Source organism: Sphingomonas sp. J344 (assembly GCF_024700005.1).
Taxonomy (GTDB): Bacteria; Pseudomonadota; Alphaproteobacteria; order Sphingomonadales; family Sphingomonadaceae; genus Sphingomonas.
On the sequence record NZ_JAJONB010000001.1, the window covers coordinates 1,469,164 to 1,525,733 of the forward strand.

Consider the following 56,570-nt stretch of genomic DNA (forward strand, 5'->3'; position numbering starts at 1 on the left):
ATCTGTCGGATTCGGCCCGCCCCGCCTTTCGCGACCGCCCATTACTCGCTGATATAGAACGATAATACCGAACATGTTTCCTACATGTTCTCATTCTGCTATACCCTGACCATGGCCAGGCCAAAGTCGAACCTCACTCCCGCCGCGCGCCGTCCAGATTTTCGCAAATCCGGGCGCGCTCGGCTTCGTCCGCCGCTTTCTGCGCCTTGGTGCGCCCGAATTTGGCGCGGTTCTCCACAGCCTTTGCGCTGGCCTGCGCCTTCGCGCGTGCCTTGCGTGCCTTGTTCAGGTTAAGGATATCGGCCATTCGTCTCTCGATATCGATTTACTAGCGGAGTTTCCATGGCGGGCAGCGTCAACAAGGTCATCCTGGTCGGCAATCTCGGGCGCGATCCCGAAAGCCGGTCCTTCTCGAACGGCGGCAAGGTGGTCGAACTGCGCGTCGCCACCTCCGAAAGCTGGAAGGACCGCAACAGCGGCGAGAAGAAGGAGCGCACCGAGTGGCACACGGTCAAGCTGTTCTCCGAGGGGCTCGCCAACGTCGCCGAACGCTATCTGCGGAAGGGCTCGAAAGTCTATCTTGAGGGCCAGCTCCAGACCCGCAAATGGCAGGACCAGCAGGGCCAGGACCGCTATTCGACCGAAATCGTCCTTCAGGGCTTCGACGCCAAGCTGGTGATGCTCGACGGGCCCGGCGGCGCACAGGGCGGCGGTGCGGGCGGCGGTCGCGGTGCCGACGAATGGGGCGGCGGCGATGACGCGTTCGCGGGCCAGTCGAGCAATCGCGGCGGCGGCTTCGGTGGCGGCAGCGGCGGTGGCGGCTATGGCGGCGGCGCGCGCGGTGGCGCGGCCAGCGGCGGCGGCGCTGGCGGCGGCTTCCCCGACGATCTCGACGACGACGTGCCATTCTGATTGTGGCGGCTGGCGCGCGGCACACGCGGCGCGCCATTTCCCCCTAAGGGGTTGGTTTCACTAGATTTTCAAGAAATGGTGCGGCCAAGAAGACTCGAACTTCCACGGGCTTTCGCCCACAACGACCTCAACGTTGCGCGTCTACCAATTCCGCCATGGCCGCACGGATTTCGCACACCGGATCAGACCGGCGGCGGGTAAGGCAGCGGCCCCTAGCAAAGCCCCGGGGGGCATGCAACCTCCCTTTTGTCGAAGCCTCGCTGGCGCTAAGGCGACCCGCCCATGACCTTGTCCATCGAAACCCGCGCGGAGATTCGCCGCATCCTCGCGCTGGCCTGGCCGGTGGTGCTGACCGGCCTCAATTGGACGATCCTGCACGTCACCGACGTGATCGTCGTCGGCCTGGTCAGCACGCATGAGGTCGCGGCGCTTGGGGCCAGCCGCACGCTGACCTTTATCGGCATCGTCGTCGCCCTGGGCTGGCTCACCGGCGTCCTCGTCTTCTCCTCCCGCGCCGACGGGGCAAAGGACTTGCCAGCCACCGGCGCGGTGCTGCGTCAGGGCCTGGTGCTGGGCGGCATCCTGGGCGTGACCAGCGGCGTGCTGCTGTTCGTCCTCGCGCTGCCGATGCTGCTTGGCGTCGGTGTGGATCCCGGCATCGCCCCCGAAGCGGCGCGGGTCGTACAGATCATGGCGATCGCCTACCCGTTTCAGCTGATCATCGTCGCCGCCAGCTTCTTCCTCGAAGGTGTCAGCCGTCCGCGCCGGGTGATGGCGGTCAACCTCTCGATCCTGCCGCTCAACGCGGTCCTCGCCTGGATCCTCGCCACCGGCCAGTTCGGCCTGCCTGCGCTGGGCGCGGTGGGCGCGGCCAGCGCGACGGTGTTCGCGACGATGGTCGGCGCGGTCGCGATGACCGTCGCCGCCCTGACCCTGCCCCGCGCGAAGGAACGCGGCGTGCGCGACTGGAGCGACCTCGGCACGCCCGAAATGTGGCGTGGCGTCGGGCGGCTGATGGCATTCGGTGCGGTGCCTGCGGTCGCATCGGGACTCGAACTGGCCGGTTTCTCGATCCTGATCGCCCTGTCGACGCAGCTCGGCAGAATCGGTCACCCACGCCTTCCAGATCGTCTTTTCGGTCCACAACGTCACCTTCGCCTTCGCGCTTGGCCTGGGTTCAGCCGCAGGCGTGCGCGCGGGCAATGCGGTGGGGGAAGGCGTACCGACACAGGCCGGGCCGCGCACCGGCATCGCCGCAATCCTGGCCGCGCTGATTCTGGGTCTGCTCGCAATTCCGCTCATCTTCACGCCCGCGCTCATCGTTTCGGGCTTTCCCGCGTCCGCCGAAGTGGCGACGCTGGCCGCGCTGATGCTTGCGGTCTGGGCACCATTCATCCTGTTCGACGGGCTTCAGGTGGTGTGCGTCTATGCGCTGCGCTCGCTGGGCGATCAGGTCGCGGCGGGCATCAACGGCATCCTCGCCTTTTTCGTGCTGACCGGCGCGGTCGGCCTGTGGACGGTCCACAATGGCTGGGGGCCGATGGGGCTGGTCTGGGCGTCGGGCAGCGGGATGGTCGCGGCTGCCTTGCTGAATGGCGGACGCCTGTGGTGGATTATTCGCCGCCTTCGCCGGAAAAGCTGAACTGGATCGTCTTGCCGGTCTGCGGCACGTCGAGCTTGCCGCTGTTGAAGTCGAGGCTGCCCCCGGGCGGGAGCGAACGCGGGTCCGGCGTGATCGTCCAGCTATAGACGATCGAGTTATTGCCGTCGCGCAGTTCGGCCAGGATGTTGGGAACGCGCTGCGTCTCCTTGGTCGGGTTCATCACCTGCCCGCTGACCACGAACAGCTCGCCGCCATTCAGGCGCGGTTTGCGCTCGACCGACTGGGCGGTGAAGATCAGCGGGGTCTGCGCCGCACCGACCGGCAGGCCCAGCTGGGCCGCTATGCCCGGCGCACCGGTCCAGATGATCGCCGCCGCGCCCGCAGTCATCGACAGACCGGCAATCGCCGCTGCGGCGGTCCAGCGCTTTTCGGGATTGCGGCGCGGCTTGAACGGCGGCTCATGCGCGAACGGATCATAGTCGCGCGGCTTGTCCTCCGCCGGTGCCGGCTGGGAATAGGCGTCGGCGCGAATCAGATCGGGTACCGGCTTCGTCGCTCCGGCGGTGGCGGCCGAAGTCTGGAACCAGCTATGTTTGCAGCTGGCGCAGCGCACTGTGCGCCCGTCGGCACCGATGGCGGTGTCGGGAACCAGGTAGCGCGTTCGGCATTCGGGACATTCGAGGATCATGGCGGCACGCGTTGCTAGGCAGCTTTCCCAACCCAATATGGAAACCGCCGGTCCCGAATCTAAACACCTGCAGCGCACGAATGGCAAGGGCCGAGTCGTTCCGCCGAGCCGCCCGGCTTGAGCGCGCCCGATGGCTGTGCGATGGCTGGCCCGGGGCAGAAGGATCAGGAGCGGCCGACGCCGGCACATGGCCAATATCGTTCAGTTTGAGAATGTCGGCCTGCGCTATGGCACCGGGACCGAAACGCTGAGCGACGTCAGTTTCACGCTCAGCGCCGGCGCGTTCTATTTCCTGACCGGCGCGTCGGGCGCGGGCAAGACCTCGCTGCTCAAGCTCCTGTACCTCGCCCAGCGACCGACGCGCGGCGTGGTGCGGCTGTTCGGCGAGGATGCGGGCGCATTGCCGCGCCGCCGCCTACCCGGATTCCGTCGCCGCATCGGGGTGGTGTTCCAGGACTTCCGCCTGCTCCCGCATCTCTCGGCCTATGACAATATCGCCCTGCCGCTGCGTGTCGCGGGCATGCCCGAGGGGGGAGATCGAGGCGCCGGTGCGCGAAATGCTCGCCTGGGTGGGTCTGACCGACCGTGGCAAGGCCAAACCGCCGACCTTGTCGGGTGGCGAGCAGCAGCGGATCGCCATTGCGCGTGCGGTGATCACACGCCCGGAGATGCTGGTGGCCGACGAACCGACCGGCAACGTCGATCCCGACATGGCCGAACGGCTGTTGCACCTGTTCGATTCGCTCAACCGGCTCGGCACCACCGTGGTGGTCGCGACGCACGATTTCCACCTGCTCAACCGCATCCCGAACGCGCGGATGATGCGGATCGAAAAGGGGCGGGTGCTCGACCCGACCGGCGCGCTGCGCTTTCCGCCCGATCGGGGGAGGCATGATGGCGATCGGTCGGTCGCGGCCGCATCATCGATGGCTCGACGACGGCCAGCGCACGCGCGCGATGGTGTGGATCATGGCGATCATGCTGTTCCTCACCGTGCTCGCCGGTGCGCTCGGCTTCGGCATGGCCGGGGCGGGACGGTCGCTTGACCGCCAGCTCGCCGGGCGGCTGACCGTCCAGCTGGTCGAGGCGGACGCCGCGCGGCGCGACGCCAATGCCCGCGCGCTGGTGGACCGCATCCGCGCAATTCCGGGCGTGACTCAAGTGGCGGAGGTTGATCGCGCCCGGCTGGCCGAATTGCTCCGCCCCTGGTTGGGCGACGCGGGGCTGGACGCCGAACTGCCGATGCCCGCAATGATCGACGTCGACCTGGCGAACGGCGACCCGGCGCTGATCGCGCGGGTACGTCAGGCCGCGCTGGCGGTGTCGCCTGCGGCAAGGGTGGACCAGCATGCACAATGGCTCTCGCCGGTCGCCGGGTTCATCGCGACGCTCACCTGGGCGGCGGCGGGGCTGGTGCTGTTGATGGCGACGGCGACCACCGCCGTCGTGCTGCTCGCGGCGCGGGCCGGGCTCGACACGCATCGCGACACCATCGCGGTGCTGCACATGCTGGGGTCGACCGATACCCAGGTGGCACGCCTGTTCCAGCGGCGGATCGCGCTCGACACCTTGCTCGGCGGCGCGCTCGGTACGCTCGCCGCGCTGGGTGCGGTCTGGCTGCTCGGGCGACAGACCGCTGGACTGGGGTCGGAGCTGCTCGGCAGCATCGCGCTCGCCGATGCCGACTGGATCCTGCTCGCGCTGGTGCCGCTTGCGTTCGCACTGCTGGCAATGGCAGCGGCGCGGGTCGCGGTGCTGCGGACATTGGGACGAACGCTGTGATCTGGCGCATCCCACTCCTGCTGATACTTGCCTGGGCGATCGGTTTCGGGCTGTTCATGCTCTCGCTGGGCAAGCCGCTCGACGTCGAGGTGAAGACCGATGCGATCGTCGTGCCGACCGGCGGCCCGGGGCGAATCGATCGCGGGATCAAGCTGCTTCAGGCCAAGAGCGCGAAGCGGATGTTGATCACCGGCACTGATCCGACGGTGCGCCCGATCGAACTGGCGGTTGAATACAAGACTCCGCCGCGCCTGTTCCGCTGCTGCATCGATCTTGGTCATGAGGCGGTCGATACCCGCTCCAACGCCGACGAGACCGCTGCCTGGGTCGCGGAGCACGACTATAAGTCGGTGCGGCTGGTCACCGCCGACTGGCACGTCCCGCGCGCCAAGCTGGAACTGGCCAATGCGCTCGGCCCCGATGTCGAGATTCGCGGCGACGGCGTGAGGACCACCGCGAGCTGGTCGATGCTGCTTCGCGAGTATCACAAATATCTGGTCCGCCGGTTCGCGCTGCTGTTCGGGATCGGCGATGGCTGATCGCATCCGGACGCTGATTTTCGCGGTCGTCTTCTATGGCCTTTCGGTGCCCATCGTGCTGGCCGCGCCGCTCGCCGCGCTGTTCGGGACGCCGGCAATCCGGCGCTATTCGATGGCCTGGGCGGGGCTGGGGTTGCTCCTCGCGCACCAGATCCTCGGGATCCGCGTGGCGGTCGAAGGGCGACGTGCGGACGGCCCCGCGCTTTACGCGGTCAAGCATCAGGCGATGTACGAGACGCTGGCGATGGCCGCGATGCTCGACGGCCCGGCGATCGTGATGAAGCAGGAACTGGCGCGCATCCCGGTCTGGGGATGGGTCGCGCGGCGCTATGGCGTGATCGTGATCGACCGCGCCGGATCGGCCAAGGCGCTGCGTGCGATGATGAAGGAAGCGCGCGCGGCGGTGGGGGAGGGGCGATCGGTGGTGATCTTTCCCGAAGGAACCCGCACGCCGCCAGGCGAAACTCCGCCACTGCGTTCTGGCTTTGCCGGGCTGTACCGCGCGATCGGCCTGCCGGTGGTACCAGTCGCGTGCGAGACGGGGAAGGTGTGGCCGCGCAAGGGGCCAAAGCGCCCCGGCACCGTCACCTTCCTGTATGGCGACCCGCTGCCCCCCGGCCTGCCACGCGAGGAAATCGAGGCGGCGGTGCATCGCGGTATCAACGCGTTCGAGCCGGGTTTCGCGCCTTAGTCCGCCGCGCTGCGGTTTCCGGCCTTGAGCGCGCGGGCGAGCAGACCGTTCGCCTCGCCGATGAACTGCTGCGTGATCTCCCCCGCGAAGGGGTTCAAATTCTGGATCGCGAAGAACAATTCCTCGCTGTCGTCGCCGATCAGCGCGCACAGCTCCAGCAGATGCTGATAGCTGTCGGTCTTCAGCTCCTCGTCCGGGATGCGGACATTGACCAGAGTGCGGCCGATCAGATGCGTCAGCGCCTGGACATAGGCCATTTCGCGGTCATGCTCCTCGGCGCTGGTGATCGAGACCTTCAGCCCCAGCTTCCGCCCGAATTCGGCGACACGATGGTGCGCATCGCCGCGTACCGGGCACACGACCAATGGCTGACCCGCCAGTCCGCGCCGGGCACTCTGCGGGCCGAACAGCGGGTGAGTGGCGACGATATCGACGGTGTCGGGCAGCGCCTCGGCCATCCAGCGCGCCGGGAGCATCTTGACCGACGCGACATCGACGACCAGCGCGCCGGGGCGGACATGGGGTGCGATGGCAGCCAGCGTCCGCTCGATCGCCTGCACCGGTACCGCGAGCATCACCACGTCGCACGCCGCGACTGCCTCCAGAGTGTCGGTTGCGACCCCGATCCGCGCCGCATCCTCGGCACAGTCACGCGAATCATGCACGACCACCGTGAAATGATCGCGCAGATGCGTCGCTGCGAGCTGACCGAACCGCCCGAAGCCGATGATCCCGAAGCGCTTCATTGCGCGTCGGCGTCGGCCACCAGCTGCTGGAGGATTGCCGCAACCGCGCGCGTCTCTTCCTCATTGCCGATGGTGATGCGCAGACCGTGTGGCAGGCCCTGTCCGGGCAGCCAGCGGACGATATAGCCCGCGTCCATCAGCCCCTTATACGCCGCCTCGCCGGTCAGCTTGCCCTCGAACAGCACCAGCACGAAATTCGCCTGGCTCGGCACCGCGCGCAGCCCGGCATTGCCAAGCTTGGCGATCTCGTCGCTGAACCAGCGGCGCCATTTGGCATTCTCCGCCTTGCAGCGCCCGACGAAATCATCGTCGTTCAGCGCCGCGATTGCCGCTGCAGTCCCCGCGATCGTGATACTGAAGGGCAGGCGAATACGGTGCATCGCCTCGATGATCGCCGGGCTGGCATAACCCCAACCGACCCGCTCGGCGGCAAGGCCGTACATCTTGGAGAAGGTGCGCGTGACCAGCACGTTGGGCGCGGTCTTGGCCAGCTCCATGCCCCCGTCGTCGACGTCACCCTCGATATACTCGGCATAGGCGTGGTCGAGAACGAGAAGGATGTCGTCGCGCAATCCCGCGTGAAGCCGCGCGATTTCCTCGCGGCTGGCATGGGTGCCGGTCGGGTTGTTGGGGTTGGCGATGAACACGATCCGAGTCCGCTCGGTCACGCACGACAGGATCGCGTCGACATCGGTCGCATAATCCTTGTCCGGCGCGACCACCGGAATCGCACCGACGCGCTTGGTAGCGATCGGGTACACGGTGAAGCCATAGTTGACGTAGATGATCTCGTCGCCCGGCCCGGCGAACGCTCCGGCGGCGAGGTGCAGCACCTCGTCCGAGCCGTTGCCATAGATGATCCGGTCGGGGTCGAGCCCATGCTTGGCGGCCAGCGCCTCGCGCAACTCGGTGCCACTGGCATCAGGGTAGCGCGCGAGGCTGTTCGCGGCAGTCGCGAATGCTGCGCGCGCGGCGGGCGAGGTGCCCAATGGATTCTCGTTCGACGACAGCTTGATCGCCTTGCGGCCATCATCCGTCTTCGACTTGCCCGGCACATAGGGGGCGATGTCCATGATCCACGGCTTGGGTGTCGGTCCTGTCATGCCGGGGGCGATGGCCGATGCGGTCGCAAATCGCAAGGTTTGCGCAATCCCCCTGTGCTAGGGAATGCGCCGCAGGGGGACGAGGATGCGGGGGAACGAGGCGTTTTGGCGCGCATTGCAGCTGGCGCGGCGCGACGATCTGGCAAGGCTGGGGCGAGCAATGCCGGTTCCGGGCCATGAAGGCATCGGGCGGCGCGCGCTGCTGAAAGGAATAGCCGCAGGGGGGGATGGCCGGAGCGCTTGCCGGACCTGTGACGGCTGCGCTGCCCCGCTCCGGGCGGGTCGCGATCGTCGGTGGCGGGATCGCCGGGCTCGCCGCGCTGCACCGGCTGAGCGATGCCGGGATCGAGTGCCGCCTCTACGAAGCGCGCAATCGCATGGGCGGGCGAATGTTCACCCAGCGCACCGGCGACGGGCAATGGTTCGAGGCGGGCGGGCAGCTGGTCAATTCGGACCATGACGACATGCACGCGCTGGCGAAGGCATTCGGCATCCCGATGGTCGATCGCAAGGACGGGCCGCACCAGTCGGTCGTGCTCGACCGCGGGGTATTGGTGCCGCAGAGGGAGCTGGTGCGGCTGCTGACCCCGCTTGCCGCGCGGATCGCGCGCGATTCAGAGGCAGTCGATGCTGATCCACGCGCGGCGGCGGCAATCGATTCGCTGTCGGTCGCGCACTATCTCGACCGCCATGCGCGCCTCATCCCTGATCCCCGCATCCGCCGCCTGATCGAGGCGAGCATCCGCACCGAATATGGCGCCGAACCGGGTGCGTCCTCGGCGCTCCAGCTGATCTTCAACCTGCCCACGGTGAAGGGCGAGCATGTCGAAGTGCTCGCCGGGAGCGACGAGCGCTATGCCATCGCCGGGGGCAGCGGACGGCTGGCCAACGCCATCGCCGACGCGCATCGCGACCGGATCGAAAGCGGCAAGCGGCTGGCGTCGGTGCGCGAGACGGGCGGGGCGCTGCGGCTGACCTTTCTCGACGGGAGCGTGACGGAGGCCGATGTCGCGGTGATCGCGGTGCCCGCACCGATCCTGCGGCAGATCGACTTCGCCGTGCCGCTGTCGGCGCGCTGGCGCGCATTTATTGCGGAGGTGGATCTGGGTGCGAATGAGAAGGTTCAGGTGACGTCGAACGGTACGCCATGGCAGGGGGTGCTGGGGGCTGGCGGCGAACTGTGGGACATCGCCTCGCCCTATGCGCTGGGCTGGGACGGCACGGTGCGGGGCGTGCCGGGCGCGCCGGTATGGACCTGGTATCTGGGCGGCGGACAGGTCGCGGCGGCGCAGGACGCGCCCGAAGCACTCGCCGCCGCCTTTGCCGCGCGGACGGAGGGCGCGATGCCGGGGATCGCCGATGCGGTCGCAGGCGGAGTGGTGCGGCGGACGAACTGGTCGCGCGATGCGCTGACATTGGGCGCCTATACCAACAGCGCGCCGGGCCAACTGACCCGCTTCGCCCCGCTGTTCTGGGTCGAATCCGACGATCCCGCCGAGCGCCAGTCGGCGGTGGCGGGGCGGATCGTATTTGCGGGCGAGCATGTGTCCGATGCCTGGGTCGGCTTCATGAATGGTGGCGCGCAGACTGGGCGGCTGGCGGCGGACGCGATCCTTGCCGCGCGTGGGAAGCGCCGCGCCGCTTGAACGCGGGCGCGCGTCCCCGTAACAGCGCGCAGATGTCGGACGATCCGCGCTTTGGCCTCGACCGCCGCGTGACGCTGCCGGGGCCGCTGCGCCTCGACGGCGGCGTACTGCTGTCGCCGGTCGAGATCGCCTATGAGACCTATGGGACGCTGGCGGCAGACGGCGGCAATGCGATCCTGATCTGTCACGCGTTGACCGGCGATCAGCATGTCGCGTCGGAACATCCGATCACCGGCAAATCCGGCTGGTGGACCCGGATGGTTGGGCCGGGCAAGCCGATCGATCCGGCGCGGCACTTCATCGTCTGCGCCAATGTCCTGGGCAGCTGCATGGGGTCGTCCGGCCCGGCGACGCTCAACCCCGCGACTGGCGCGCCATGGGGCATGAGCTTTCCGGTCATCACCATCCGCGACATGGTGCGCGCACAGGCGATGCTGCTCGACCATCTCGGTGTCGAACGGCTGAAGGCCGTGGTCGGCGGGTCGATGGGGGGAATGCAGGCGCTGAGCTGGCCCGCCACCTTCCCCGATCGGGTCGAGGCGGCGGTGGTGATCGCGTCGACCGCGCGGCATTCGGCGCAGAATATTGCGTTCCACGAAGTCGGGCGTCAGGCGGTGATGGCCGACCCGCGCTGGAATGGCGGTGCCTATTATGAGGGCGAGCCGCCCGCATCGGGCCTCGCCGTCGCTCGGATGGCGGCGCACATCACCTATCTGTCCGAAGCGGGGCTGACCGAGAAATTCGGGCGCAAATTGCAAGCGCGTGAGGCCAAGACCTTCGGCTTCGACGCGGACTTTCAGGTCGAATCCTATCTGCGTCATCAGGGGCTGAGCTTCGTCGACCGGTTCGACGCCAACGCCTATCTCTACATCACCCGCGCGATGGATTATTTCGATCTGGCCGAGGAGCATGGCGGGGTGCTGGCGAATGCGTTTCGCGAGACGAAGGCGCGCTTCTGCCTCGTGAGCTTCGACACCGACTGGCTCTACCCGACCCGCGATTCGCGCAGCATCGTCCATGCGCTCAATGCGGCGGGTGCGCCGGTCAGCTTCGTCGAACTGTCCTCGCCCTTCGGCCATGACGCCTTCCTGCTCGACGCACCCGTGCTGAACCGGGTTGTCGACGGTTTTCTGAGGGCCGGCGAATGAGCGACCTTCGCCCCGACCTCGCGATCATCGCTGCCAATGTCGCGCCGGGCAGCCGCGTGCTCGACGTCGGCTGCGGCGACGGGGCGCTGATGGCGGCGCTGCGTGACCAGCGGCAGGTCGACGCGCGGGGCCTGGAAATCGACGCGCATAATGTCGCCTCCGCAGTCGGACGCGGGTTGTCGGTGATTCAGGGGGATGCCGACACCGACCTTGCCGATTATCCCGACGCCAGCTTCGACTATGCGATCCTGAGCCAGACGTTGCAGACGACGATGCGCCCACATGTCGTGCTCGATCATCTGCTGCGGATCGGCGAGCGCGCGGTCGTGTCCTTCCCCAATTTCGCGCATTGGCGGGTGCGGCTGTCGCTGTTGTGGGGCGGGCGGATGCCGGTAACGCGGCTGTTGCCGGTGGCGTGGTATGAGACGCCGAACATCCACCACGTCACCATCGACGATTTCCGGGCCTATGTCCGCGAGCAGGGGATCACGGTCGAGCAGGCCTGGTTCCTGTCCGGCGATCAGCTGACCAGCGCCGCCGCCGCCAATTTCCGCGCGGAGCACGCCGTCTTCCTGCTGAAGAAATAGTTTTCGACGAAGCGCGCGTGACGGGTCCGGTTTCGCCCGTTACCAATTGCTCCCAGAACATATTCAGGGAGTCCCATATGCGTCAGTCGGTCGCCGGCGTCCTCGCCGCGCTCTTCGTCATTGGTCAGGCACATGCCCAGGACAAGCCCGCCGAAAAGCCCAAATGGGACGTCAATGCGCCGCAGGGCGCGACGCTGAAGCAGGCGAAGATCGACACCGACGAAGGCAGCTGGATCGACGTCGATGTCAGCCCCGATGGCAAGACGATCGCGTTCGCATTGCTCGGCGATATCTACACCATGCCGATCACCGGCGGCACGCCGACGCGCGTTGCCGAAGGCATGGCGTGGGAAGTGCATCCGCGCTTCTCACCCGATGGCCGTCGCATCGCCTTTACCTCCGATCGCGGCGGCGGCGACAATATCTGGATCATGAACGCCGATGGCAGCGACAAGAAGCAGCTGACCAAGGAAGATTTCCGCCTGCTCAACCAGCCGAGCTGGTCGCCGGACGGGCAGTATATCGTCGCCAAGAAGCATTTCACTACCGGCCGCTCGCTCGGCACGGGCGAGGTGTGGCTCTACCATGTCTCGGGTGGCGCGGGGGTGCAGCTGGTCAAGCGGGTCAGCGAGCGGCACCAGAAGGAACTGGGCGAGCCGATCTATTCGGCCGACGGCACGGGGGTGTATTTCACGCGCAACATCACCTCAGGCCCGATCTTCGAATATGCGCAGGATTCGAACAGCAACCTGTTCAATATCGAGCGCTACGACCTCGAGACCGGGGAGACCACGACTGCGGTGTCGGGGCTGGGCGGATCGGTGCGACCCGCGCCCTCGCCCGATGGCAAGTCCATCGCCTTTGTCCGGCGTGAAGCGGGCAAGTCCAAGCTGTGGGTCAAGGACATGGCGAGCGGGGCCGAGCGGATCGTCTATGGCGCGCTCGACCAGGATGTTCAGGAAACCTGGGCGGTCACCGGCGTCTATCCCAACATCGACTGGACGCCCGACAGCAAGTCGCTGGTCTTCTGGGCGGGCGGCAAGATCCGTCGCGTCGATAGTGACGGGAGCAACGCGGCGGTGATCCCGTTCCGCGTGACCGACACGCGCGCGGTGGCCGATGCCCCGCATCCGCAGATCGCGGTCGCGCCCGACAGCTTCACGACCAGGATGCCGCGCTTTGCCGCCGTCTCGCCCGATGGCGGCCGCGTGGTGTTCGAGAGCCTCGGCAAATTGTGGGTCAAGCCGGTTGCGGGCGGCGCGGCCAAGCGCCTGACCGGCCTGGCCGACGATGCCGGGATGGAGCTGTTCCCCGCCTGGTCGCGCGACGGGCGTTCGATCGTGTTTGTGCAGTGGAATGACGAGAGCCTGGGCTCGATCCGGATCGTCCCCGCTGCGGGCGGCACCGCGCGCGCGGTGACGCAGCAGCCGGGCCATTATGCCCGACCGCAATTCTCACCCGATGGGGCAACCATCGTGTTCGAGAAGGGCGATGGCGGCGGGTTGATCGCGTCCAAATGGGGCGAGAATCCGGGCGTGTATCGCGTCGCCAGCGCGGGCGGGACCCCGGTGATGGTCACGCGCGGCCTGTCGCGCCCGCATTTCGGCGCGTCGAACGACCGCGTGTTCATGGTCGAGGGGGGCGAGAAGCTCCAGCTGGTCAGCACGACCCTGTCGGGCGATGGCAAGCGCGTCCATGCCTCGGGCGAGATGGCCAATGAGTTCGTCGTGTCGCCCGACGGGCGCAGCGTCGCGTTCCGCCAGAATTATCAGGTGTTCGCGATGCCACTGATGCCCGGCGGGCAGCAGGTGGCGGTCGCGCCGCGCGGCGACGCGCTTCCGGTGGTGCGGGTCAGCGGCGATGGCGGCGATTACATCACCTGGTCGGGCGACGGCGCACGGCTGCACTGGAGCCTTGGCCCGACGCTCTACACGGCCGACCGCAGCGCCTTCTTCGCCTCCGCGCCGGGCGCGGCAAAGGCGACCATCACCCCGCGCACCACATCGATGGCGATGGAGGTCAAGGCGGCCAAGGCGACCGGTCGCATTGCGCTGACCGGTGCGCGGATCGTTACCATGGCAGACACCGATGGCGGGGTGATCGAGAACGGCACGATCGTGATCGAGGGCGACCGGATCGTCCAGATCGCGCCGACCGCCGCGATCCAGCTTCCGGCAGGCACCAAAACGATCGACGTCACCGGCAAGACGATCATCCCGGGGCTGGTCGATGCGCACGCGCACGGCCCCTATGGTACCGACGAGCTGATCCCGCAGCAGAACTGGTCGCTGCTCCAGAACCTCGCGCTCGGCACCACTACCCTGCACGATCCGTCGAGCCAGGCGGCGCATGTGTTCGCCGCGGCAGAGATGCAGCAGACCGGCAAGATCCTTGCCCCCCGCCTCTTTTCGACCGGCGAGATCGTCTATGGCGCCAAGGCGGCCGGGGTCTATGCCCAGATCGACAGCTATGACGACGCGCTCAACCATGTCCGTCGCCTGAAGGCGCAGGGCGCGAATTCGGTGAAGAACTACAATCAGCCGCGCCGCGAACAGCGCCAGATGGTCGTCGCCGCCGCGCGCGCGGAGGGGATGCAGGTGGTCGCCGAGGGCGGGTCGCTGTTCGGGATGGACATGAACCTGATCGCCGACGGCAATTCGACGCTGGAGCACAATGTCCCGCTCGACATCTTCTACAAGGATGTCCTGCAGCTCTTCGGCCAGAGCGACACCAACTACACCCCGACGCTCGTGGTCACCTATGGCGGCCTGGCGGGCGATCCGTACTGGCGTCAGGCGACCAATGTCTGGGAAAACCCGTTGATGGTCCACACGCCCCCGGCGCAGCTGCGCGCGGTGACGATGCGCCGGACCACCGCCCCCGAAAGCAACTTCGTCGATGACGAAAGCGCGCGCGAGGCGAAGAAGGTGATGCAGGCGGGCAAGCTGGTCGCGATCGGCGCGCACGGGCAGCAGGCGGGCATCGCCGCGCATTGGGAACTGTGGTCGTTCGTGCGCGGCGGCATGACCCCGGTCGAGGCGCTGCGCACGGGCACGATCGATTCGGCAAAGTCGCTGGGCTACGCGAAGGATGTCGGGTCGCTGGAGGTGGGCAAGCTCGCCGACTTGCTGGTGCTCGATGCCGATCCGACCGCGGACATTCGCAACAGCGACAAGATCCACCGCGTCATGCTCGGCGGGCGGATGTACGACCCGCGCACGATGAACGAGGTCGACACCGGCACCGCCAAGCGCCGCCCCTATTGGTGGGAGTGATCGGCTGAGGGCGGGGGCGACGATGCCCCGGCCGCGCCCTTCGGGGTTCCGCTCGACCATGTAACCGGTTACAAGTGTGTCATGCGCATGTAAGCGCCGGTTCGGGAGATGGTCGATGCGTGCAATCCTTGCGGTGACTCTGGCGGGCCTGTGCGCGGCGGGGGCGGCAAGCGCGCAGCCGGGCAAGCGGACCTATGCCAACCCGATCGACCTCGACTATCGCTACAATTACGAGCAGGTGAACGAGGACATCTCGTACCGCACCGGTGCCGACCCGGTGATCATCCGGCACAAGGACGCCTATTATCTCTTCCAGACGCTGGCCGAGGGCTATTGGCGCTCGACCAATCTGATCGACTGGACCTTCATCACGCCGAGCCGCTGGGAAAAGGGCGGATTCGTCGCCCCCGCCGCCTGGTCGGATGGCGAGCGGCTCTATCTGATGCCGTCGATGATGGAGCCGGGGTCGGTCTATGTGTCCGACGCGCCGGAGACGGGCAAGCTCGACTATTTCGTACGCCGCATGCCGCGTTTGCCCGGGCAGATCTGGCCGGGTGGCGAGGCGAATATGAAGCCGGGCGATGTGCCGCCGGGGCCGTGGGACCCCGCGCTGTTCCTGGACGATGACGGCAAATGGTATTTCTATTGGGGGTCGTCCAACGTCTTTCCACTCTATGGCATCGGGATCGAATTCCGCGACGGCCGCATGATTTATAAGGGCCGCGCGACCGAGGCGTTCAGGCTCGACCCCGACAATCATGGTTGGGAACGCTTCGGGCAGGATCATTCGGGCACCTTGCCCGACGGCAAGCCGATCAAGCCGTTCATGGAGGGGGCGTGGATGACCAAGGTCGCCGGCACCTACTACCTCCAGTACGGCGCGCCGGGCACCGAATATAACGCCTATGCCAATGGCGCCTACACATCGAAATCGCCGCTCGGCCCGTTCGAATATGCGCCGTGGAACCCGGTCGCCTACAAGCCCGGCGGGTTCGTCGAGGGTGCGGGACATGGCTCGACGGTACAGGACCATCACGGCAACTGGTGGAACAGCGGCACGCCTTGGCTCGGCCATAACTGGACGTTCGAGCGGCGGATCAACCTGTTCCCGACGCGATTCGAGGCGGATGGGCAGATGTGGGCGTCGTCGCGCTTCGGCGATTTTCCGCACTGGATGCCGGAGGGGAAGGTCGAGGATATCGAGGGGCTGTTCACCGGCTGGATGCTGTTGTCCTATCGCAAGAGGCTGACCGCCTCCTCGACATTGGGCGAGTTCGACGCCAGCCGCGCCGCGGACGAGAATCCGCGCACCTTCTGGGTCGCCGCCAGCAATCGCGCGGGCGAGACGCTGACGATGGACCTCGGCGCGGCGAAGACGGTACGCGCAATCCAGGTCAATTTCGCGGACTACAAGTCCGGTCGCTATGGCGACGCGCCCGACATCTATACGGAGTTCCGGCTGGAGGGATCGGTGGACGGCAAGCGCTGGTCAAAGCTCGCCCAGACCGAAGCGCCTCGCCGCGACCGTCCCAACGCCTATTTCCAGCTTGAGCGCCCGGCGAAGGTGCGCTTCGTCCGCTATGTCCATGGCCATGTCGGCGGGGCGCATCTGGCGATCAACGACCTGCGCGTATTCGGCAATGCCGATGGCCGCGCGCCAGCCGGGCCCGGCGCGGTGACCGCGATCCGCGACGAGGACGAACGCAACGCCAAGGTCAGCTGGCGCAAGGTGCCGGGCGCGACCGGCTACAACGTGATGTGGGGCATCCGCCCGGATCGGCTGACGCTGACCTATCAGGTCTTTGCCGATGATCTGGGCGGCGACCGGCTGGCCAGCCTTGACCTGCGCGCACTCAACAAGGGTGTCGGCTATTATGCAGCGGTCGAGGCATTCAACGAAACTGGCGTGTCGAAACGCAGCGCGGCGGTGCGGGTGCGTTAGCTTGCGCTGGTCGAGCGTACCACCAGTTCGGCCTGGTGCAGTTCCGCGCGCGTATCCGCACCTTCGCCCTCAAGCACGTCGATCACCCGGCCGATCGCGTCCTCGCCCAGTTCGGCGATCCGCACCCGCATGGTGGTAACGCCCAGATAGCGCGCGAGCGGGATATCGTCGAAGCCGGTGACCGCGACCCGGCCCGGAACATCGATCCCCGCCCCGCGCAGCCCGTTGAGGCACCCGATGGCCATCATGTCATTCGCCGCGAATACGGCGTCGCAGTCGATCTGCCCCGCGACGATCGCCCGGGCTACCGCCTCGCCGCCCTCTTCGGCGAAATCGCCGGGCAGGACGATCGGCTCAACCCCGGGCAGGTGTCGGGCGATGCTGGCCCGGAAGGCGCTCGCGCGTTCGCTCGCATCGATATTGCCCTCCGGCCCCGCAATATGGACAATCCGGCGGCGACCGGCTGCGACCAGATGGGCGACCATCGCGTCGGTCGCTGCGTTGTTGTCGAGCCGTACGGTCGCCAGGTCGCTGATCGCGCGTGGGCCGTTGATGATCAGCGAAGGCAGGCCGGTCGGCAGCGCACGTCGCAGCATCGACTCGGGCAGATGCGGCGCCATTACCACCAGTCCGTCGACCCGGCCGCGCATTGCGCGCAATGCCATCGCTGCCTGTTCGCTGTCGTCATGCATCACCGATAGCAGCATCACATAGCCGCGGCGGCTCGCCTCGCGATCGAGGCCGCGCACGAACTCGCTGAAGAACTCGCCATGCAGGTCGGGCAGCACGACCCCGATCGCGTGCGCGCGGGCCAGGCTGAGGCTGCGTGCGCCGGCATGGGGGACATAGCCCAGCTCGTTTGCTGCAGCGATCACGCGCTCGCGCGTCTCGGCACGGACATTGCCCAGCCCGTTCAGCGCGCGCGACACCGATGCGATCGACACCTTTGCCTGCCGTGCCACATCCCGAATCGTCGCTTCGCCCATCCGTCCGACACCCCCGTTGATAACGTTCCTTCTGGTTCGGGTCTTTCGCGATTGCAAATGCGATCGTTACACGGCATGTAACCGGTTACGGTTTGCCGCGACAACCCCAAATCGGGGCGCGCCATCCATTCGATTTTCGCGCCCTTGCCGGTGCGACCCGTTCACGAGAGGACCCAAGATGCTCGACACCCGGATTTCCCGCCGCGCCGCCCTGATGGGTGCGGGTGCGGTCGCCGCATGGCTGCACAGCCCGGCGCGGGCGCTGATGGGTGAAGCGGCCAGGGTCGAGGTTCCCGGGTTCGTCGATGCGCTGGTGGCGAAGATGACGATTCACGAAAAGGCGGGCCAGCTCAGCCTGATGGCCGCGGCATGGGGCGGCGGCGCGGCGATCGCGATGAACCCGCCAAGCGGATCGAACGCCAATTTCGGGCAGCAGCTCGACGAAGTGCGTCAGGGCCGCATCACCGGCGTGTTCAACGGCAACAATGCGCGCATGTGCCGGATGATGCAGACTGCAGCGATGCAGGAATCGCGGCTCAAGGTTCCGCTGATCTTCGCCGCCGACATCATCCACGGTCATCGCACCATCTTCCCGGTCCCGCTGGGCGAGGCGGCGAGCTTCGAGCCATTGCTCGCGCAAAAGGCGGCCGCGGCGGCGTCGTTCGAGGCGGCTGCTGCGGGCATCGACTGGACCTTTGCTCCGATGGTCGACATTGCGCGCGACCAGCGCTGGGGCCGCGGGGTCGAGGGATCGGGCGAGGACGTGCTGCTCGGCAACCTCTTCGCCGAGGCGCGCGTGCGCGGCTTCCAGGGCAAGAGCCTCAAGGCGATCGACACGATGATGGCCTGCGCCAAGCATTTCGCCGCTTATGGCGCGGCGGAGGCGGGGCTGGACTACAACACCGTCGATGTGTCCGAGCGGACGCTGCGCGAAGTCTATTTCCCACCCTTCCAGGCCGCCTTTGCTGCGGGCGCGCCAACCACGATGGCGGCGTTCAACGAGCTGTCGGGTGTCCCCGCCACCGGCAATGAGTGGCTGATGCGCAAGATTTTGCGCGACGAATGGGGCTTCGACGGCTTTGTCGTGTCCGATTACACCGGCGACATGGAGATGATCGCGCATGGCTATGCCGCCGATGCGCGTGAGGCGACCAAGCTCGCCTTCATGGCCGGTGTCGACATGAGCATGACCAGCGGTTTCTACCGCGACCACCTTCCCGACCTGGTCGAGAAGGGCGAGGTGCCGATGGCGCGGGTCGATGCTTCGGTGCGCAAGGTGCTGGCGCTCAAGGCCAAGCTCGGCCTGTTCGAGGATCCGTTCCGTCGCATCGACGAAAAGCGCGAAGCCGCGCGGACGCGGACCAAGGAAAATCTCGCGCTGGCGCGGGAAGCGGGCAAGCGTTCGATCGTCATGCTCAAGAATGACGGCGACCTGCTGCCGCTGCCGAAATCGGGCAAGAAGATCGCGATCATCGGTCCGTTCGCGGAGGGTCAGCATGACCTCAACGGCCCGTGGTGCGTCTATGGCGACAACAAGCAGGCGATCGACCTGGCCACCGGCATCCGTAACGCGCTGGGCAAGGACGCCCCGGTCAGCGTGACGCTGGGATCGAAGGTCGAGGCGCCGCTGGATGGCGGGATTGCCGCCGCGGTGGCGGCGGCGAACGCGGCGGACGTCGTGCTGCTCGTGATCGGCGAGTCGGAGAATATGTCGGGCGAGGCGCAGTCGCGCACCAGCATCACCGTCCCCGCGCCGCAGATGGCGCTGGCCGAAGCCGTGGCGGCAACCGGGAAGCCGATCGTCGTGCTGCTCAAGAATGGTCGCGCGCTGGCGCTGGAGGGGGGCGGTCAAGAACGCCCCCGCAATCCTCGTCACCTGGTTCCTGGGGTCGGAGAGCGGCAATGCCATCGCCGACGTGCTGTTCGGCGACTATAGCCCTTCGGCGCGCCTGCCGATCAGCTTCCCGCGCGAATCCGGGCAGCAGCCCTATCACTATGCGCACAAGCCGACCGGTCGTCCGAACCCGAGCGACGACAAGCTCGAGCCGTACAAGACCCGCTGGCGCACCAGCCCGAACTCGTCGCTCTATCCGTTCGGGCACGGGCTGACTTACGGCAAGGTCGAGTATGCGGGCCTGACTCCGCAGCAGGGGACGCTGGGCTGGGACGGCGAGATCGCCTTCACCGCGACGATCACAAATCGCGGCACGCGTGCGATCGAGGAAGTGGTGCAGCTCTACATCCGCGACCGCGCGGCGAGCATCACCCGTCCGGTGCGTGAGCTCAAGGCGTTCCGCAAGCTGGCGTTGGCCCCCGGGGCGAGCGAGACGGTGCGCTTCGTGCTGCGCCGTCGTGACCTGCAGTTCATCGGCGTGGATCTCAAGCCCACGGTGGAGGCCGGCCTGTTCGACGTTTGGATCGCGCCGTCTGCAGAAGCACAGGGCGTCCACTCGACCTTCACCCTCACCGCCGCCTGACGGCTCCCCCTACCCGGCCAGTCCGGGACCGGCACCGCCCCCGCTCCCCCTCCTCCCCGGGGCGGTGCCGGATAAGGGGGATCAACCTCTCAGGTCGCGAACGATCTGCGCATGCGTGCCGCGCGCGAGCGGGTTGAGCGCCATCATCACGCACGAGAAGGCGAGGAAGCCGAGCGGGACGAGCGCGATCGTCAGCCGCATCGCGGTAAGCGTCGCGTCGCTCTGATCGACATTGGCGACATAACCGGCGCTATCGAATCCGAAGCCGAGGATCGCCGTGGCCAGCCCGATCGCCACCCGCTGAAGCAACGCCGCCATGCCGAACACCGCGCCCTCGACGCGCAGCCCGGTGCGCTGCTCGCCATATTCGATCGTGTTGGGCAGCATCGCCCAGAACACGAAGTTGAGGCCGACGATCATCGCCTGCATCGCCATCAGATAGGCCTGCATCACCCCGGCGCGGTGGATATCGACCAGCGCGAAGGCGGCGAGCCCGGCGCTCGCCAACCCGGCGGCGAGGAACCACAGGCCCCGCGCGCCGATGCGTCGGCGCAGCAGCATCCACAGTGGCACTGACACCGCGCTGACCACGCTCATCGACGCGAGGGCGAGCTGACCGCTCGCCTCGTCGTGGAGAAAATATTTGAAATAATAGAGGACCGACTTGTTGAGGATCGTCACCGCCACGATCACCGCCATCATCGCTAGGTTCAGCGTGACAAAGGCGCGGTTGGCGGCGATGGCGCGTAGAGCCGTCAGCACCGGAACCGGCTCGGCGCGCTGCGGCACATCGGCTTCGCGATAGCTCAGGCCGACAAAGGCGAGAATCGCTGCCCCGGCAAGCGCGAACAGGATCGCCGCCCCGAAATACGCATCGGCGGCGCGTTCGGCCCCGAGCAGTCCTGCACCCAGCGGCACCGTGCCGAGTGCCACCACGATCGCGGCAAGCGTGCCCGACAGCATGCGCACCCCCGCAACGAACGCCCGGTCATTGCTGTCGGTGCTGACCCGCGCGCTCATCGCCAGATAGGGGACGTTGAGAAAGGCATAGGCGGTGCGGAACAGGATATGCCCCGCAAAAATCCCTGCCATCCCCCAGTATCCGGGCGCAAGCGGGGGCAAATAGGCGAGCATGAAGCCCAGCCCCAGCGGCATTCCGCCCAGCGCCAGCAACCGCCCCAGCCCCCCGCGCGGCTCATGCCGGTCGGCGAGCAGCCCTGCGGCGAAGTTCGCAATCCCGTCCCACACCGATGCCGCCAGAAAGATCGTTGCCGCCACTCCCACCGGCAGCCCCAGCGCGTCGGTGTAGTAGAACAGCAGGAAGAGCATCGCGCTCTGCCAGTAGAGATTGAACGCAAAGTCCCCGAACCCGAACAAAGCGAGGCGGAAGCGGGTCGGGCGGGGGCGACGCTCACTCCGCCGCCAGCAGCGATTCCACGCCGCCCAGATCGACCGAGACGAGACGGCTGACCCCGCGCTCGACCATCGTCACGCCGAACAGGCGGTGCATGCGGCTCATCGTTGCGGCATTGTGGGTGACGATCAGATAGCGGGTTGCGGTCTCGCGCGTCATTGCTTCGAGCAGGTCGCAAAAGCGCTCGATATTGGCGTCGTCGAGCGGCGCATCGACTTCGTCGAGGACGCAGATCGGCGCGGGATTGGTGAGGAACAGCGCGAAGATCAGCGCGACCGCGGTCAGCGCCTGTTCGCCGCCAGACAACAGGGTCAGCGACTGAAGCTTCTTGCCCGGCGGCTGCGCCATGATCTCCAGCCCCGCCTCCAGCGGATCGTCGGAGTCGATCAGCGCCAGATGCGCCTGGCCGCCGTCGAACAGGGTGGTGAACAGACGTCGGAAATGCTGGTCGACCGCCTCGAACGCGGTCAGCAGCCGCTGGCGGCCCTCGCGGTTCAACGTTCCGATACTGCCGCGCAGCCGGTGGACCGCCTGAATAAGCTCGTCGCGCTCGGCTGCGGCGGTCTGCGCGGCGCTGGTGAGTTCGGCCAGTTCGGTCTCGGCGATCAGATTGACCGGGCCGATCCGCTCGCGCTCGGCGATCAGCCGGTCGTGGGCGGCGGATTCATCTTGCGGCCCACGCACCGAATCGGGATCGAAGCCAACCCGTTCGGACAGCAAGGGCGGCGGGCATTCGAAGCGCTCGCCCGACAGCCGGTTCATCTCGACCCGGCGCAGATCGTGGTTCTCCACGCGGGCGACGGCTCCGGCACGCTGCTCGCGCGCTTCGCCCAGCGCGTCGCCCGCGCTGCGGACGGCGGCTTCGGTGTCGCGCAGTTCGGCTTCGGCCTCCCGCTCGGCAAGCTGGGCGGCGGCGCTCTCGATCCGCGCCTCCTCGCTGGCGGATTCGGCGTCCGCAACGGCGGCGTCGAGCTCGGCGGGGCGCGAGGCGAGCGCATCGGCGGCCTCGGCCAGCTCGATCGCGCGCGCGTCCATCTCGGCGATGCGGCGTGCGGCTTCGCCGGCGCGTGAGGTCCAGCTGCGTCGTTCGGACCCCGCGGCGGCGAGCCGTTCTCGCGCGACGGCGATGTCGCGCTCCAATGCGCCGCGTTCGGCCCGGGCGGTCGCCGCAGCGGTGCGGCGCAGTTCGGCTTCGGACGACAGCGCAGTCACCTTGGCACGGGTCTCGCTGCCATCGGGAAGCGCCGCGCGCGCGGCTTCGGCGCGGCTGACTTCGCCTGCCGCTTCCTCCAGTTCGGCGGCAGTGCGCGCGCGGCGCCCCTCCAGATCGGCGCGCTGCGCATCGAGCCGCTCGATCGCCGCAGCGGCGCGATCCTCGGCGCGCGCGGCGTCGCGCCCGGCAGTTTCGGAACTGTCGAGCAGGCGGCGGCAATCGGAGGCGGCGCGCTTCGCCTCGGCGATCTCGCCCTCGATCCGGGCGAGTTCGGCGTCGGCAGAATCTACCGCGCGGATAGCGGCGGGGCGCGCCTTCTCGATCGCATGGAGCCGGTTGACCCGCTCCAGCCGCTCGGCCGCCGCCGCCCCGCCCGAGCGCGCGACATAGCCGTCCCACCGGCGCAGCACGCCCATCAGTGTCACCAGCCGCTGCCCGACCGCGAGCGGCTGGCCAGTGTCGGCCTCGGCGACCAGCACTTGCGCCAGTCGGCGGGCGAGCGCGGGCGGGGCGGCAACATGCGCAGCCAAAGGCGTGGTGCCTGGTGGCGGCGGAGGGTCGCCGGGCAGCGCGTCCGCACCGGCCCAGTGGCGCTCGCCGGTCGGGTCGAGCCCCGCCTCAAGATCGTCGCCCAGCGCGGCGGCCAGCGCTCGCTCGTAACCCGGATCGACCGTCACCTTGTCGAGCAGCCGTTCCTTGCCACTCGGTCGGGTCGCCTTGGACAGGGCGGCCGCCTCGCTGTCGAGCGCGGCGAGTTCGGCATGCGCCTCGGCGCGCGCCGACTGGGCGCGACTGCGCGACTCGATCGCGGCGCGCTCGGCGGCGTCGGCGCGGGCAAGGCCGGTGCGTGCGGCCTCGGCCTGGCGTGCCGCCTGCGCGCGCGCATCGGCGGCGCGCTGGCGTTCGGCGGCGAGCGGAGCGGGATCGCCCAGCGCGTGCATCTCCGCCTCGACCCGCGCGGCGTCGCGCGTGGCGCGTTCGGCGCGGGTGCGCGCAGCAGCGAGCGCGGCATCGGCCACGCGCGTCTCGGCGGCTTCGGCGGCCTGTGCGGCGAGCGCCTGTGCCAGCGCGACTTCGGCATCGCGCGCGGCGCGTTCGGCTTCGGCCAGTGCCGCGTCGAGATCGGGCATCCGCGCAGTCGACTCGGCAATGCGTGCGTTGAGCGCCTGAACCTCGCTGTCGAGCCGCGCGAGCGCGTCGGCGGCGTCGCGCGCCAGCGCGCCCTCGCGCTCCTTGTCGGTTTCGAGCCGCGCGGCGGAGTCGCGCAGTTCGGCGATCCGGCGGTCGATCGCCCCGCGTTCGCCGCGCAGGGTCGCCAGTCTGTGCATCGCCTCGCTCGCCCGGTCGCGCTGGGTCAGCGCGGCGGCGCGGGCACTGGCGAGCGTCGTCGCCACCGCCTGTTGCGCGGCGAGCGCAGCCTCCTGCGCGGCGGTGCGTTCGGCGACCAGAGCCTCGGCGGCGGCTGCCTCCTTCTTCGCCGCATCGGCGGCGGCGGTGGCGTCGCGCCAGCGGGCGAAGATCATTCGTCCTTCGGCGATGCGGATCCGGTCGGAAAGCTCGCGATAGCGTTCGGCCTGACGCGCCTGACGCTTGAGCGCGGCGGCACGCGCCTCCTGATCGGAAATCAGTTCGTCGAGCCGTGTAAGATTGGCCTCGGTCGCGCGCAGCTTCTGTTCGGCATCCTTGCGCCGGACATGGAGGCCCGAAATGCCGGCAGCTTCCTCCAGCATCTGGCGGCGCTCGCCCGGCTTGGCCTGGATGATGGCGCCGATCCGCCCCTGACTGACCAGCGCCGGCGAATGCGCGCCGGTGGCAGAATCGGCGAAGAGCAGCCCGACATCCTTGGCGCGGACGTCGCGGCCGTTGATGCGATAGGCTGACCCCGCGCCACGCTCGATCCGGCGGACGACTTCCAACTCCCCGTCTTCAGGACCGCCGGCCTGTTCGGCGAGGATCGAGACTTCGGCGAAATCGCGCTGCGGACGGCTCGCGGTGCCCGCGAAGATCACGTCCTCCATCCCCGCGCCGCGCATCGATTTGGCGCTGTTCTCGCCCATCGCCCAGCGCAATGCTTCGAGCAGGTTGGACTTGCCGCAGCCATTGGGGCCGACGATGCCGGTCAGCCCCGGCTCGATGCGCAGGTCGGCGGGGTCGACGAAGCTCTTGAACCCGGTGAGGCGGAGCCGCTTGATCTGCATGTCTAGCGGCCCCGCCCCCGGCTTGCGCGATCAGGCGCCTGCGGCCTTCAGCGCCGCTTCGACCTCCGGCCAGGTGCCGGTGTTTTCCAGCACCTTGTCGTTGAGGATGAAGGTCGGCGTGCCGGCGATGTTATACTTCTTCTGACCGGCCTCGGCGGACTTCACCAGCGCCTCGGTCGCGGCTGCATCGGCGAGGCAGGCGCGCGCCTGTGCCTCGGGCACGCCGCGCTGCTGGACAAAGGCGAGATAGCCGAACTTTTCCGCCACGGCGGCAATACGCTGCTGCGGTGCCATCGCCTCGACCTGCTGGATGAAGGGGTCGTCCTGCTTCGGGCCGTTGCTCATCAGCGTCTGCTGTTCGGCGAACATCTGGTCGAGGATCGGGAAGAACGGGCCGGGCCCGGCGCACTGGCCGGCCAGCGCAGCGCCGACGTCGATCTGGTTGAGCAGGAAGTCGCGGAATTCGAAGCTGACCTTGCCGGTCGCGATATAGGCCTTGAGCGGCTCCATGCCGGTCACCGCGAAATTGGCGCAATGGCCGCAGGTGCGCGAGCCATATTCGATCAGCTTGATCGGCGCGTCGGGGTTGCCCATGCGGAAGCCGCCCTCGGCGGTCTTGACCACGGTGTCGACCCATTGGGTTCCGGAAGGCGCGGAGGCACCGGCCACCGGAGCCGCAGGCGCGGCAGCGGTGTTGTTGCCCGCGTCGCCGCCGCCGCAGCCTGCCAGAGCGATCACCGATACCAGGCCGATTGCAATTCGCTTCAAGTCACGTCTCCATTTCCGGGGGATAGTTCAGCGCGCGCCGGCGGCGCGCAATTCGGGTTCCAGCGTTTCCCAATGGCCGCCGCCACCGGTCTTGCCGTTGATGACGAAGGTCGGCGTGCCCTTGATCGTCTTCCACGACGCGTCCGCCATCGCGGTCAGGCGGTTGAGGTCGGTCGGGGTTGCGAAACACTGGTTGATTGTCGCCTGGGTCATACCGCGCCCACGCATCAACGCGCTGAGGCCGGAGGCATCTGCCGCACCCTTGAGTTGGACCAGTTCGGGTTGCGACTGCAGCGTCGCGGCGTTCGCCTGCCACCATTGCGCGCCCTTGCGAGACCAGTCGGGTTGCGCCGCGAAAATCGCGTCGGTCGCGCCCGAAAAACCGCGCGGGCCGCTGCAGCGCGCGAGCAAAGCGGCGGCCATGTCGAGTGGGTCGCGCACCGCGTGCCGCACTTCGACCTGCACCGCGCCGCGACGGACATAGCCGTCCTTCAAGGGCACTTTCGACTCGCCGACGAAGTGCGCGCAAGCGCCACAGGTGTAGCTCAAATACTCGACCAATTTCACCTTCGCCGCCGGGTTGCCGATGACATAGGCACCCGATGGCGCCTGGGTCACATGCGTCGACCAGTCGCGCGGCGCTACTGCCGCCTTCTTCTTGGGCTGCTGGGCGGTCGCACCACCGGCGACGACCGCACCGATGGCGAGCGGGGCGAGAATCGCGAACATACGCATCAGTCGATCTTTCCAAGCTTGAACGGTGGTGTGGCGAGCCCGGCACCGAGTCCCTCGAGCACCGCGCGCAATTCGGGATCAACGATCGCACGCAGGCTGTCGCCGAGTTCGGTAGGAAGCGGCGCGGCGGGTGCGGGGGCAACCGGCTTGGGCTTGCGCGCGACCTCACCCTGCCGGATCGCGACGCGGGCGACGGCGGGATAGCCGAAGAAGCGGTTCACGCGATCGACGATTTCTGGCGCGATATGCTGCATCATCGGGGCATGCGCGCCCTGGACGACGAGGCTGAGCACGCCGTTGGAGCGTTCGCCGCGCGGGAAGCGGATCGATTCGGGCGACGACACACCAGCATAGCGCTCGCCGACAATCTCGCTCCACCGGCTGAGCACGGCGCTCTGGACAAAGCCGAACTTGCGGAACGCGACGCGGCCGACATCGGGCACCAGATCCGCGACGACGCGGACACGGTTGCTGCGGCGGGGTGCGTCGGGGGTGGCGCGCGGCTTACTCATTCGCTCCGTCCATGCCATAGCCGGGGCGTGCCCGACAATGTTTCTCGCGACATCGCCGATCCGCTGCTGGCCTGGTACGACGCCCATGCTCGCGTCCTGCCGTGGCGCGCGCAGCCGGGAGCGCCGCCGCCCGACGCCTATCGCGTCTGGCTGTCGGAAGTGATGCTGCAGCAGACCCAGGTTGCGGCGGTAATCCCGTATTTCGAAAAATTCACGAGGCAATGGCCGGATTTCGCCAGCTTGGCCGCTGCGGACGACGCTGAGGTAATGAGCGCCTGGGCGGGCCTTGGCTATTATGCACGCGCGCGCAACCTGCTGGCGGCGGCGCGGGCGGTGGCAGGGGATCATGGCGGGCGCTTGCCGCGAAGCGAGGCGGCGTTGCGCCAGCTGCCGGGCTTCGGACCCTACACCGCCGCCGCGGTGGCGGCGATCGCGTTTGGCGCGCGCGCGGTGGTGGTCGACGGCAATGTCGAACGGGTGGTGGCACGCCTCTTCGCGCTCGCCGATCCGCTACCCGCCGTGAAGCCCCAGGTCCGCGCGCTGGCCGATCCGATCACGCCCGATGTGCGTGCGGGAGACTTCGCGCAGGCGATGATGGATCTGGGTGCGACGATCTGTACGCCGCGCAATCCCAAATGCCTGCTGTGCCCGCTCGCCGATTCCTGTGCCGCGCGGGAGATGGGCACGCCCGACGCGTTTCCGGTCAAAGCGAAGAAAGGGGCCCGCCCGGTGCGCCACGCCACATTCTTCTGGCTGGAAGGGGACGGCGCAGTGCTGCTGGTCCGGCGTCCGCCGCGCGGGTTGCTCGGCGGCATGCGCGCGCTGCCGACCGGGCCGTGGACGGACAGTCCGCCGGGGTTGAAGGATGCGCCGGTCGTGGCGGACTGGACGCTGCGCAACGCGCCGATCCGCCATGTCTTTACCCATTTCGAGCTGAATGCCGTGCTTGCGACTGCAACAGTCGCGCGTCACAACGACCCGGTCGAAAGCGAATGGTGGCCAATCGAACGACTGGACGAGGCAGGGCTTCCGCGGCTGTTCGCCAAGGCGGTCGAAGCGATGGGGAGAATGGCATGAAGGCGAGCTGGATGATCGGGGGCGCGCTGGCGCTGGCACTGGCGACAACGCAATCGGCGGCGTTCGGGCAGGCGGCGACCGCGACGGTGGTCAAGGCTCCGGTTGCGGCGATGGCGCAGGACTATGTCGCGCAGAATCGCACCCAGGGGATTGTCATCGCCTATGGCGTCGGCGATTCGGTGCCGGTCTTTGCGAGCGCCGGACGCATCGCGGTTGAGGCCGATGCCGCGGCAGCAGGTCCCGACTCGCTATGGCGCGTCTATTCGATGACCAAGCCGATTACCGGCATGGCGGCGATGATGCTGGTCGAGGACGGCAAGCTGAAACTCGACCAGCCGATTTCCGAATTCTTCCCCGGTTTCCGGAACATGAAGGTGCTGACCGATCCGGTGAACAGCCTCGACAGCCGTCCGGCCAAGACCCAGATCACGGTGCGGCATCTGCTGACCCACACCGCGGGACTTGGCTATTCGATCATCACCAAGGGGCCGTTGCTCCAGGAATATGAGCGGCTGGGGATCACGCCGGGGGCGGTCAATGCGGCACTGGAGGCGCAGGCGCGGCCCTTGCGCCCCAAGAGCCTCAAGGAATTTGCGCAGCGCGTCGCGACGCTGCCGCTGATCGCCGAACCGGGGACCAAATGGAGCTATTCGATCAGCCTGGACCTGCTCCCTGCGATCATCGAGGCGGCGGCGGGGATGCCCTATGAGCAGTTCTTGCAAAAGCGGCTGCTCGGGCCGCTCAAGATGACCTCGACCTACTGGACCGTGCCGCAGTCGGAGATCGCGCGGTTCGCGACCAACTATGCCTGGGCGGGCGACAATCGCGTGCCCTTCGACCCGGCCAGGAGCTCGGCATGGCTGACGCCGCCTTCCTTTCCCTATGGCGGCGCGGGGCTGGTGATGTCGGCGCGCGATTATGACCGGTTCCTGCACATGCTCGCCAATGGCGGTATCGTGGATGGCGTCCGTGTGATGAAGGCGGAGACGGTGCGGCTTGCCATGTCGGATCTGTTGCCCGCTGGCGTCACATTCGGCGGCGCGCCGGGGGGAGCGGCGGCGCGACAGGGCCGAAGATGGGTTTTGGCGCGGGCGGATCGGTGCAGCTTGAGGATATACCCGGCGGGGCGGGCAAGGGCACCTATGGCTGGGGCGGTGCGGCGGGCACGGTCGCGTGGGTCGATCCGGCGAAAAAGGTGCGCGGGACGGTGATGGTCAATTACTTCCCATCGGACAAATGGCCGTTGCGTGCGGACGCAGTGCGCGCAATTTACGCTCCGACTGCGCATTGAGGGTGGTGCCGGTAGGGTTCACTGGCGCGGTTCTCGATCGCGCCGATCGCGAGCGCAATGATCCCGAGGCGCTGGCTGCCGCCCTGAGCGACTGGCGCGCGCGGCTGCTGCGCCTGAACGGACTCGATCCGGAGGTGGATGGCGAGGGGCGGCTGGTCTGGTCCAGCCTTGCCGACCTGTCCGACGACGCCGAGCCGTTGTTCCTGGGCTATATTGACGGCAAGCCGCATTTTGCGCCGCTGCGGATGGGCGAGCGGCATGGAGCCGTCCGCACTCCAGCCTTGTTCGCGATGCTGGGGTTGATGCCGCCCGATCAGGCGGGGCTCTATGCGGCTGCGCGCAGCCTGGTCGACTGGCATCAGCGACATGGATTTTGCGCGGCCTGTGGCAGCGCGACCGAGATTTTTCGCTCGGGCTGGGCGCGACGCTGTACCGGCTGCGCGGCAGAGCATTTTCCCCGCACCGATCCAGTCGTCATCATGCTTGCCGAGCATGATGGTCGCGCGCTGCTGGGGCGCCAGGCGGCATGGCCTGCGGGTCGCTATTCGGCGCTCGCCGGATTTGTCGAGGTCGGCGAATCGATAGAGGAGGCCGTTGCGCGGGAGACGCTGGAGGAAGCGGGCGTGCGCGTGTCGGATGTCCGCTACGTCGCCAGCCAGCCCTGGCCCTTCGCCTCGTCGCTGATGATCGCCTGCATCGCGCGCGCCGAAGACGACTCGCTCACGCTCGACACGACCGAGATCGAGGACGCGATGTGGGTCACGCGCGACGAGGTTCGCGCGGCGCTGGCTGGCGGGCCGGACGCGCGGTTTGGTGCCCCGCCGCGCTACGCGATCGCCCACACCTTATTGAGCGCGTGGGTGGACGGGAATTAACCCGTCGTTTCGACCAGCTCGATCGTCTCCGATTCGCCAAATGCGAAGTAGGGAATGGCGGCGGCGTAGCCGGCGAGGCCGATGGTCACCAGCAGTGTGACGGCGATGCCGATGCCGCGACCGGCTTTCCACCCGTCCATGCCAAAGGCGTGGAGAATGCGCGCAACGACGAACAGCGCTGCGACCGCCCAAAGCCAGGTCTCCGTCCCCACCGCCAACTCGATGAGGCCAATCAGGATCAGCACGATCGGCGCATATTCGACGAAATTCAGCTGAGCACGCATCCGGGCGATCAGCCGTGCGCTGCCGCCGTCACCAATCGAAATCTTCTCCGCGCGGCGCACCTGTCCGACGCGGATCGCGAGCCAGACATTGAGCAGCGCACACGCCGCAGCAGTCGCCAGCGTGACGGGTAGGATAATGGCTTCCATGAATAGCTTCCCCCTTTGGAACGCCTTCGCTGCCACGCCGCGCGCCGCCTTGCAACTTGGACGGAAATCGGTATAGGCGCTCGCTCGCTTTGCGACTGGCCCAGGGCAGTCCGGCGAGTGCCGGAGCCCCGGCGCTTGCCCGATCGCCGCCGTGGGCGTATCGCGATCCAGGTTTTTAGAAGACAGTTCAAGAAGGTTTGCCGAAATGGCCGTCCCCAAGAGAAAAGTTTCGCCGAGCCGCCGTGGCATGCGCCGGTCGCACGACGCGCTGAAGGTTCAGGCGTTCCAGGAATGCCCCAACTGTGGCGAACTGGAAGCGCCCGCACGTGCTCTGCGGCGCATGCGGCCATTACAACGGCCGCGAGATCGTCTCGGTCGAGGGCTGAGCCCTAGCAATCAAGGACCGTTGGCCATGACCTCCAGTGCGCGAATCGCCGTCGATGCGATGGGCGGCGATGAGGGGCTGGCGGTCATGCTCGCCGGAGTCGCGCGTGCGCGGCGCCGGTTTGACGGCATGCGCTTTCTGCTGGTCGGCGACGAAAATGCGATTCGCGAGGGGCTGAAGGCCCATCCCAACCTCACCGCCGCGTCGGAAATCGTCCACGCGCCCGAGGTGGTGACCGCAGCCGACAAGCCAAGCCAGGCGATTCGCCGCGCCAAGACGACATCGATGGGAATCGCCATCGACCTGGTGAAGCGCGGCGAGGCCGCCGCCGCTGTCTCCTCTGGCAATACCGGCGCGCTGATGGCGATGGCGAAGCTGTCGCTGCGCACCATGCCGGGGATCGACCGCCCCGCGCTTGCCGCGCGGATGCCGACATTGGGCGACAATGACGTGGTGATGCTCGACCTGGGCGCGAATACCGAGGTCGATACACGCAACCTGATCCAGTTCGCGGTGATGGGTGCCGCCTATGCGCGCACCGTGCTCGATCTTGAATCGCCGCGCGTCGCATTGCTCAACATCGGCACGGAAGAGCTCAAGGGAACCGACATCATCCGCGAAGCCGCGCAGCAACTGCGTGCCGCGACCCATTTGCCGTTGCGCTTCACCGGATTCGTCGAGGGCAATGCCTTGTCGCGCGGCAATGTCGATGTGATCGTGTGTGACGGCTTTTCGGGAAACATCGCGCTCAAGACGGTGGAGGGGACTGCGCGGTTCGTCGGCGACCTGTTGCGCCGCGCTTTTTCCAGTTCGGTTCGCTCGAAGATTGGATTTCTGATTTCCAAGCCTGCGACCGATCTGCTGCGCCATCATCTCGATCCCAACAACCACAATGGCGCGGTGTTCCTCGGCCTCAACGGCATCGTCGTTAAGAGCCATGGCAGTGCCAATGAAATCGGGGTCGAAACCGCGATCGGCGTCGCCGCCAAGATGGTGCGTGACGATCTGACTCGCCGCATCGCCGAGGATCTCGGCAATTTCGAGGCCCAGGCAGCATGAGCGGAATCAGGCGCCGTCGCGACCACGCGACGTGCAGTGATCACCGGGACCGGATCGGCGCTGCCGCGTCGCCGCGTTGCTAACGCCGAACTGGCGGAGCAGATCGACACATCCGACGAATGGATCGTCGAGCGGACCGGCATCCGTTTTCGCCATATCGCTGCGGACGACGAGACGACGTCAACGCTCGCCACCGACGCTGCACGTGCAGCCCTGGCTGCGGCGGGAGTGGATGCACAATCGGTCGATCTGATCGTTCTTGCCACCGCGACGCCTGACCAGACCTTTCCTGCCAGCGCGACTCGGGTGCAGGCGGCGCTGGGCATCGACGATTGCGTCGCATTCGACGTCGCCGCAGTGTGCTCGGGCTTCCTCTATGCGGTGCAGGTCGCGGAGAGCATGATCCGCGCGGGCAGCGCCAATCGCGCGCTGGTGATCGGCGCGGAGACGTTCAGCCGCATCCTTGACTGGGAAGACCGCACCACCTGCGTGTTGTTCGGCGACGGGGCCGGCGCGGTCGTGATGGAGGCGCAGGACAGCGCGGTCGAAGGTGGGCGCGGCGTACTCGCGACGAAGCTGCACGCCGATGGCCGCCATAACCAGCTGCTCTATGTCGATGGCGGTCCGTCGACCACCGGTACGGTCGGCAAGCTACGAATGAAGGGCAAGGAAGTGTTCCGTCACGCGGTGGTCAACCTTGCCAGCGTGATGAACGAAAGTCTTGCGGCGGCGGGACTCGATCCGGCTGATGTCGACTGGGTCGTGCCGCATCAGGCCAACGCCCGCATCCTCGACGCGACCGCAAAAAAGCTGGGACTTGCCCCCGAGAAGGTCGTGGTGACGGTCGATCAGCACGCCAACACGTCGGCGGCGTCCGTGCCGCTGGCGCTCGACACTGCGGTGCGCGACGGACGGATCAAGCAGGGCGACCTGCTGGTGCTTGAGGCGATGGGCGGCGGATTTACCTGGGGCGCCGCTGTGGTGCGTTTTTGATTTGGGTAACGGACTGGCCCAAATCCGTAGAATTACGATATCGTAACGTCCGCGCAACGATGGTTGCACCATTTCCTCAATGTGTTACGGTAACAAGACGGGGCAGGAGGGTTTACGATGGCAACCGCCGCGACGCTGACCAGGGCCGATCTCGCTGATGCGCTGCATCGCGATGTGGGCCTCTCGCGTGCCGACGCCTCGCGTCTCGTCGAACAGATCCTCGGCCATATGTGCGAGGCGCTCGCCAAGGGCGAGAACGTCAAGATTTCGGGCTTCGGTAGCTTCGTGCTGCGCGATAAGGGCGAGCGGATCGGTCGCAATCCCAAGACGGGGGTCGAGGTTCCGATCGCACCGCGCCGGGTGCTTACCTTCCGGGCCAGCCAGATGCTGCGCGACCGGATCGTCAACGGGGGATGACATGGCAACCGGTCCGGAGAAGGGCCCCGAAGCCTTCCGGACGATCGGTGAGCTTGCGCAAGAAATCGGGCGCCCTCAGCATATACTGAGATATTGGGAGACGCGCTTTTCCCAGCTGCGCCCGTTACAGCGCGCGGGGGGCGACGCTATTATCGGCCCGATGACGTCGCATTGGTTCGCCGCATCGATTCGCTGCTCAGCCGGGAAGGATATTCGATCCGCGGAGTCCAGCGGCTGCTCGATGCCGAACGCGGCGCGCGGCGGGGGCGGAGCGACTCGCTGCGTGCGGTGCGCGACTCGCTGCAACGCGCGTTGAACGACGACCGCTAATCTGCGATCGGCGCTGATCAGCTTTCCGGGCCGAGCGCGGGGGTCAAGATCGCGCGGGCGCACGAAGCGGGCCAGCGTCCCGGCATCGGAACGGATCGAACTCCAGTCACTGGTGTCGAAGGTGATCACCGCCAGCGCAGCGGTGGGAAATTTTTCCTCGACCGAGTCGCGCAGTAGATCGCCGGTGCGATCGGGGACCAGCATCAGCACCAGATCCTCAAGCCCCGGATTATGGCCAATCAGCAGCGCGCTATCGGCCCCGGCGGGCAATTCGTGGATCACATCGAGCAGCGTCGAGGCCGAGGCAAGGTAGATGCGCCGGTCCCAGGCGGGGGCGAGCGCGCCGCCATAGCCGGTCTCGAGCTGCTCGACGGTCTCGATGATCCGCACGGCGGGCGAGGCGACGACATGGTCGAAGCTCAGTCCTTCGCTACGCATATGGCGGCCGACCGTCACTGCTGCGCGTTGCCCGCGGGCATTCAGCGGCCGGTCGAAATCGCGCGCGACCGCATCGTCCCAGCTCGACTTGGCGTGGCGCAAGATCGTCAACGTCTTCATCGGCCCTCCGGATCGGCGGATTCACGTGCCTTCTGCCCCAGCGATGCGACGGAGGAAAGACGCCGCACGCGCTCCACGGCCTCATCGAGCGTCAAGCGGACGACTGGTGTGCCGTGTGGGAAGGCGTCGAGCAGCCGCGACGGGGTAGCGGCGGAGAGCAGCACGAACGCGCCAGAATCGTCGGCGCGGCGGATCAGCCGACCGAACGCCTGCGCCAGCCGCGCGCGTACAATGCGGTCGTCATAGGCGCTGCCGCCACCCGCGAGTCGCCGCGCCGCGTGGAGCACGCTCGGCTTGGGCCAGGGTACGCCCTCCATCACCACCAGCCGCAGCGAATGACCGGGGACATCGACCCCGTCGCGCAACGCGTCGGTGCCGATCAGCGACGCGCGCGGATCGTCGCGGAAGATGTCGACCAGAGTGCCGGTGTCGATCGGATCGACATGCTGGGCGTAGAGCGGCAGCCCTTCGCGCGCCAAACGGTCGGCGATGCGGGTGTGCACCGCACGCAGCCGCCGGATCGCGGTGAACAGCCCGAGCGTCCCGCCCTGTGCCGCGATGATCAGCCGGGCATAGGCGGAGGCGAGGGCGCCCATGTCGCCGCGCTTGATGTCGGTGACGATCAGCACTTCGGCCTGACGTGGATAGTCGAAGGGTGACGCCGCCTCGAACCGCTGGGCGGGATGGAGCAGGTGCTGCGCGCCGCTACGCTGTTCCGCGACCTCCCAGTCACCGCCAGCGCGCAGGGTCGCGGAGGTGACCAGCGCCCCATGCGCGGGCCTGAGCACCGTCTCGGCGAACGGCTTGCTGGGGTCGAGCCATCGGCGGTGGATGCCGATATCGATCTCGCGCCCCTCGATCCGTTCGACGGCGAGCCAGTCGACGAACTCGGGGGTTACCGGGCCGCCGATCCGGGCGACCAACGACAGCCAGGCGGCGACGGTTTCGGCGCGCCAGCCCAATGATGCGATCGCCCCCTCGATCCGCGCGCGTGCCGGGCCGTCCATCCAGTCGGGGGCTTCGTCGAGCACTGCCTCGAGCCGCCGCCCCAGCGCCATCAGTGGGCGGAGCAGCGATTCGAGCGCGGCGGCGGCAGGCGGGATCGCGTCGATCAGCGGCGCATCGGGCTCGGCCAGTTCGGTCTCGATGCCATAGCCGGCCTCGCCCGATCCATCGCTATCACGGGCATAGACGAGGCCGCGCACGGCGGCGAGGAGATGCTCGATCGGGCCGAAGGGCTGCCCCTCGGCGAGCCGTTGGAGCCAGCCGTCGGAGGGCAAGGCGCGGGCGGCATCGACCGCCTCACTGATCGCGCGCGCGCCGGCATCGTCATAGCTGGCGACATCCGACAGCCGCGCGGCCAGCCCGCGACGGCGACCGCGCGATCCGCTTTCGGGGCCGGTGACCCAGCGGCGCAGCTCGATGGTTTCCTGTCCCGACAGCGCGACGCTGAACATCGCGTCCGCGGCGTCGAAAATATGGTGGCCTTCGTCGAAGACGTAGCGGGTCGGGCGGGTCGCGGTTTCGCGGCCGCGCGCGGCGTTGACCATGACGAGCGCGTGATTGGCGATGACGATGTCGGCGTCGGCGCTAGCCCGAGCGGCGCGCTCGATGAAGCACTTCCGGTAGTGGGGGCAGCCGGCATAGACGCATTCGCCGCGCCGGTCGGTCAGTGCGGTCGATCCGTTGCGGCGGAACAGCACGGGCAGCCAGCCGGGCAGGTCGCCGCCGACCATGTCGCCATCGGCGGTGTATGCGGCCCAGCGTGCGACGAGCTGCGCGAGGATCGCCGCGCGGCCCGCGAACCCGCCCTGCAGCGCATCCTCAAGGTTGAGCAGGCAGAGATAATTTTCGCGACCCTTGCGCGTGACGATGCGGCGCTTGCGCTCCTCGGGATCGGCGAACAGCCGCTCGCCTTCATGCCCCAACTGGCGTTGCAGCGCCTTGGTAAAGGTCGAGATCCACACCGCGCCATCGGCCTGCTGCGCCCAAAGCGAGGCGGGGGCGAGATAGCCCAGCGTCTTGCCGATCCCGGTCCCGGCCTCGGCAAGCACAAGATTGGGCGAATCGCGCATCGTGCGAGGGGCGAAGGCGCTCGCCGCCGCTTCGGCGTAGAGGCGTTGGCCTGCACGCACCTCTGCGCCCGAGCCAGTGAGGGTGGCGAGCCGATCGCGCACGGCCTCGGGATCGAGGCTCACGGTGCGCGGTGGGGTGCGCGGCGCTCCCCTCACTCCATTCGGGCAGGCGGGAAAACAGCCAGCGTTCGGCCCTTTCCGGGCGAGTCAGGCTCTGCGACACCGCCGGTGCCCAGCTCCAGCGCAATTTTGCCAACGACTGGGCGGCATGCCATGCGCCCTCGCGCTCGGGCCAGTCGGTATCGGCGATCGCCAGCATCGCTTCGGCAGCGTCGCGCAGGAACGGCGCGACGGCGGAGTCGTCGACAGGTTCAGCGATACCCAGCGTGCGGGCGAGGCCGCGCGGCGTCGGCACCATGAAGCGAGCCGGGCGCAGGAATGCGAAAAGTTCGAGCAGGTCGAGCCCCGACAGATCGGGATAGCCGAGGCGCTGTGCTGTCAGCGGGGCATTGAGCAGGATGACCGGGGTGTCGGCGGCGATCCGCACCGCCTCGCCGCGCCCGATGCTGCGCGTGCCCTCTGCGGTCGCGATCCAGATGCCGCCATGGCTGGCGTGGAGGGAGGGATAGGGGAGCGCGCTCACCGCGCGTTGTAGCGCAGCCGGCCGATGAAGCGCGACATGCTGAAGCGGTGGTCGGACCGCGCCGCCAGCTTCGCCTTGGTCTTTTCGAATTGCATGATGTTCTCGATCCGGCGGGACAGGAAGGCGCGGGTGTCGGCCTGGCCCTCGCTCTCGTCGTTCAGGAACACCGCGATCGTCGCGACATAGATGCTGCCGAGCATCGCGCGCTTGGTATAGTGATTGTAATCGGTCGCCGTGTCGCCCGCGAGCCGCCACATCGCGTCCGCAGAGCGCCAGCCGAGCCTTGCGGCGCGGGCGGCGTTATGGGGCATGGCGAGGATCGCGACCGCGCGGCGCAGCGCTGCGCGGTTGGGGGCGAGGATATCGAGCCGCGCTTCGACCAATGCGGTGATCTTCGCGCGGATCTTCATCGGCGCGAGGGTTTCGGGCGAAAGGCGGCTAGCCATCTCGCGATCGACCGACGCGAACCACAGGTCGATCATCTCGACTGGCTTGGCGGGAATGGCGAGGCGCGCGATGTCGTGATCAGCGCCGATTGCGTTCGCCGCAGCGATCACCGCTGCTTCGCTCCAGCCGTCGAACGCGGCATTGGGGGCGAGATGCGGTGCGAGCGCCTCGCGCAGCTCGTCGAGCGTCATGTCGGCAATCGGAGTCATGTTCACGTTTTAGCCTCCGTCGCGCCGGACGCAACCTCCACTGGCGGGCTTTTGCCGCGCCGGACAAGGACCAACGCGACCGCGACCAGCGCCGCGCCGATAAAGTCGGGCACGCCCAGCCGCTCGTCATAGACGATCCAGCCGACCGTTCCGGCGACCACCGGTTGGGTCAGCAGCGCGATGCCGACAACCAAGGGCGAGAGATGGCCGAGCGCGTAGATCAGCAGCCCCTGCCCGACGACCTGGCTGGCGAGCGCGAGGCCGACCAATATGCCCCAATTCTGCGGCCAGATCTGCTCGCCCAACACCCAGGCGAAGATCAGTATCGGGAGTGTCCCGAACAGGCTGGACCAGGCAAGCGCGGGGAGCGGCGCCATCGCTTCGCGGGCGCGCGCCATCAGGATGAAATAGACGGTGTAGAGCGCGCCGGCGAGCAGGCAGAGGAGGTCGCCGACGAGGTTCTGCGGCGATAATTCATAGGATCGCCCGAGCAGCAGCCCCGCGCCGATTGCGGCGAGCGCGAGCGCCAGCCCCTGTTGCCGGGTGGGCCAGGCGCGGGCGACGAAGAAGCCCCAGATCGGGTACATCAGCGTCGCTGAATTGCCGAACAGCGTCGAGTTGGCGAGCGTCGTATGGAGGATGCCGATGTGCCAGGATGCGAGATCGGCGGCGAAGGCGATGCCGGAAAGCAACAAGACACCCCACAGCCCGCGCGTTCCCGCCATCGGCTTGCCGCGCGCGACCAGGATGATCGCAAACAGGAAGGGCACGCCGAGCGCGAGCCGCCAGAAGCCCGCCGCGACCGGGCCGACATCGGCGGCGCGCACGAACCACGGGCCGAAGGCCAGTGCGAGATTGCCGAGCAGCAGCGCGGCGAAGGGCAAAGCAGTCGCGCTTTGTTGCGGTGCAGCTTTTCTTGACGGGGCGGACTCGTGCATCGCGCCTTTAGCGCCCTATCTGTTGCACTATGCAACCCAATTGGAGGGAAATTCGCCGATGCCCGATTTGTTCGATCCGCTGACGCTGGGCGCGATCCATGCGCCGAACCGCATCCTGATGGCCCCGCTGACGCGCGGCCGCGCGGATCGCGACGGAGTGCCGACCGCGATCATGGCCGATTATTATGCGCAGCGCGCGTCGGCGGGGCTGATCATTTCGGAGGCGACCGGAATCAGCCGTCAGGGACTGGGCTGGCCGTTCGCGCCGGGGCTGTGGACCGATGCGCAGACGGAAGGGTGGAAGCCGGTGACCGATGCGGTTCATGCCGCCGGAGGGCGGATCGTCGCGCAGCTGTGGCATATGGGGCGGCAGGTGCACAGCTCGGTCACGGGCGAGCAGCCGGTTTCGTCTTCGGCGACCCAGACGCCCGGTCACATGCACACTTATGAAGGACGTCAGCCCTCGGAACTCGCCCGCGCGCTCGATATCGCGGAGATTCCCGGCATCCTCGACGACTATGCCCGCGCGACCAAAAACGCGCTGAAGGCCGGGTTCGACGGGGTGCAGATCCACGCCGCCAATGGCTATCTGATCGACCAGTTCTTGCGCGATGGCGCGAATCTGCGGACCGATGCCTATGGCGGGTCGGTCGACAACCGCATCCGGTTGCTGAGCGAAGTCGCCGAGCGCGTGGTCGCGGTGGCGGGGGCGGATCGCACCGGCGTGCGGCTGTCGCCCAATGGCGATAGCCAGGGCGTCGACGACAGCGATCCGCACGCGCTGTTCCTGCCGGCGGCCAAGCGCCTGTCCGAACTGGGCATCGCGTTCCTCGAACTGCGCGAGCCGGGGCCAGAGGGGACGTTCGGTCGCACCGATGTGCCGAGGCTCAGCCCGGCGATTCGCACGGTGTTCGACGGGCCGTTGGTGGTAAACTCCGACTATGTGACCCGCGAGGCGGCGCAGGCCGCGCTCGACAGCGGGGTCGCGGATGCGGTGAGCTTTGGCCGCACCTTCCTTGCCAATCCCGATCTGCCCGAAAGGCTGCGCAGCGGTGCGCCGCTCAATGAGGGTAATATGGCGACCTGGTACAGCCAGGGGCCGGAGGGATATGTCGATTATCCCGCGCTGGAAACTCAGGCGGCGTAACGCAAACGGGGGGTGGAGGCGTTTCCTCTACCCCCGCTCCACCTCGTCCAGCCGCGCGGTGATCCATGTGCGGATCCCCGCGCGCAGCTTCGGCTGGAGGGCCAGCACGAAGGGCAGGACGATCAGCCAGGGGAAGAAGATGAAGGCGATCGAGAAGGCGATGAACAGACCGACCAGCCAGCCGCCGATCACCCCGCCGAATTTCTCGTTGAACCGGTCGCCCATCACGATCCGGCGCGGTGCCTTGAGGTCGTAGAGGCGCGAGGTGGTCAGGATTTGCGCGCCGCTGCGGTCGTCGATGCGGCGAGGTTCATCCTCGCTGACCGGGCGTTCGGCGGGTGGCGGTAGCGGGTGCTCATGTCGCGTCGCCGGCGGAACAGGGCCGGGGGCGCTTGCCGGCTTTCCGGTCAGCGTGTCGATCACCACCAGCCGCCGGTCGCGCTCGACGACCTTGTAGCGACTGGGCGGGACGTCGGTCACCGCGCGGCGCGTCCTGCACGCCATTGCTCGGCGCTCTGCCCCCAGGCGTCGACGGTGACGTCGGCATAGGGGGCGGGGAGCTTCACCGGCCGGAGGTTGGTCGATCCGAGCCGCTGGGCGAGGCGGATCGAGCGGGTGTTTTCGGGTGCAATGGTGTGGATCACCTCGCTCCAGCCGAGCACGTCGACCGCATAGTCCATCGCCGCGACCGCGCCCTCATAGGCATAGCCGCGCCCGGCAAATTCGCCCGCGACGCCCCAGCCGACTTCGGTGCCGGGCCAGCCTTCGGGCATCCATGGACCGAGGCGGCCGACCCATTTTCCGGTCGCGCGCTCGATGACCGAGAACATGGCGAAGCCGTTGATCTCCCACGCCCCCGCCATGGTGCACAGCTGCCGCCAGGCGACGCTGCGTTCGACCGGGCCGCCGAGATGCTCGGTCGCCACCGGATCGGCGGAAAAGGCCGCCCAGCCGTCGAGATCCTCCGCCGCCGGACGGCGCAGGATCAGCCGTTCGGTGAAGAGGATCGGAGAATTCATTACAGCCGCTGCTTCAACGCGAGCATCGCGATCGCGGCCTCTGCCGCACCGCCGCCCTTGTCGAGCTGCGCAGGGTCGGCGCGGCGGATTGCCTGCGCCTCGTCCTCGGTGGTCAGGATGCCGTTGCCGATCGGGATGCCGTCCATAGTCAGCGCCATGATGCCGCGCGCGCTTTCGTTCGACACGATCTCGAAATGATAGGTCTCACCGCGGATCACCACGCCGAGCGCGACATAGGCGTCGTAACGCTGGGTTTCTTCGGCCAGCACGATTGCGCCGGGCACTTCGAGTGCGCCGGGGACGGTGACCGTCTCATGGGAATGACCGGCCGCCTCGATCGCGGCGCGGGCACCGGCGAGGAGCATGTCGTTGAGATGGTCGTAGAAGCGCGCTTCGACGATCAGGATGTTGGCCATTATCTGCCTTTCAGATCGATTGCGCGTTCGCCGACGATACGCAGGCCGTATCCGTCGAGACCGACCAATGTGTGATGGGTGTTGGTGAGCAGCACCATTTCCTCGACCCCCAGATCGTTGAGGATCATCGCGCCGACGCCGTAATCGCGCAACTCCTCCATATCGACGACGGTGCGTTTCCCCGCCTTGCGCTCGACCGCCATGGTGAAGGCGTCGGCGCGCGGCTTGTTGATCACGACGACCACCCCGGCGCCTTCCTCGCCGATGATTTCCATCGAGCGCTGGAGCATCAGGCCGCGATCCCCCGCCTCACCGAATACGTCGGCGAAGGGCGACAATGCGTGCATGCGGACCAGGGTGGGCTTGTCGGAGCTGACGCGGCCCTTGACCAGGGCGAGCTGTTCGGTGCCAGTCGCCTTGTTCCAGAAGGCGATGGTGCGCCAGTCGCCGCCCCAGCGGCTGGTGAAAACCGATTCGGCGCGCCGTTCGACCAGATGGTCGTAGCGACGGCGATAGGCGATCAGGTCGCGGATCGTTCCGATCTTGAGATTGTGGAGTTGGGCGAAGGCGACGAGGTCGTCCATCCGCGCCATCGTCCCGTCATCTTTCATGATCTCGCAGATCACACCCGAGGGGCTGAGGCCGGCGAGGCGGGAGACGTCCACCGCCGCTTCGGTATGGCCGGCGCGGACCAGCACGCCGCCCTCGCGCGCGACGAGCGGGAAGACATGGCCGGGCGAGACGATGTCGGCGGACCCCTTGGTCGCGTCGGTCGCGACCGCGATGGTGCGTGCGCGATCGGCAGCGGAGATTCCGGTGGTGACGCCCTCCTTCGCCTCGATCGAGACGGTGAAGGCCGTGCCCATGCTGGTGCCGTTGCGGCGCGACATCGGTTCCAGGCCAAGCTGGTCGGCGCGGCCCTGCGTGATGGCGAGGCAAATCAGGCCGCGACCGTGGCGCGCCATGAAGTTGATCGCGTCGGGGGTCGCCATCTGGCCGGGGATGACCAGATCGCCCTCATTCTCGCGATCCTCGTCATCGACCAGGATGAACATGCGACCGTTGCGCGCCTCGTCGATAATCTCCTCTGGCGAGGAGAGGAAGGCGTGGGGCAGGCGGGAGATTTCAGCTTTGGCCACGGACGGCCTCCATGCGTTGCAGATAACGTGCGAGCACGTCGATTTCGAGATTGACCGCCTGACCCTGGGCAAGTGCGCCCAGCGTGGTGACGGCTTGCGTGTGCGGGATCAGGTTGATCGAAAAATGCGCGGTGCCGTCGGGCTGATCCGTCACCTCGTTCACGGTCAGCGACACCCCGTCGATGGTGATCGACCCCTTGGCGGCGATGAACGGGGCGAGGCTGGCGGGGACGGCAAAGCCGACGCGCTGCGAGTCGCCGTCGGGACAGATGTCGATCACGGTGCCGACGCCGTCGACATGGCCGGTGACGATATGCCCGCCCAGCTCATCGCCGACCTTGAGCGCGCGTTCGAGGTTGAGGCGCTGGCCGGCCTGCCACTGCGCGGCGGTGCGCGAGACGGTCTCGTGGCTGACATCGACCGCGAACCAGCCCGGCCCCTTGTCGACGACGGTCAGGCAGACGCCCGAACAGGCGATCGATGCGCCCATGTCGACGGTGGTCGTGTCATAGGTCGTGGTGATGTGGACGCGCAGGTCGCCGCGATTCTCGATCCTCTGGATCGCGCCGACATCGGTGATGATTCCGGTGAACATGGTCTATCCTCTGGCGCGCTCGTAGACCTCGAGCCGGTCGCTGCCAAGCATCCGCGCGTCGTGGAGGGTCCAGCGGCCGTGCGCGCGATTGAGCGCGGTGAGCCCGAGATCGGCGAGGGCCGGTTTGCCGCCGAGCATGATCGGCGCGCGGTAGAGCAGGAGGCGGTCGACCAGATCGGCGCGCAGGAAGGCAGCGGCGGTCTGTGCGCCTCCCTCGACCAGCAAGTGGCCGATGCCGTCGAGCGTTCCAATCGCTTCGGGCGCGGCGATGCGGGTCCAGCCGGGGGCGTCGCGGGATGAGAGAAGGATGCGGCGGGGTGCGCGATCTTCAAGTCCGCCGAGGCGCACGTCGAGCTTTGGCGCGTCGGCTTCCAGCGTGCCGCGTCCGACCAGGATCGCCTCATGCCGTGCGCGCTCCAGATGCACATGGGCGCGGGCGCGGGGGCCGGTGATCCAGCGACTCTCGCCGTTCGACAGCGCGATGCAGCCGTCGAGCGAGGTTGCGAGCTTGAGCGTTACGAACGGGCGGCCCTGTGCACGGCGAGTGAGGAAGCCGGCCATGCTGCGGGTTGCCTCATCGGCGCGGATGCCCGTGGTGAGGGCAACGCCGGCGGAATCGAGCCTGGCGATGCCGCGCCCGTCGGTGCGCGGATCGGGGTCGCGCAGGGCGATCACCACGCGGGCGATCCCGGCGGCGATCAGCGAGGCGGCACAGGCTGGGCCGCGTTGGGACTGATGCGCGCAGGGTTCGAGTGTGGTGTAGGCGGTCGCGCCGCGCGCGGCATCGCCCGCCTGTGCCAGCGCCATCGCTTCGGCGTGGGGGCGTCCGCCGGGCTGGGTCCAGCCGCGCCCGACGACGCGCCCCTCCCGCACGATGACGCAGCCGACATTGGGATTGGGTGCGGAACGACCGCGCGCGCGCTCGGCAAGTGCGAGCGCGGCACCCATCCACGCGGCGTCGTTCAAATCCCGTATTCTTTCAGCTTGTCGTCGATCTTCTTATACTCGAGTCGCTTCTTCTCGGCCTTCGCCTTTTCCTCCGCGATGCGCTTCTGGCGGATCGGTTCGTCGATCTTCTGCTGGGCGATGATCTGGTCGATCGTCCGGTCCTCACGCCAGTTCTGGAAATAGACGATCTCGCGCTTGTAGGGCTTCTTGAAATAGGAGTCCTGGTAGAAGGCGAACAGAACCAGACTGGTCGTCACCGCTGCAGCGAGCATAAACCAGAACTGGTAGCGGTGGCGGATGCGCAGGGCTCTGCGCAGATCCGCCAGCGCGCCGACCGTGGAGACGGGGCGATCGGGTTTGAAGAACCTCATGGCCGCCAAGATAGGGGCTTTGGTGCCATCGGACCAGCCCGAGCTAATCCACCAGCCGGAAGTTGAGCGTCATCGTCATCCAGTCCTCATAGGGGGACGCCGTCGCGGGTCGCGGGCTTGAACCGCCAGCGCGCGAGCGCGTGGCGGCGGGTCGCCTCGGACAGGCCCTTGCTCGGGGTGCGCAGGATCTCGATCGCTTTCACCCGGCCATCGACCCCGACCAGCACGCGGGCGGTGAGCTTGCCCTCGGTCTGCGCGCGGATTTCGGAGGTGGGATAGGGCGGCTGGAGCGAGTCGCTGTAGCGCGGATCGACGGTGGCGCCGATCAGCACCGGCGGCTTGGGCGGGTCCGCGATGACTCCGCCGGAGGGCGGGCCGGGGTCGGCGGGCGGGTTGTTCGTGATCGGCGTATATTCGGTGGTCGATCCGATCGGGTCGCTTGTGCTGGTGGTTTTGACGATCGGATCGGGCTGGTGCGGAAGCGGCTGGGTCACCGCGACGACCTTCCGTTCGTCGCGCACCTGCTTGACCGGTTCCGGCTCGGGCTTGGGCTGCTCGAGCGGAATGTGGGTTGTGTTGAGCACCGGATCGAGAATCTCGGGCAATACGCCCGGCCCGACCAGTGTCGCGCCGAACCCGACCAGGGCGAGGACGATGAGCGAAGCGCCGGCGCTGGCCCGGCGGGAAGCGGAAGGCTGATAGCGTTCGGTGTGCATGACAGGCTCTCCATCATTCCGGTCGTTGCCGGTCGATAGATGATATACCATCACATAAAGGTTGCAAATCCCTTTTTCGACCGGGTGATCGGACTGCGCGGTGGAGGGAAAATGGGAGGGGCCGAACGAGCGACCCCGCTCAGCCGCGCAGCCTTTCGATCACGCGTTCGCGGCCGATCAGCGGGAGCAGCGCCGCCATGTCGGGGCCCGAGTCGCGACCGGTGAGCGCGCGGCGGAGTGGATGGAACAGCGCGCGGCCCTTGCGTTCGGTCGCTCCCTTGAGCGCGCCGGTCAGCGCGTGCCAAGGGTCGGCGGCCCAGTCGAGGGTCGCGGCGATGTCGGCGGCGGTGTCGAGGAAGGCGCGGTCCTCGGGGTCGGCGGAGGCGTCGATTGGCCCGGCGACGACCTGCCACCAGTCCGCTGCACCGGCGACCGTCTCGAGATTGGGGCGGATCGCGTCCCATGCCGCCACGTCCATGCCGACGGGTAGTCGGTCGGCGACTGCGTCGAAGGGCAGCTGGTGGACGATGCGCGCGTTGAGCTGCGCCAGCTCGCCTTCGTCGAACCGCGCGGGGGCGCGGCCGAAGCGGGCGAAGTCGAACCCGGCGATCAGCGGCGCGCGGTCGGCGTGCGGCTCGACCGGATCGCTGGTGCCGAGCCGAGCGAGCAGGGCGATGATCGCTTGCGGCTCAAGCCCGATGTCGCGGAAATGATCGCATCCGAGCGAGCCGAGGCGTTTGGACAATTTTCCCTCGTTCCCGGTGAGCAGCGCCTCGTGCGCGAAAGCGGGTGGCCGCGCGCCGAGCGCGGCGAACATCTGCACTTGCGCGGCGGTATTGGAAACATGGTCCTCGCCACGCACGACATGGGTGATGCCCATGTCGATATCGTCGATCACCGAGGGGAGCAGGTAGAGCCAGGAGCCGTCGGCGCGGCGGATGACGGGATCGCTCATCGTCGCGGGATCGAAGCGCTGGGCCCCCGGATCAGGTCGGTCCATTCGATCGGCGCGCCATTGTCGAGCTTGAAGCGCCAGTGCGGGCGGGTCCCCGCTGCCTCCAGCGCGGCGCGGTCGGTTTCGGTAAGTGCCAGCGCGGCGCGATCATAGATTGGCGGAAGGCCGCGGCCGAGCTGGATCTTGCGCTTGAGTTCAAGCTCCTGCTGGCTCTCATAGGCGGGATAGACACGGCCCGCCTCGACAAGTTCGGCGAAGCGGCGTTCATACAGGTCGAAGCGCTGCGACTGGCGCGCCTCGCCATCGGGATCGAGGCCGAGCCAGGCGAGATCGGCGCGGATCGCGTCGACATAGGATTCCTGCGAGCGTTCGGCGTCGGTGTCGTCGATGCGCAGCAGGAAGCGCCCACCATGTTTTTGCGCCCACATCCAGTTGTGGAGCGCGGTGCGGATATTGCCGACATGCAGATGGCCGGTGGGGCTGGGCGCGAAGCGGGTGACGACGGGCGTGCTGGTCATCCGCGCGCGCTAGCCGATTTGACCGCACAATGGAAAGCGCCGCGCATCTTTACGCGCGCGGCACTTGCGCCTATCGGGACGCGGTCCGGGCGCTTAGCTCAGTTGGTAGAGCATCTCGTTTACACCGAGAGGGTCGGCGGTTCGAGCCCGTCAGCGCCCACCATTTTCCGGCTCCATGATCCTTAGTTCGCGCTGATCGACGGCTTTCCGCCCGTCAGCTTCACCGTGACATAGCTGTTGTCGCAGATATTGGCGTTGCTGAAGACCATCGTCGAGGCGTCGTCGAAGGTCGCGCGCAGATCGTAGCGGCACTGGCTTGACGGTCGATCAAGGCGAACGGTGGTGCGCGCGCCGGGCTTCACCACGGGTTCGCGCCGCGCCCCTTCTTCCTCCAGTCCAGGCTTCCAGTCGGTCGATCCGGTCGGCGCGAGCTCGACGGTCTTGATCGGCTTGCCGGTGCCGTTGATCAGGACAAAGTCCCAATCCTCGGCAAGTGCGGGTGACGCGACGAACAGGGCCGTAACCAGCCCGGTCAGATAATGCATGGCATCCCTCCCCTAAAAGGACGTGGGAGCAGCATGCGCCCGCGTTGCGCCATGTGCAAGATGTCGGGGGGCGCGGACGAGGTTCAGGTTCAGAGCGAGCGGACGAGCCGCACCGCACAGGCGATCCAGGGCGGGTCGGCGACCACCTGTTGCCGCGCACCCGGGCCAAGCGGCAGGACGTTGAGCCGGCCCCCTTCGCCCTCATGCGCGATCAGGCGGCCGAACAGAAAACGACCGGCGGGGCGGGGGATCAATACGTCCCGGTTGAGTGCCTGTGCGAATGCCTGGGGGGCGAGGCGACGGCACCACACCTCGTCGCCCGCGCGATAGTCGCCGATGCTGCCGCTGACGGTGACTGCGACCAGATCAGGCTCGGCGATCGGCGGCACGACATTGGCGGGTCGGCGCAACGCCTGTGCTCCCGAAGAATCGAGGCTGGCAGCAACCGGGATATCGGGGCGATCGGGGAAGCGGACGAGATCGGCGGCGTCGACCCCGAGCGCGGCGGCGATGCGGTTGAGCCAGACCACCGACACGGTGCGCGTGCCGGTCTCCAGCCGCCCGATCGTCTGCGCGGTGGTCGGCGGGTCGCAGCGTTGTGCCACTTCCTCCAGCGTCAGCCCTTTGGCACGACGCACTTCGCGGATCGCGGTGATCAATTGCAGCTCCATCTAACCGATGTGGTTAAATCACTTTCCTACAAGCGTGACGTCGTGGCAAGCCCGATTCGCAGGCGATGAGGGAGTCAGGAATGCGTGAGCTGGTCGAGCGGACGATCGAGGATGGGCATGTAATCCGGAATGCCCCGGCGCGGCGGAGCGGACGGCGGGTGTCGGTCAACGACGCTGAATCGCCGCTGGCGTGGCTGCGCGCGCGCGGGATGGTCGATGCGCGTCAGTTCGAGGCGGGGAGCGGCTGCGCGACGATTATGAGATGGCGGCGCTGGGGCCGCGCGTGACGATGCGATGGGACGCGGCCCCGGCGGCGCGACGCGGCGGGCTGCCGGGTGCAGCGCTCGATCCAACGCAGGTGCAGATCGCAGCGAAACGGCGGTTCGATGCGGCGATTGCGGCAGCGGGGCGGGGCCTGGCGGATATATTGTGGCGGGTGATTTGCGCCGGGGAGAGCGTGCCGGTGGCTGAAAAGGCGCTGGCCTGGCCCGCGCGGGCCGGGCGGCTGGTGCTGACGCTGGCGCTCGACCGGCTGGCGGATCACTACCGCTTGCCGTGAACCCTCAGTTCATCACCAGCAGCACGTCGGTGGCGGCAGCCCCGCGATTGGCGACGCGCGCGACGAGCGGGCCGCCGCCGGCGGGGATGCGACAGGTGAGCAGCGCACCCGTGCTGCTGTCGGTACAAAGCTGGCGACCGGCGCTGTCGAGGATGGTGAGCGCCACCGGGCTCGCGCCGATGCGGCGGACGGCGATGGTCGCGGCGGCGTCGGCGCTGCGGGTGATGGGGAGCGACCAGGTCGCCCCGGCGGGGACGGTCTGGCGGATCGAGCTGGGACCGGCACCGAGCACGCCGCGTTCGGCTTCGGCGTCCGCCGCTTCGACCTCGGCAAGCAGGCGGGGGTCGCCTGCTGCCAGGGCGCGGGCCTCCGCGCGCATCTCCGCCCCGGTGACCGCGTGTGGACGATCTTCGCCACGAACGGGCAGCGCGGCGACAGCGAGCGCGAGGGCGATCAGGCGGAGGGCGGCGCGCATCGGTCAGGCGGCCTTGGCAGGGTGAGGGCCGTTCCACACCGGCGCGCCGACGCGGAAGCGGACCTGCGGCGCGGGGTTGGCGGTCAGGCCGATCCCGTTGCCGCGATAGCCGACGACCCAGCTTTCCGCGGCGTAGCAATTGCCGCGGGCAGGGCGGGCATAGCCATATTGGACCGCGTCGATCTCGGCGAGCATTGCGGGGTCGCTGCGGGCGAGCAGGCGGGCTTCGGCATAGAGCGCGGCGGCGGTGGTCGCGCCGGGGGCGAAGACGCTGCGGGGTAGGGTGGCGAGAAGCTTGGCCGCCTCGACCATCGCCAGCGGGTCCTGTGCGGCGCGGGCGTAGCTGGCGAGTTCGCCCGACAGCGCGATGTTGCGCGCGGCGTCGATGTCGGTGCTGGCGGGGTCGACGATATGGACGGTGCGGGTCATCTGGGCCTCCTGTTGGTGTGAGGCCAGTGATGCCGCCGGGGTCAGGCGTCCGCCACTGACGCTTTCGGTCGCGCGGCGAGGAAGCGGCGGTAAACCCAGCCGATCCCGATCAGCGCGACGCCGAGGCCGAGGAAGGAAAGGATGCGGAGCAACCCGTCGAGCGCTGCGGCGTCGATCAGGAAGACCTTGAGCGTAACGAAGGTGAGCAGGCCGAGCCCGGCAAGGCGGAGATCGCGACTGGCAGCGCGGATGCCGAGGGTCAGCCAGGCGATGGCGAGGAGAAGGAGCGCGATCGAGTAGCCGTAATTTTCGCCGATTCCGATCGGGCCGGTGACGATGCTGCCGTGCGCGAGTTGGCGGACGGCGGCGAGAGTGGCGAGCAGGGCTGCGGCCATTGCGGCGCGGGTCGCGGCCGGCGGGGGGAGGAAGCGGTGGAGCCAGACGCCGGTGAGGGCGAAGTGTAGCGCCAGCGGGAGCAGCGCGACCTGTTGCGCGACGAACAGCGGGTTGAGGACGAACAGGTCGAACCACAGCAGACGACCGAGCGCGAGGCCGAACAGGATCGGCGCGATGGCGGGGAGGCGGGTGCGCAGCAGGATCGCGGCGGCGAACAGCGCGTGGGTGATGAGGGCGCGCTCGACGAAGCCGAGGCTGACGAACCGGGCGTCGTCGGCGATGGCGAGCGGGAGCTTGGCGAGGTGATAGAGCAGCAGGATCGCGGCGGCGATGCCGATGCCAAGCGCGGCGTTGCGGAGGCGACCGAACAGGCGGGGGTGAATCGCGAGCGCGACGATGGCGATCAGCGGGAGGAGCGCGCGCAACGCGTCGGCGAGCGGCGGGAGGAGCGGGGCGGTCAGCGGCTCGCCCGCGAGCGACTGGGCGATCAGCAGCGCGTAATCGACGACCGGTTCGATCCCCGCCAGCAGGGTGGCGAACAGGCCGAGGATGGGCAGGGTGAGCAAGGCTGCGTCCCCGGTGCGCCTCGCCCATAGACCAAGGCCGAGGGTGACGAGCGCGAGGATGGCGGGGAGCCACTCGGCGGGAACGAGCTGTCCGAGCGCGCTGGCGGCGAGGATCGCGGCGATCAGCGCGCCGGCGATCAGGCCGGGGTCGTGGCTGTCGGTAGCGGCGCGGCGGCGCCAGCTGATTGAGGAGGCGAGCACGGCGGCGATGAGTTCCAGACCCGCCCATTGCCAGTCGGTCAGGCGCGAGGGCTCAAGCAGATTGGCGAGCAGCACTGGCCCGGCGACCCCGCCGAGCGCGAGGATCGCCCAGCTGCGCGCACGGTCGAGCAGGATCAGGCCGGGGGCCGCGAACAGCACGGCGAGGACCGGTGCGGCGATGAAGGTCGCGCCGTGATCCGGGGCGGACAGGGCAATAGCGAGCAGCGCGAGCGACAAGCCGAGCGCAGCGAGTGCGCCGGGGAGGTGCCGCGCATCGCGCCATGCGAGGATCAGCGCGGCGGCGGCGAGGATGAGATAGAAACTCCAGGCGAACCCATCGAACTGGAGCGCCGGGGCGAAGACGAGCAGCTGGACCAGCCCGACGACGATCGGCGCGGCGCGCAGCCATGCGCTGGTCACGCCGGTGCGGGGCAAAGCGAGGGTCGCCGCCAGTGCCAGCGCGATGACGAACGCCGCCGGGCCGGTGAGCAGATTGGGGTCGAGCGCGACGAGCAGGAAATTGACCCAGCCGAAGCCGACCGCTGTTGCCGCGAGCGCGAGCCAGCTCCAGCCGCGGTGAATTGCCAGGCCGAAGAGCGCGGCGGTGAACAGGCCGAGGTAAATCAGGAGCGGCCCGATCCCGGCGGCGTCGTAACCCGCGACGAGCGGCGCGACGAAGCCTCCGGCCAGCGCCAGCACGGCGGTGGGCGGCCCGTGGCGCAGCGCGAGGAACAGGCCGAGCGTGGTCACCGCGATCATCAGGACGAAGGCGGGGAGCGGGCCGATCAGATGGTAGAGCGCGGCGGCGATGTAGAGCGTCGCATAGCTGCTGGCGATGCCGGCACCGGCGAGCGCCTGGCCGATGCGCGAGTCTTCGGCGAGCGCGGGGATGCGGCGTGCCGCCTCGCTGGCGGCGACGAGGATTACCGCGAAGAGCGCGGCGAGGAGGGTGCGGACGCCGGGGGTGAGCAGGCCGATCTCGACCGCGTGGCGGACGAGGAAGAAGCCGGCGACCACGAGCGCGACCGCGCCGATCCACACGGGAAGCCGCGCGCCGATCAGCGATTCGAGGCTGGGGCGATCGGGTTCCGGTTCGGGTCGTGGTGCAGCTGGCGGCGGGGCTGCGGCCTGCCTGACCGGCGATTGGACGCGGGCTGGGGCCGGGGGCGGTGGTGAGACAACCGGTTCGGCCGGAGCTGGCGTCGGCTCAGCCGGAGGTGGCGGCGGCGCGGCGGCGTCGCGCCGATATTGCGCCTGAAGCTGTGTCGGGCGTTCGAGCAGGTCGATCCGGTCGCGCAGCGCGCGGAGCCGCTGGCCCTGCGCCACGACCATGATGCCGAGGACCACCACGGCGAGGAACAGGATGCCGTCCATCGCCGACCTTGTGGCAGCTTGATCCGCGCCGCGCCAGCGCGGGTTTGCGCGACCCAAGCCGAACTGCATTTGCGTCGCGGCGGCGCGGGGGTAGAGCGGGATGATGGAACTGAACTTCACGAAATGCCACGGGTCGGGGAATGATTTTGCCCTGTTGGACGCCCGTGATCTGAACCTTGACGACGCCAGCTGGTCGCGGATTGCGCGCACGTTGTGCGATCGCAGCGGACCGGTGGGGGGCGATGGAATTCTGCTACTGACTCAAGGGGATGGCGTTTCCGATTTCGGGATGCGGGTCGTGAACAGCGATGGGTCCGAGCCCGAGACCTGTCTGAATGGATTGCGGTGCCTGGCGCGGGCCGGGTTCGAGGCGTTGGGGATCGACGCGGCGCGGGTGCGGTTGAAGACCAGCGGGGCTGAAGTCGCGCGCGAGGCGGAGCTGGCGCGGGGCGTCTATACCGTGCGCGAGACGGTGGGGCCGGTGGGGACCGATCCGGCGGCGGTAGGCATCCGCGTTCCGGGGCCGGTGATCGAGGCGGTGGTTCCGGGGCTGCCCAATGCGCGCGCCTTTACCGCGCTGGCGATGCCCAATCCGCATCTGATCGCGTTCGTCGAGAAGGTCGATGTCGATGAGCTGGTCGCGCTGGGGCAATGGTGCGAGGCGGGGCCGGAATTGCTGGTCGATCGCGCCAATGTGAGCTTTGTCGAGGTGCGGGGCAGCGACCTGTTCGTGCAGACGTTCGAGCGCGGCGTCGGGCTGACCAATGCGTGCGGCACGGCGATGGCCGGGGCGACGCATGCCGCGGGGCTGACCGGGCGGCTGAAGTTCGGGGAATGGCTGACGGTGTTCAACCCCGGCGGCCGCGTGCGCGCGCGGGCCGAGGGACCGGCGGGCGGCGACATGGTGACGATCGCGGGCAATGCGACGTTCGAATGGGATGGGGTGATTGAGATCGATCCGGCGACGGGTGAGGCGGGGGCGCTGACCGTGGTGCGGCGGCGGGAGGGTGAGGTGAAGGCTTGGGCGGCGGCGCGCGGGTAGGTGAGGGCGGCTCCGACCCGCTCCGTCACCCATTCGGCGATCGTGACAGCCGACCGGTGGCTTCCCGAGGCCGCGCTCATCATGGGCGACCGACGTAAGCCGCTGAATTGGGTAGATCGTAGTCATTGACCCTGACGGTCTTTCGGGCATGCTTCCAAGATGAAAAGACCAGCATCTCGTCTATGGCTATTCGGGATGCCTTTTGCGGCCACCCTATTCGGCATCGCCGCGCTGTGGTCGGTGAACGGTAGGGACGCGTCTGCCGAGACCGACCAGTACCAAATGCGGGCTATAAGCCACGCAGTGTTCGCGGGGGCCGACTCTGGATGATGGGCGATGACGGTTCGCTCCTGTCCCTTTCGCCCGCCGACCTGAAGCCCGAACGCTTGAAAATTGACGGTAAGGCTGTCGCAATCTGTAAATCCGCGGGCCGCCTTGTTGCTATAATTCAGGCTGAAAAGGGCAAATGGTCGATAAATTGGCGCTCTTCTACCGGATGGGATGTTGGGCCTACAATCGCCATCGACAACGAAAGTCTGGCAGCATTTGGCTGCGCGGAGGAAGGCTCTGCCATCGCCATTGTTACTGATCATCGCTTGGTGGAAGTCGAGGGCGCGAGGGTGCGTGCGGTGAAACTCTCCCAGAAATTGGAGTCGACTTTTGGCGTTGGAACGGCGTTGATTGACGGCAATGCGATTTGGGTTGGCTTCAACCTTGGCGAATGGGGTGGTGGGCTTCGGCGGATAGAGCGCAGCGATGGAAAGATGGAAATCGTTGAGAAGAACCGATCGGGCGAGCTGTGTGGCGGCCCGCTCAATACGGGGTGTGACCCGGTAAACGGGATCGTCGCCTCCCCGTCGAAACCTTCCTGCGTGGTCGCAGCAATCGGCCTCGTGCACATGATGTCCCACGGTCGTATCGTCGAGGTGTGCGACACAACGGTACGACGCGTGTATTTCAAACCGACTGACCATCAGCCCCCTTACGGAAAGCCCGATGAGGGCGAACCCGCGAGCACAATTGCGTTTTTTGGCCTGACTCGCGTTGGCAATACGGTTTGGGCACTTGGCACAGACGGACTCTATCGGTTTGACGGGGCGTCATCACCCCAGTTTCGTCCACTCCCAACGTTTGAAAATAGAGGTGGTTATCAGGTCAGCTTTGACGTCCCCGGCCTTGTTCTGCTGATGACCGATGTGAACCAGCGTCGATCGTTAAGTGGCGCGGTGCCGATTATGGCGGCACGCTGAATCTTCGCATCGGCAGATGCTGAACCAAGTTCAGCATGACGGAAGAAGGGTCGCGCTATCTGCCCCACGGCCTCTTCGTCGCCCCGGTCTTGAGCCGGGGCAGGGCTTCTTGGCGCTCAAGGCAGCCCGGTCCCGGGTCAAGCCCGGGACGACGGATGGGGGCGGCGCTCACCCTCACCCTTCCGGCCCCCGGATCAAGTCCGGGGGCCTCCTTCCCTCTCCCAAGGGAAGAGGGGTTTTAGCCCTTCGGCTTGGCCGGTTTCTTCGCGCTTTCCGGCGGTTTGCCGTCGATCTTGACCAGTGAGGCGAGGCGGCATTCGCCTTCGCGGGGGACGATGATGCTGGCGAAGCGGTCGATGCCGCCGACGCCGCCGGAGGGCTTGAAGGCGATGCGCCACGCCCAGGGGAGTTCGATGCACGGGGCGAAGAAGGTGCCGCGATACCATTGCCGCCCGGCGCGCAGGTAGATCGCGTCGCGGCCATCGGCGCGGAAGTCGCGGATCATCGAGGGGAAGGGGATGCGCGCTTCTTTCGCGGCTGGCGCTGCGGGCGTGGCTTCCTGTGCCGTGGCGGGGAGGGCGGCCAGCAGGGCGAGCGGCATCGGGGCGAGTCGGTGGAGCATCGGTGCAGAATGGCACAGGTGCGATGAACCGGCGATGGATGATATGACGAACCAAATGGGAACAAAGTGCTTGACATCGTCACGCTCATTCGGTACATAACAGTAGCGCTGAAGAATTGCGAGTCGCGGCGATCGGGTCGCTGAGCGCGGACTTCGGAGTTTGAAAATCGAGGGGAATCGGGCCGGGGCGGCAACGCCTGTCGGCCCGATCTGCGTTTGGGGAGGGATGAAATGCCGAGTGGATACCGCACCGATCTTGATGGACAGCGGGCGGCCAACGGCAAGAGCACGCGTGCAAGATGGAGCAAGGCGATGCGCGCCGCGTTCCTCGATCACCTTGCTGCAACATGCAATGTCACCCAGTCGGCTGCCGTGGCGAACGTCGATGTGCGAACTGTCTATGAGCTTCGTCGCCGGAACGCGCGGTTTGCCGAACGGTGGGAAGCGGCATTGGCGCTCGGCTATCAGATGGTCGAGACGCTATTGGTGGGCCATGTGCTGGCGGGTCATCGCGCCGGCGATCCAGTCCATACCCATCAGGACGGTCTGCCGGCGGTTGATTTCGAAGCGGCGATGCGACTGCTCGCTGCGCATCGCAACCCGGTTGGAAAGCCGCGAAAAGGCGGCGGCACGCTGCAATTCGCGGCACCCGACGAGACCGACGCGGTGCTGCTCAAGCGATTGAAGGCGATCGAGATGCGGCGCGCGCGTGAGGCCGAGTGGGCGGCCCAGACGGAAGCGGGGAAGGCCGGGTTGCTGCCGCACGATGCGGGGGGCGAGCGATCCGGTTCCGGCGCGCGATGCGGTGATCGAACATGCCCCGCAGGCGGAGGGCGCGCGCGATGGCGAGTGATGCGGAGATCGGCGCGTTCATCGACCGGCTGATCGCGCTGCCCGATGAAGAACGCGGTCACGCGGTGCGCTGAATGACGGTGCCGATGCGGCGCGAGTTTCTGGCACGCTGGAAGCTGTGGGCGCATGGCGGGCAGACGATGCCGCCGGGCGACTGGCGGGTGTGGCTGATCCGTGCCGGGCGCGGGTTCGGCAAGACGCGGGCGGGGGAGCGAGTGGGTCAACCAGCTGGCGCTGGATGTGCCCGATGGGCGCTTTGCGCTGGTCGGGGCGAGCCTGGACGAGGTGCGGCGGGTGATGATCGAGGGGCAGTCGGGGCTGATCGCCACGGCGCGCATCGATCGGCAACCGGTGTGGAAGGCGAGCGCGCGCGAGCTGCACTGGCCGTCGGGCGCGGTCGGCTTTGTCTATTCGGCGGAGTCGCCCGATGGGCTGCGCGGGCCCGAGCATCATGCCGCCTGGGCCGACGAACTGGGCAAATGGGGGCGGCGCGGCGATGCGGCGTGGGACAATCTGACGATGGGATTGCGGCTGGGGGATCGGCCGCGCGTGCTGGTGACGACGACACCGCGCCCGACGCGATTGATGCGGCGGGTGATGGCGCTGCCGAGCTGTGTCGAAACGCGCGGGCGGACGCGGGACAATCCACATCTGCCGGCGAGCTTCGTTGAGGCGATGGAGGCGGAATATGGCGGGACGCGGCTGGGGCGGCAGGAGCTGGAGGGCGAGCTGCTGAGCGATGTGCCGGGGGCGCTGTGGACGCGGGCGATGATCGAGACGGCGCGCGCGGTGAAGGTGGACGCGCCGGTGCGGGTGGCGGTCGGCGTCGATCCGCCGGCGAGTGCGGAGGGTGATGCGTGCGGGATCGTCGCGGTGGCGGTCGATAGCGCGGGGAGGCTGTGCGTGCTGGAGGATGCGAGCGTTTCGGACCTTTCGCCCGAGGGCTGGGCGCAGGCGGTGGCGGCGTGTGCCGACCGGCATGGCGCGGATCGCGTGGTGGCGGAGAAGAACCAGGGCGGCGACATGGTCGAAAGCGTGCTGCGCGCGGCGGTGGTGGCGATGCCGGTGCGG

Annotated in this window: 47 protein-coding genes, 2 tRNA genes and 11 pseudogenes (1 of these 60 running past the window's edge); 29 read left to right on the forward strand and 31 right to left on the reverse strand. The window is 67.8% G+C overall.

Going from position 1 to position 56,570, the window contains the following annotated elements; genetic code table 11:
• Positions 1-133 precede the first annotated feature (133 nt).
• Positions 134-307 carry a DUF4169 family protein gene (locus LRS12_RS07500; RefSeq protein ID WP_257844019.1) on the reverse strand — a complete coding sequence of 58 codons (174 nt, stop codon included), beginning with the start codon at positions 305-307 and terminating at the stop codon, positions 134-136.
• A gap of 35 nt (positions 308-342) precedes the next feature.
• Between LRS12_RS07500 and ssb the strand changes: the two genes are divergently transcribed.
• A complete protein-coding gene (ssb, locus tag LRS12_RS07505) occupies positions 343-912 on the forward strand; it encodes a single-stranded DNA-binding protein (protein WP_257844020.1) in 570 nt (189 codons plus the stop codon).
• Between the two features lie 76 nt (positions 913-988).
• Here ssb and LRS12_RS07510 read toward each other — a convergent pair.
• A tRNA-Leu gene (locus LRS12_RS07510) sits at positions 989-1,075 on the reverse strand.
• A 119-nt stretch (positions 1,076-1,194) separates the two neighbouring features.
• Between LRS12_RS07510 and LRS12_RS07515 the strand changes: the two are divergent.
• Positions 1,195-1,674, forward strand: a pseudogene (locus LRS12_RS07515) (MATE family efflux transporter); the annotation flags it as partial.
• Between the two features lie 409 nt (positions 1,675-2,083).
• Positions 2,084-2,554 (forward strand): MATE family efflux transporter, encoded by a 471-nt coding sequence (locus tag LRS12_RS07520; protein ID WP_257845458.1) that lies wholly within the window; start codon positions 2,084-2,086, stop codon positions 2,552-2,554.
• Here the strand turns inward: LRS12_RS07520 and LRS12_RS07525 are convergent.
• Complete coding sequence (locus LRS12_RS07525) at positions 2,526-3,203, reverse strand: MJ0042-type zinc finger domain-containing protein (RefSeq protein WP_257844021.1); 678 nt, start codon at positions 3,201-3,203, stop codon at positions 2,526-2,528. The two genes, LRS12_RS07520 and LRS12_RS07525, sit on opposite strands and share 29 nt — an antisense overlap.
• A 187-nt stretch (positions 3,204-3,390) precedes the next feature.
• On the opposite strand from LRS12_RS07525, the pseudogene ftsE reads away from it, so the two are divergent.
• The 4 genes and pseudogenes from ftsE to LRS12_RS07545 all read left to right on the forward strand — a co-directional run.
• Positions 3,391-4,081, forward strand: a pseudogene (gene ftsE, locus LRS12_RS07530) (cell division ATP-binding protein FtsE); the annotation flags it as partial.
• A gap of 16 nt (positions 4,082-4,097) precedes the next feature.
• Positions 4,098-4,985, forward strand: a complete 888-nt coding sequence (locus LRS12_RS07535; protein ID WP_257844022.1) for an ABC transporter permease — start codon at positions 4,098-4,100, stop codon at positions 4,983-4,985.
• On the forward strand, positions 4,982-5,524 hold the full coding sequence (locus LRS12_RS07540; protein WP_257844023.1) for a YdcF family protein: 543 nt from the start codon (positions 4,982-4,984) through the stop codon (positions 5,522-5,524). The genes LRS12_RS07535 and LRS12_RS07540 overlap by 4 nt, the downstream gene beginning before the upstream one ends.
• Positions 5,517-6,215, forward strand: coding sequence for a 1-acyl-sn-glycerol-3-phosphate acyltransferase (locus LRS12_RS07545; protein ID WP_257844024.1), 699 nt, complete (start codon positions 5,517-5,519; stop codon positions 6,213-6,215). Before LRS12_RS07540 ends, LRS12_RS07545 begins: the two co-directional genes overlap by 8 nt.
• On the opposite strand, the gene LRS12_RS07550 is transcribed toward LRS12_RS07545, so the two are convergent.
• A complete protein-coding gene (locus LRS12_RS07550) occupies positions 6,212-6,961 on the reverse strand; it encodes a prephenate dehydrogenase/arogenate dehydrogenase family protein (RefSeq protein WP_257844025.1) in 750 nt (249 codons plus the stop codon). The genes LRS12_RS07545 and LRS12_RS07550 overlap by 4 nt on opposite strands.
• Entirely contained in the window at positions 6,958-8,064 is a 1,107-nt protein-coding gene (gene hisC / locus LRS12_RS07555; protein WP_257845459.1) for a histidinol-phosphate transaminase, read from the reverse strand. Before hisC ends, LRS12_RS07550 begins: the two co-directional genes overlap by 4 nt.
• Positions 8,065-8,315: 251 nt before the next feature.
• Here hisC and LRS12_RS07560 point away from each other — a divergent pair, with 251 nt between their 5' ends.
• The 5 genes from LRS12_RS07560 (at position 8,316) to LRS12_RS07580 (ending at position 16,662) form a co-directional block, all read left to right on the forward strand.
• On the forward strand, positions 8,316-9,710 hold the full coding sequence (locus LRS12_RS07560; protein WP_257844026.1) for an NAD(P)/FAD-dependent oxidoreductase: 1,395 nt from the start codon (positions 8,316-8,318) through the stop codon (positions 9,708-9,710).
• A gap of 32 nt (positions 9,711-9,742) precedes the next feature.
• Positions 9,743-10,858 carry a homoserine O-acetyltransferase gene (locus LRS12_RS07565; RefSeq protein WP_257844027.1) on the forward strand — a complete coding sequence of 372 codons (1,116 nt, stop codon included), beginning with the start codon at positions 9,743-9,745 and terminating at the stop codon, positions 10,856-10,858.
• On the forward strand, positions 10,855-11,445 hold the full coding sequence (metW, locus tag LRS12_RS07570) for a methionine biosynthesis protein MetW (protein WP_257844028.1): 591 nt from the start codon (positions 10,855-10,857) through the stop codon (positions 11,443-11,445). Before LRS12_RS07565 ends, metW begins: the two co-directional genes overlap by 4 nt.
• A 77-nt stretch (positions 11,446-11,522) precedes the next feature.
• Positions 11,523-14,720, forward strand: coding sequence for an amidohydrolase family protein (locus LRS12_RS07575; RefSeq protein ID WP_257844029.1), 3,198 nt, complete (start codon positions 11,523-11,525; stop codon positions 14,718-14,720).
• Between the two features lie 115 nt (positions 14,721-14,835).
• Positions 14,836-16,662 (forward strand): family 43 glycosylhydrolase, encoded by a 1,827-nt coding sequence (locus tag LRS12_RS07580; protein ID WP_257844030.1) that lies wholly within the window; start codon positions 14,836-14,838, stop codon positions 16,660-16,662.
• Here the strand turns inward: LRS12_RS07580 and LRS12_RS07585 are convergent.
• A complete protein-coding gene (locus LRS12_RS07585; protein WP_257844031.1) occupies positions 16,659-17,624 on the reverse strand; it encodes a LacI family DNA-binding transcriptional regulator in 966 nt (321 codons plus the stop codon). The genes LRS12_RS07580 and LRS12_RS07585 overlap by 4 nt on opposite strands.
• A 202-nt stretch (positions 17,625-17,826) precedes the next feature.
• On the opposite strand from LRS12_RS07585, the pseudogene LRS12_RS07590 reads away from it, so the two are divergent.
• Positions 17,827-20,125: pseudogene (locus LRS12_RS07590) on the forward strand (glycoside hydrolase family 3 N-terminal domain-containing protein).
• Positions 20,126-20,206: 81 nt separating this feature from the next.
• On the opposite strand, the gene LRS12_RS07595 reads toward LRS12_RS07590, so the two are convergent.
• The 5 genes from LRS12_RS07595 to LRS12_RS07615 are packed head-to-tail and all read right to left on the reverse strand — an operon-like array spanning position 20,207 to position 26,965.
• Entirely contained in the window at positions 20,207-21,502 is a 1,296-nt protein-coding gene (locus LRS12_RS07595; protein ID WP_257844032.1) for an MFS transporter, read from the reverse strand.
• Between the two features lie 34 nt (positions 21,503-21,536).
• Positions 21,537-24,950, reverse strand: coding sequence for a chromosome segregation SMC family protein (locus LRS12_RS07600; RefSeq protein WP_257844034.1), 3,414 nt, complete (start codon positions 24,948-24,950; stop codon positions 21,537-21,539).
• Positions 24,951-24,980: 30 nt separating this feature from the next.
• Positions 24,981-25,718 (reverse strand): DsbA family protein, encoded by a 738-nt coding sequence (locus tag LRS12_RS07605; protein ID WP_257844035.1) that lies wholly within the window; start codon positions 25,716-25,718, stop codon positions 24,981-24,983.
• A gap of 27 nt (positions 25,719-25,745) precedes the next feature.
• Positions 25,746-26,453, reverse strand: coding sequence for a DsbA family protein (locus LRS12_RS07610; RefSeq protein ID WP_257844037.1), 708 nt, complete (start codon positions 26,451-26,453; stop codon positions 25,746-25,748).
• A complete protein-coding gene (locus LRS12_RS07615; RefSeq protein ID WP_257844038.1) occupies positions 26,453-26,965 on the reverse strand; it encodes a DUF721 domain-containing protein in 513 nt (170 codons plus the stop codon). The genes LRS12_RS07610 and LRS12_RS07615 overlap by 1 nt, the downstream gene beginning before the upstream one ends.
• Positions 26,966-26,992: 27 nt before the next feature.
• Between LRS12_RS07615 and mutY the strand changes: the two genes are divergently transcribed.
• From mutY to nudC, 4 genes and pseudogenes are all read left to right on the forward strand, one after another.
• The gene (mutY, locus tag LRS12_RS07620) at positions 26,993-28,042 is read left to right on the forward strand and encodes an A/G-specific adenine glycosylase (RefSeq protein ID WP_257844039.1); all 1,050 of its coding nucleotides are present in this window, start codon (positions 26,993-26,995) and stop codon (positions 28,040-28,042) included.
• 110 nt (positions 28,043-28,152) lie between these two features.
• A pseudogene (locus tag LRS12_RS19950) lies at positions 28,153-28,983 on the forward strand (serine hydrolase domain-containing protein); the annotation flags it as partial.
• Positions 28,984-29,117: 134 nt separating this feature from the next.
• Positions 29,118-29,333 carry a serine hydrolase gene (locus LRS12_RS19955; RefSeq protein WP_308222987.1) on the forward strand — a complete coding sequence of 72 codons (216 nt, stop codon included), beginning with the start codon at positions 29,118-29,120 and terminating at the stop codon, positions 29,331-29,333.
• A gap of 2 nt (positions 29,334-29,335) precedes the next feature.
• Positions 29,336-30,208 (forward strand): NAD(+) diphosphatase, encoded by an 873-nt coding sequence (gene nudC, locus LRS12_RS07630; protein ID WP_257844040.1) that lies wholly within the window; start codon positions 29,336-29,338, stop codon positions 30,206-30,208.
• On the opposite strand, the gene LRS12_RS07635 is transcribed toward nudC, so the two are convergent.
• A complete protein-coding gene (locus tag LRS12_RS07635) occupies positions 30,205-30,639 on the reverse strand; it encodes an MAPEG family protein (protein ID WP_257844041.1) in 435 nt (144 codons plus the stop codon). The two genes, nudC and LRS12_RS07635, sit on opposite strands and share 4 nt — an antisense overlap.
• 205 nt (positions 30,640-30,844) lie before the next feature.
• Between LRS12_RS07635 and rpmF the strand changes: the two are divergent.
• From rpmF to LRS12_RS07660, 5 genes and pseudogenes are all read left to right on the forward strand, one after another.
• Positions 30,845-31,025: pseudogene (rpmF, locus tag LRS12_RS07640) on the forward strand (50S ribosomal protein L32).
• Between the two features lie 26 nt (positions 31,026-31,051).
• Positions 31,052-32,083, forward strand: coding sequence for a phosphate acyltransferase PlsX (gene plsX, locus LRS12_RS07645; protein WP_257844042.1), 1,032 nt, complete (start codon positions 31,052-31,054; stop codon positions 32,081-32,083).
• 36 nt (positions 32,084-32,119) lie between these two features.
• Positions 32,120-33,076 carry a beta-ketoacyl-ACP synthase III gene (locus tag LRS12_RS07650; protein WP_257844044.1) on the forward strand — a complete coding sequence of 319 codons (957 nt, stop codon included), beginning with the start codon at positions 32,120-32,122 and terminating at the stop codon, positions 33,074-33,076.
• A gap of 117 nt (positions 33,077-33,193) precedes the next feature.
• Positions 33,194-33,493 (forward strand): integration host factor subunit alpha, encoded by a 300-nt coding sequence (locus LRS12_RS07655; RefSeq protein WP_257844045.1) that lies wholly within the window; start codon positions 33,194-33,196, stop codon positions 33,491-33,493.
• 1 nt (position 33,494) lies between these two features.
• Positions 33,495-33,823: pseudogene (locus LRS12_RS07660) on the forward strand (MerR family transcriptional regulator).
• Between the two features lie 411 nt (positions 33,824-34,234).
• Here LRS12_RS07660 and LRS12_RS20295 read toward each other — a convergent pair.
• The 4 genes and pseudogenes from LRS12_RS20295 to LRS12_RS07680 all read right to left on the reverse strand — a co-directional run.
• A pseudogene (locus tag LRS12_RS20295) lies at positions 34,235-34,381 on the reverse strand (histidine phosphatase family protein); the annotation flags it as partial.
• Positions 34,378-37,099: pseudogene (locus LRS12_RS07670) on the reverse strand (ATP-dependent DNA helicase). The pseudogenes LRS12_RS07670 and LRS12_RS20295, both read right to left, overlap by 4 nt.
• On the reverse strand, positions 37,096-37,755 hold the full coding sequence (locus LRS12_RS07675; RefSeq protein WP_257845460.1) for a COQ9 family protein: 660 nt from the start codon (positions 37,753-37,755) through the stop codon (positions 37,096-37,098). The pseudogene LRS12_RS07670 and the gene LRS12_RS07675 overlap by 4 nt, the downstream one beginning before the upstream one ends.
• Before the next feature lie 2 nt (positions 37,756-37,757).
• On the reverse strand, positions 37,758-38,693 hold the full coding sequence (locus LRS12_RS07680; protein WP_257844046.1) for a DMT family transporter: 936 nt from the start codon (positions 38,691-38,693) through the stop codon (positions 37,758-37,760).
• Positions 38,694-38,751: 58 nt separating this feature from the next.
• On the opposite strand from LRS12_RS07680, the gene LRS12_RS07685 reads away from it, so the two are divergent.
• The gene (locus LRS12_RS07685) at positions 38,752-39,840 is read left to right on the forward strand and encodes an alkene reductase (RefSeq protein WP_257844047.1); all 1,089 of its coding nucleotides are present in this window, start codon (positions 38,752-38,754) and stop codon (positions 39,838-39,840) included.
• 27 nt (positions 39,841-39,867) lie between these two features.
• On the opposite strand, the gene LRS12_RS07690 is transcribed toward LRS12_RS07685, so the two are convergent.
• The 9 genes and pseudogenes from LRS12_RS07690 to gltX all read right to left on the reverse strand — a co-directional run bounded on the left by LRS12_RS07690 (position 39,868) and on the right by gltX (position 46,517).
• Positions 39,868-40,320: a hypothetical protein gene (locus tag LRS12_RS07690; protein ID WP_257844048.1), complete on the reverse strand. Its 453-nt coding sequence runs from the start codon at positions 40,318-40,320 to the stop codon at positions 39,868-39,870.
• Positions 40,317-40,859, reverse strand: coding sequence for a GNAT family N-acetyltransferase (locus LRS12_RS07695; RefSeq protein ID WP_257844049.1), 543 nt, complete (start codon positions 40,857-40,859; stop codon positions 40,317-40,319). Before LRS12_RS07695 ends, LRS12_RS07690 begins: the two co-directional genes overlap by 4 nt.
• Entirely contained in the window at positions 40,859-41,275 is a 417-nt protein-coding gene (ribH, locus tag LRS12_RS07700; protein WP_257844050.1) for a 6,7-dimethyl-8-ribityllumazine synthase, read from the reverse strand. Before ribH ends, LRS12_RS07695 begins: the two co-directional genes overlap by 1 nt.
• Positions 41,275-42,414 (reverse strand): 3,4-dihydroxy-2-butanone-4-phosphate synthase, encoded by a 1,140-nt coding sequence (gene ribB / locus LRS12_RS07705; RefSeq protein WP_257844051.1) that lies wholly within the window; start codon positions 42,412-42,414, stop codon positions 41,275-41,277. The genes ribH and ribB overlap by 1 nt, the downstream gene beginning before the upstream one ends.
• A complete protein-coding gene (locus LRS12_RS07710) occupies positions 42,401-43,009 on the reverse strand; it encodes a riboflavin synthase (RefSeq protein ID WP_257844052.1) in 609 nt (202 codons plus the stop codon). Before LRS12_RS07710 ends, ribB begins: the two co-directional genes overlap by 14 nt.
• Before the next feature lie 3 nt (positions 43,010-43,012).
• Complete coding sequence (gene ribD, locus LRS12_RS07715) at positions 43,013-43,975, reverse strand: bifunctional diaminohydroxyphosphoribosylaminopyrimidine deaminase/5-amino-6-(5-phosphoribosylamino)uracil reductase RibD (RefSeq protein ID WP_374580550.1); 963 nt, start codon at positions 43,973-43,975, stop codon at positions 43,013-43,015.
• Positions 43,972-44,328: a hypothetical protein gene (locus LRS12_RS07720; protein WP_257844053.1), complete on the reverse strand. Its 357-nt coding sequence runs from the start codon at positions 44,326-44,328 to the stop codon at positions 43,972-43,974. Before LRS12_RS07720 ends, ribD begins: the two co-directional genes overlap by 4 nt.
• A gap of 86 nt (positions 44,329-44,414) precedes the next feature.
• Entirely contained in the window at positions 44,415-45,044 is a 630-nt protein-coding gene (locus LRS12_RS07725; RefSeq protein WP_257844054.1) for an energy transducer TonB, read from the reverse strand.
• A 139-nt stretch (positions 45,045-45,183) separates the two neighbouring features.
• Positions 45,184-46,517 (reverse strand): annotated as a pseudogene (gene gltX, locus LRS12_RS07730) (glutamate--tRNA ligase).
• An 87-nt stretch (positions 46,518-46,604) separates the two neighbouring features.
• On the opposite strand from gltX, the gene LRS12_RS07735 reads away from it, so the two are divergent.
• Positions 46,605-46,680, forward strand: a tRNA-Val gene (locus LRS12_RS07735).
• Positions 46,681-46,699: 19 nt separating this feature from the next.
• Here LRS12_RS07735 and LRS12_RS07740 read toward each other — a convergent pair.
• Complete coding sequence (locus LRS12_RS07740) at positions 46,700-47,062, reverse strand: hypothetical protein (RefSeq protein ID WP_257844055.1); 363 nt, start codon at positions 47,060-47,062, stop codon at positions 46,700-46,702.
• 89 nt (positions 47,063-47,151) lie between these two features.
• Positions 47,152-47,721 carry a helix-turn-helix domain-containing protein gene (locus tag LRS12_RS07745; RefSeq protein WP_257845462.1) on the reverse strand — a complete coding sequence of 190 codons (570 nt, stop codon included), beginning with the start codon at positions 47,719-47,721 and terminating at the stop codon, positions 47,152-47,154.
• A 92-nt stretch (positions 47,722-47,813) separates the two neighbouring features.
• Between LRS12_RS07745 and LRS12_RS07750 the strand changes: the two are divergent.
• A pseudogene (locus tag LRS12_RS07750) lies at positions 47,814-48,292 on the forward strand (DUF6456 domain-containing protein).
• A gap of 4 nt (positions 48,293-48,296) precedes the next feature.
• Here the strand turns inward: LRS12_RS07750 and LRS12_RS07755 are convergent.
• From LRS12_RS07755 to LRS12_RS07765, 3 genes are read right to left on the reverse strand one after another with little or no spacing between them, the layout of a single operon-like run.
• On the reverse strand, positions 48,297-48,767 hold the full coding sequence (locus LRS12_RS07755) for a hypothetical protein (RefSeq protein ID WP_257844056.1): 471 nt from the start codon (positions 48,765-48,767) through the stop codon (positions 48,297-48,299).
• Positions 48,768-48,770: 3 nt separating this feature from the next.
• Positions 48,771-49,196: a hypothetical protein gene (locus tag LRS12_RS07760; RefSeq protein WP_257844057.1), complete on the reverse strand. Its 426-nt coding sequence runs from the start codon at positions 49,194-49,196 to the stop codon at positions 48,771-48,773.
• Positions 49,197-49,237: 41 nt separating this feature from the next.
• A complete protein-coding gene (locus LRS12_RS07765) occupies positions 49,238-51,853 on the reverse strand; it encodes a DUF2339 domain-containing protein (protein WP_257844058.1) in 2,616 nt (871 codons plus the stop codon).
• On the opposite strand from LRS12_RS07765, the gene dapF reads away from it, so the two are divergent.
• On the forward strand, positions 51,837-52,775 hold the full coding sequence (gene dapF, locus LRS12_RS07770) for a diaminopimelate epimerase (RefSeq protein WP_257844059.1): 939 nt from the start codon (positions 51,837-51,839) through the stop codon (positions 52,773-52,775). The genes LRS12_RS07765 and dapF overlap by 17 nt on opposite strands.
• A 326-nt stretch (positions 52,776-53,101) precedes the next feature.
• On the forward strand, positions 53,102-54,025 hold the full coding sequence (locus LRS12_RS07775; RefSeq protein ID WP_257844060.1) for a hypothetical protein: 924 nt from the start codon (positions 53,102-53,104) through the stop codon (positions 54,023-54,025).
• Positions 54,026-54,263: 238 nt separating this feature from the next.
• Here the strand turns inward: LRS12_RS07775 and LRS12_RS07780 are convergent, their stop codons facing one another.
• On the reverse strand, positions 54,264-54,647 hold the full coding sequence (locus tag LRS12_RS07780) for a hypothetical protein (protein WP_257844061.1): 384 nt from the start codon (positions 54,645-54,647) through the stop codon (positions 54,264-54,266).
• Between the two features lie 312 nt (positions 54,648-54,959).
• On the opposite strand from LRS12_RS07780, the gene LRS12_RS07785 reads away from it, so the two are divergent.
• On the forward strand, positions 54,960-55,532 hold the full coding sequence (locus LRS12_RS07785; protein WP_257844062.1) for a hypothetical protein: 573 nt from the start codon (positions 54,960-54,962) through the stop codon (positions 55,530-55,532).
• Between the two features lie 41 nt (positions 55,533-55,573).
• A pseudogene (locus LRS12_RS07790) lies at positions 55,574-56,570 on the forward strand (DNA-packaging protein); it runs 238 nt beyond the window's last position.

What these genes read in the sequence shown, in the direction of transcription:
- LRS12_RS07655 (WP_257844045.1), top strand. Translation starts at nt 33,194, where the DNA reads ATGGCAACCGCCGCGACGCTGACCAGGGCCGATCTCGCTGATGCGCTG.
- LRS12_RS07610 (WP_257844037.1), bottom strand. Translation starts at nt 26,453, where the DNA reads ATGCGTATGTTCGCGATTCTCGCCCCGCTCGCCATCGGTGCGGTCGTC.
- LRS12_RS07565 (WP_257844027.1), top strand. Translation starts at nt 9,743, where the DNA reads ATGTCGGACGATCCGCGCTTTGGCCTCGACCGCCGCGTGACGCTGCCG.
- LRS12_RS07755 (WP_257844056.1), bottom strand. Translation starts at nt 48,767, where the DNA reads ATGCGCGCCGCCCTCCGCCTGATCGCCCTCGCGCTCGCTGTCGCCGCG.
- LRS12_RS07720 (WP_257844053.1), bottom strand. Translation starts at nt 44,328, where the DNA reads ATGAGGTTCTTCAAACCCGATCGCCCCGTCTCCACGGTCGGCGCGCTG.
- plsX (WP_257844042.1), top strand. Translation starts at nt 31,052, where the DNA reads ATGACCTCCAGTGCGCGAATCGCCGTCGATGCGATGGGCGGCGATGAG.
- LRS12_RS07785 (WP_257844062.1), top strand. Translation starts at nt 54,960, where the DNA reads ATGCGCGCCGCGTTCCTCGATCACCTTGCTGCAACATGCAATGTCACC.
- ssb (WP_257844020.1), top strand. Translation starts at nt 343, where the DNA reads ATGGCGGGCAGCGTCAACAAGGTCATCCTGGTCGGCAATCTCGGGCGC.
- LRS12_RS07635 (WP_257844041.1), bottom strand. Translation starts at nt 30,639, where the DNA reads ATGGAAGCCATTATCCTACCCGTCACGCTGGCGACTGCTGCGGCGTGT.
- LRS12_RS07685 (WP_257844047.1), top strand. Translation starts at nt 38,752, where the DNA reads ATGCCCGATTTGTTCGATCCGCTGACGCTGGGCGCGATCCATGCGCCG.
- LRS12_RS07675 (WP_257845460.1), bottom strand. Translation starts at nt 37,755, where the DNA reads ATGACTCCGATTGCCGACATGACGCTCGACGAGCTGCGCGAGGCGCTC.
- LRS12_RS07740 (WP_257844055.1), bottom strand. Translation starts at nt 47,062, where the DNA reads ATGCATTATCTGACCGGGCTGGTTACGGCCCTGTTCGTCGCGTCACCC.
- LRS12_RS07760 (WP_257844057.1), bottom strand. Translation starts at nt 49,196, where the DNA reads ATGACCCGCACCGTCCATATCGTCGACCCCGCCAGCACCGACATCGAC.
- LRS12_RS07615 (WP_257844038.1), bottom strand. Translation starts at nt 26,965, where the DNA reads ATGAGTAAGCCGCGCGCCACCCCCGACGCACCCCGCCGCAGCAACCGT.
- LRS12_RS07580 (WP_257844030.1), top strand. Translation starts at nt 14,836, where the DNA reads ATGCGTGCAATCCTTGCGGTGACTCTGGCGGGCCTGTGCGCGGCGGGG.
- dapF (WP_257844059.1), top strand. Translation starts at nt 51,837, where the DNA reads ATGGAACTGAACTTCACGAAATGCCACGGGTCGGGGAATGATTTTGCC.
- LRS12_RS07680 (WP_257844046.1), bottom strand. Translation starts at nt 38,693, where the DNA reads ATGCACGAGTCCGCCCCGTCAAGAAAAGCTGCACCGCAACAAAGCGCG.
- LRS12_RS07500 (WP_257844019.1), bottom strand. Translation starts at nt 307, where the DNA reads ATGGCCGATATCCTTAACCTGAACAAGGCACGCAAGGCACGCGCGAAG.
- LRS12_RS07725 (WP_257844054.1), bottom strand. Translation starts at nt 45,044, where the DNA reads ATGCACACCGAACGCTATCAGCCTTCCGCTTCCCGCCGGGCCAGCGCC.
- hisC (WP_257845459.1), bottom strand. Translation starts at nt 8,064, where the DNA reads ATGACAGGACCGACACCCAAGCCGTGGATCATGGACATCGCCCCCTAT.
- LRS12_RS07780 (WP_257844061.1), bottom strand. Translation starts at nt 54,647, where the DNA reads ATGCTCCACCGACTCGCCCCGATGCCGCTCGCCCTGCTGGCCGCCCTC.
- LRS12_RS07600 (WP_257844034.1), bottom strand. Translation starts at nt 24,950, where the DNA reads ATGCAGATCAAGCGGCTCCGCCTCACCGGGTTCAAGAGCTTCGTCGAC.
- ribH (WP_257844050.1), bottom strand. Translation starts at nt 41,275, where the DNA reads ATGGCCAACATCCTGATCGTCGAAGCGCGCTTCTACGACCATCTCAAC.
- LRS12_RS07695 (WP_257844049.1), bottom strand. Translation starts at nt 40,859, where the DNA reads ATGAATTCTCCGATCCTCTTCACCGAACGGCTGATCCTGCGCCGTCCG.
- LRS12_RS07775 (WP_257844060.1), top strand. Translation starts at nt 53,102, where the DNA reads ATGATGGGCGATGACGGTTCGCTCCTGTCCCTTTCGCCCGCCGACCTG.
- LRS12_RS07550 (WP_257844025.1), bottom strand. Translation starts at nt 6,961, where the DNA reads ATGAAGCGCTTCGGGATCATCGGCTTCGGGCGGTTCGGTCAGCTCGCA.
- LRS12_RS07535 (WP_257844022.1), top strand. Translation starts at nt 4,098, where the DNA reads ATGGCGATCGGTCGGTCGCGGCCGCATCATCGATGGCTCGACGACGGC.
- LRS12_RS07710 (WP_257844052.1), bottom strand. Translation starts at nt 43,009, where the DNA reads ATGTTCACCGGAATCATCACCGATGTCGGCGCGATCCAGAGGATCGAG.
- LRS12_RS07545 (WP_257844024.1), top strand. Translation starts at nt 5,517, where the DNA reads ATGGCTGATCGCATCCGGACGCTGATTTTCGCGGTCGTCTTCTATGGC.
- LRS12_RS19955 (WP_308222987.1), top strand. Translation starts at nt 29,118, where the DNA reads ATGGGTTTTGGCGCGGGCGGATCGGTGCAGCTTGAGGATATACCCGGC.
- LRS12_RS07575 (WP_257844029.1), top strand. Translation starts at nt 11,523, where the DNA reads ATGCGTCAGTCGGTCGCCGGCGTCCTCGCCGCGCTCTTCGTCATTGGT.
- LRS12_RS07525 (WP_257844021.1), bottom strand. Translation starts at nt 3,203, where the DNA reads ATGATCCTCGAATGTCCCGAATGCCGAACGCGCTACCTGGTTCCCGAC.
- metW (WP_257844028.1), top strand. Translation starts at nt 10,855, where the DNA reads ATGAGCGACCTTCGCCCCGACCTCGCGATCATCGCTGCCAATGTCGCG.